Genomic DNA, 56,787 nt, shown 5'->3' on the forward strand with positions numbered 1-56,787 from the left:
AGGTCTGCAAGGCGTTGGAGCAACGCTACCCCGGCGCCACGGCCAATCTGATCTTGACCGACCTGAAGCCGAACCGCCCGACCATGGAGCAGGTGCGTCAGACGCCGGGCCTCGACCCCATCAACAGCATTTCGATCGGCGGCGCCGCGATCAAGGGCGAGATCGTCACGGCGGACGGCCAGACCTTGCCGGTGGAATATTCCTACTTCTCGCCCAACATCGCCGATGTCTGGGGCTACAGCGTCTGGCGCGACGCCGACCGCGCGTTCGAGCGCTTCAGCAATCAAATCGAGCGCGGGCGCTTCTAACCCATCTCGCGGTTGCGCTTCACCGCCGCCGCGACCGTCTCGTCCAGCATCGCCGTCAGGCGGCCGTCCTTCGCCATGGCGTCAAGCCCGGCGCGGGTCGAGCCGCCGGGCGAGGCGATCCGGCCGATCAGGGCCTCCAGCCCATCGTCGCCCATCGAGTCCGCTGCGGATCTCAGGGTGGCGCGCGCCAGCATGTCCGCCGTCGCCGCATCCAGACCCGCCGCCTCCCCGGCCCGCGCCAGGGCCTCGGTGAAGGCGTAGAAATAGGCCGCGCCCGATCCGGCCACCGCCGTCGCCGCATCCATCAGGGCCTCGTCGGCCAGAACCACGGTCTCGGCCATCGGCCCGAACAGCGCCCGCCCGATGTCCTCGGCTCGCGTATCCGCCGACCAGACCGAGGCCACGCCGCGCCCACGCGACACGCCCGTCGTCGGCATCACCCGCACGATGGGCCAGCCGCCGATCCCCTCGGCCAGCGTCGGCGCGGTCACGCCCGCCATCACCGACAGGATGACGGCCCGATCGTTCAGGAAAGGGGCCAGCGGAGCCATCACCCCGCGCCACAGGGCCGGCTTGACCGCCAGCACAATGACGGCGGCCTCGGTCAGCGTCTCCAGCGGCGGATTGATCCGCGCGCCCTGAGCCCGCGCCGCCTCGGCGGTCGGCTTCTCTGAGGGGCTCAGGATAATCAGGTCGGATGGCGCCACCGTCGCGGTCAGCAGCCAGCCTTCCAGAATGGCGGATCCCAGCCGGCCGCAGCCGACCAGGACGACAGGACCCGACACAGAAGCCGCGCTTGGCATCAGGCGGTGCCGACGGTCTCGAACAGGCAGGCGTCGATGGCCTCCTGCGGCTTCTTGTTCCCGCGCACCATGAAGTCGAAGGCGGGGTAGTAGCGATCCGAGGCCTCGATGGCGGCGTCGATCATGGACGCAGCCTGGGCCAGGGTCGGGCGCTCGCCCATCGGCAGGGCCAGCGAGTGGCGGAAGACGATCTCGCCATCCTCGGCCCAGACTTCGAAATGGCCCATCCAGGTGCGCTGGTTGATCAGGCCAACCAGTTCATAGGCGGCGGTCTTGCGGCTCTTGGCCACCTTCAGGTCCAGGGCGCAACACAGCTGAAGGCAGTCACCCTCGGGCCGCCAGGCGAACCACAGCTCGTAATCCTTCCAGTCGCCGGCCAGAGCAAAGGCCAGGTCGCCGTCATCGGTGCGGTCGAACGGAAGATTCTCGGCCGTAAGAACATGCTCGACGACCTCAAGCGGGTCGAAGGGCACGTCCACTTCCTCTGGCCGGGCGATATCCATCAATAGTCTCGATTCGAGCTGCGTCCGCGAGAATCGCGGGCATTAACAGAACGGTAAGCCTGTTCGCAGATTCGGCTCAACCGGCTGCGTCCCCGGGTTGAGTTCCATCTGTGGACGTTCCCTCAGAAGGCTTGCTGGCGGGCTTTGCGGCCGGCTTGCCAGCAGGTTTCGGAGCCGCCTTAAGCTCCGCGATCTCGGCCCGCAGGGCGGCGATCTCGTCTTTCAGCACATCGAATTCGTCGCGGCGGACCAGGTCCATCTCGGCGGCGATCCGGTCTGCCTGGGCGCGCCAGGCGGTCTTGGCCTCTTCGCCGGCGGCCTGGGCCAGGCCCATGGCGCCGGTCGTCAGCTTGGCGAACTCGTCCAGGATGGGATTGCGGGTCTGCATGGCGGCTCCGACCTCAACGTCGTTAACGAAGGTTCACCGACTATGGTGAACGAAACCTTTCTTTCTGCTGCTTCGCGGACGCCATCAAGGCGTTGTTATTCGTCTTCACAGGCGACGGACGCAGCGACGCTTGCTAAACCGCCTTTCAGAGACTGCCCTTCACAGGAACGCCCCTTGCCCTTTCCCGAATTCGATCCGGTTCTGATCCACCTCGGACCGCTTCCGATCCGCTGGTACGCCCTGGCCTATGTCGCCGGCATCGTTCTGGGCTGGTGGTACGCCGCGCGCCTGGCCAAGACCCAGCGTCTGTGGGCGCCGGGCAAGCCGCCGGTCACCACGACACAGCTTGACGACCTGGTGCTGTGGATCGTGCTGGGCATCATCCTGGGCGGCCGTCTCGGCTACGCCCTCTTCTACAAGCCGGTCATGTACGGCCAGCTGTTCACCGGCCAGACGCTGGGCGAACGGTTCGAACTGTTCCAGCTTTGGACCGGCGGCATGAGTTTCCACGGCGGCTTCCTGGGCGTGGTCGTGGCCATCGCCCTCTATGCTCGGTCGCAGAAGATCGACATGCTGCGCCTCGGCGACATGGTCGCTCCTGTGGTCCCGATCGGCCTGATGTTCGGCCGCCTGGCCAACTTCATCAATGGCGAGCTGTGGGGCCGCGAGACGACCGTTCCCTGGGCCGTGCGCTTCTGCAACGCTCGCATCGAACAGATGTACGGCTTCTGCCCCGCCGGCAACGCGCCCCGCCACCCCAGCCAGCTCTATGAGGCCGGCCTGGAGGGGATCGTCCTGCTGTCCATCCTGTCGCTGGGCATCTGGAAGTTCGGCCTGCTCAAGAAGCCGGGCTACATCACCGGCCTGTTCCTGGTCGGCTATGGCGTCTGCCGCGCCGCGCTGGAAAATGTGCGCGAGCCCGACTTCGGCATGCCCGACTTCCCGCTGGGCCTGACCATGGGGATGATGCTGTCGATCCCGATGATCCTGGTCGGCGCCTGGCTGATCTGGCGCGCGTGGAAACGTCCGCCGGTCGCCGCCGAGGCATGAGCGAGGCCCAAACCCTCAAGACCCGTCTGGCGCGAGAGATCGCCTTGACGGGCCCGATGACGGTCGCCGACTACGTCACCCGCTGCCTGCATGATCCCAAGGGCGGCTACTATGCGTCGCGTCCTGATCTGGGCGCACGCGGCGACTTTATCACCGCCCCCTTGGTCAGCCAGATGTTCGGCGAACTGATCGGCCTGTGGGCGGTCGAGACCTGGAACCGGCTGGGCGCACCCGAACGCTTCCGCCTGGTCGAGGTCGGCCCCGGCGACGGCACATTGATGAGCGACGCCCTGCGGGCCGCCCGTTTGGCGCCCGGCTTCCTGGAAGCCTGCGACCTGATCCTGATCGAACCCAGCGCGCCCCTGCGCGATCTTCAGGCCAAGGCCCTGGCCGGCGCCGACCTGTCGACGCGCTGGGTGCGCGACCTGACGCGGATCGAGACCGACGCCCCCGTCATCCTGATCGCCAACGAGGTGCTGGACTGCATGCCCGCGCGCCAGTTCGTCCGCACCGACGGCGGTTGGGCCGAGCGGCGCATCGGCGTCACCGACGACGGCGACCTGATATTCGGCCTGACCGCCATCTCTGGCGGCTTCCACAAGCCGGCCTTCGACATCGCGCCGGGCGGTATTCTGGAAATCTCGGAGCAGCAGGCTCTCTTCGGCCGCGACCTGGGCATGCTCATGAAGGCTGCCTCGGGCGCCGCCCTGCTGATCGACTACGGCCGCGCCCGGCCCGAGGCCGGCGACACCCTCCAGGCCCTGCGCCGTCACCAGAAGGTCGATCCCCTCTCGACGCCCGGCGAGGCCGACCTGACCCAGTGGGCCGACTTCCCCCTGGTCATGGAGGCCGCAGTTCGTACCGGCGCCGACGTCACTGGCTGTCTGCCCCAGGGCGAGTTCCTGCGTCTGCTGGGCATCCAGGCCCGCGCTGAAGCCCTGACGACCAGCCGCCCCGCAGCCGCCCCCGTCATCGCGCGCCAGCTCGACCGCCTGACCGGCGACGACCAGATGGGCAGCCTGTTCAAGGCCGCCGCGATCTTTGCGCCCCGATCCCTGGTCGTGCCCGGCTGGGACGCCTGATATAGGTAGGGGCATGAGCGATCTGGCCCCCATCACCCACCCGCTTCTGACCGCCGCCGGCATCGCCCACGGCTTCTTCACCCGCGCGGGCGGGGTCTCGACCGGCATCTACGAAGGCCTGAACGCCGGCGTCGGCTCCAAGGACGATCCCGCCGCCGTCGCCGAAAACCGCCGGCGCGTCGCGGCCCATTTCAATGCCGACGCCGATCATCTGAACGGCTGCTACCAGATCCATTCCGCCGTCGCGCGTGTGGCCGAAGGCCCCTGGCATGGCGACCGTCCCGAGGGCGACGCCGTCGTCTCGGCCGAGCCTGGTCTGCTGTGTTCCGTCCTGACGGCCGACTGCGCGCCGGTGCTGTTGGCCGATCCCGAGACCCGCATCGTCGCCGCCGTCCACGCCGGCTGGAAGGGTGCCTTGGGCGGCGTGATCCATTCCGCAGTCGCCGCCATGCAGGCCCTGGGCGCCGATCCACGCCGCACCTTGGCCGTCGTCGGCCCGTGCATCGCCCCCGCCAGCTATGAGGTCGGCGTCGATTTCGAGGATCGCTTCACCCACCACGACCCCGGCGCCGACCGCTTCTTCCACCCCGGCGAGACCGACGAAAAACGGCAGTTCGACCTGCCCGGCTTCGTCCTGTGGCGGCTGCAACAGGCCGGCGTCGGCCAGGCCGTCTGGACCGGCCACGACACCTTCGCCGACGCGGCGCGCTTCTACTCCAACCGCCGCGCGTTCCAGCACGGCGAGCCCGACTTTGGACGTTTGATTTCGGTGATCGGGGCTTAGCCCGCGCGCGCCAGCTCCGGCACCCGCGTCACTTCGCGCCACGCATGCGGCGCAGCCAGCAGCGCCCGCACCAGACGGTTATTCAGCGCGTGGCCGGCCTTGTAGCCCTCGTAGCGACCCAGCAGCGGCGCGCCCAGGACATACAGATCGCCGATGGCGTCCAGCGCCTTGTGACGCACGAACTCGCGTTCCATGCGCAGGCCGCCGGGGTTCAGGATGTCGTCACCGTCGATGACCACGGCGTTCTCCAGCGAACCGCCGCGCGCCAGGCCCGCCTGACGCAAGGCCTCGACCTCATGGGCGAAGCCGAAGGTGCGGGCGGCCATGATGTCCTTGCGGAAGGTCGGCTCGTCCACGACGAAGTCGATCACCTGATTGCCGATCACGACCGAGGGGAAGTCGATCTCGAACCGCATCTCGTAGCGGTCGCACGGCAGCAGGGCTGCGTGCTTGTCGCCCTCGGTGACGTGGACCGTCTCCAGGATCTCGATATAGCGTTGCGGCGTGGGCTGCGGACGGAACCCCGCCCGGTCCAGCAATTGCACGAACTCCAGCGCCGACCCGTCCAGGATCGGCAGCTCAGGCCCGTCCACCTCGATCACGGCGTTGGACACGCCCAGAGCGGCGAAGGCCGCCATCAGATGCTCGATGGTCGACAGGCGAACCCCGGCGCCGTTCTCGATCATCGTGTTCAGGCGGGCGTCTACGACCGCCTCGCCCGACACCGGAATGCGGTTGTCGCGATCGGTGATGTCGGTGCGCACGAAGACGATGCCCGTGCCCGAGGGCGCAGGCCGAACCGCCAGCCGCACCCGGCGGCCGGTGTGCACCCCGACGCCGGCGATGATGGCCGGGGCGACGATGGTGTGTTCGTGATGGTCGTTTCTGACCGACAAACTCAAACTCGCTCTTCGTTATGCGCGCCGCACGCCGTGCGGATTGCGCCCTGCATGTCCTTTAGCCGGGGCGCCGCAACCGTGAAATCAAAGTCCGGTTTCGGATTGTTTCGCTCTGGCACAGCGCCTGAAATGAGGAACGCCCCGGAGCAGGGCTCCGGGGCGTTCCATCGTCATTTGGGTTGTCTAGTTGGCCAGACGGCGGAGAAAGGATGGGATTTCCAGGTCGTCATCGGCCTGTCCCGCCTCCGGCTCTGGTTGCTGCGCCGGCTGGGCCGCGCCCCGCATCTGATGAGTCGGTTGCGGCGCATAGGACGCCTCGTGCTGAGGCTGGGTGCGCTTGCCGCGACCGAACAGGCTCCAGCCGCTGCGGCGGTGATCGCGGTCGTCATAACCGTCGTCGGCCTGGGGCTGCGCGGCCGCAGGGCGTTCACGTTCGGCGTACAGATCGCCCTGAGGCGCGACGCGCGGCGCCGGCGCGCGGGTCTCATATTCCTCGACCCAGGGATCGACGATGGGATCCAGGGCGCGCGGCTGCTGTTCGGCGACGCGGATCACCGGCTCGGGGCGCGGTTCCGGCTCGCGAGCGGCAGGGGACTGAAAGGTCGGCACGACCGGAGCCGCCTCGATGCGGGGCTCAGGCGCACGCGGGGCTTCCGCACGGACCGGCTCGCGATACGTATCCCGCGTCGGCTCCGGCGTGCGTGACGGCTGCGTGCCATACAGGCCGCCGGCCGAACGCCGGGCGTCATGGCCGGCCAGAGGCGCGCTGGCGGCCGGCGGTGCGATGGGTTCGATACGCTTGATCTCGCCCTCGTCCATGCCGGTGGCGACGACCGAGACGCGAATCTTGCCGTCCAGGGCCGGATCGAAGGCCGCGCCGAAGATGATGTTGGCGTCGCCGTCCACCTCGGCCGAGATGGCGTTGGCGGCCTCGTCGACTTCCAGCAGGGTCATGTCCAGACCGCCGGTGATGTTCACCAGCACGGCCTTGGCGCCCTTCAGCGAGGTTTCGTCCAGCAGCGGGTTGGCGATGGCGTTCTGCGCGGCCAGCAGGGCGCGATCGTCGCCCGAGGCCTCGCCCGTGCCCATCATCGCCTTGCCCATCTCGGACATGACGGCGCGCACGTCGGCGAAGTCCAGGTTTATCAGGCCGGGCAGGATCATCAGGTCGGTGATCGAACGCACGCCCGAGTGCAGCACCTGGTCGGCCATGCCGAAGGCGTCGGCGAAGGTGGTGCGTTCGTTGGCGACGCGGAACAGGTTCTGGTTCGGAATGACGATCAGGGTGTCGACGTAGCGCTGCAGCTCGGCGACGCCGGCATCGGCCAAGCGCATGCGGTGACGCCCTTCGAAGGTGAAGGGCTTGGTCACGACGCCGACGGTCAGGATGCCGCGATCGCGCGCGCATTTGGCGATGACGGGGGCCGCGCCGGTACCGGTGCCGCCGCCCATGCCGCAGGTGATGAAGACCATGTGCGCACCTTCGAGGTGCTGATGGATTTCGTCGGCGGATTCTTCGGCGGCGTTCATGCCGACCTCGGGGTGGGCGCCGGCGCCCAGGCCTTGGGTGATGGTCTCGCCCAGTTGAATGCGGCGATCCGTCTTGGCGAAGCTGAGGTGCTGCGCGTCCGTGTTGGCCACGACGAACTCGACCCCTTCGAGGCCGGCGTCGATCATATTGTTCACGGCGTTGCCGCCGGCGCCGCCGACGCCGAACACGACGATCCGGGGTTTCAGTTCAGTGTGTTGCGGCTTGACCAATGAAAGCGACATTTTCTTTTTCCGACCTGCTGACCCGCCCCTTCAAACCAACCGACCGCCCCCGCCGAATCGCTTTGGTTATGAGCGCGTTAAGGATTGCGCCCATGAAGGTTAAGAGAAGGTTACGGCGATAATGTGAGTCGGGTGAAAGACCAGCACAAACCAAAAGCTTGGCCGCAGTTTTCCAGATTGCAAAGAAAAAGGGCGGCCCTTTCGAGCCGCCCTTTTCCATGCTTGGATAGCCCTATTTACCAGGGACGGTAGTTCAGGCTGATCGAATAACGACGACCGTAGGGGTCGAAGTTCGAGTAGAGCGTGGCGCCCAGCCAGCGCGCCTGTTCGGAGTCGAACGCGTTCTGGACGGTGCCCGTCAGGGTCAGGTCATCGCGAACCTGGTAACGGACCGAGAAGTCGTTCCGCATGAAGTTCTTGGTGTCGAGATAGCGTTCATCACGCGAGTCGGCATTCTGAACGAAATCACGACGTTGCACGATGTCCTGGGCTGTCTGCCAGTCGGCGACCCAGGTGATCCGCAGGGGCTCGATCGGCGTCTGCCAAGTCAGGGTCGAGGTCAGACGCGTGCGCGGATAGAAGAGCGTGCTCGACAGTTCGGTGAAGTCGTTCGGGTTCTCGATGTTGTTGAAGTTCTTTTGCTCGATCAGCCACGAACCGTTCACGGAATGCTGGAACACACCCCAGTTGCGGCCGAGCATGTCTTGCGTGTCGAACCGGTAGTTGGAGGTGAAGTCCAGGCCGCGAACATTACGCTTGGCGTAGTTGATCGAGCTTTGCAGGAAGTCGACCAACTGGAAGCGGTCATCACCCGGAGTAGCCGGAATATCCACGCCCGAACGGGTCAAGGTCTGGCAGGCACTGGTATTCAGCGAGGGGCCGTTGACGCAGTTTTCCGCTGCAACCTGCGCGCTGACCGCCGCGATGACCTTGTCGATGGTGATTTCGTAGTAGTCGAGCACCAGCGAGAAGTTCGGGATGAAGCGCGGCTGAAGAACCGTCGAGAAGGTGAAGGACTCGGACTCTTCCGGCTGCAGGTCCGGGTTGCCGCCGTTACGACCAGCAACGCTGCTCGAATAGACCGGGCGATAGGCGTTCGCTGCCGTCGGATCGGTGAAGTTGTAGGTCAAACCAAACTGAGAGGCCAAGGCCGCGCAGTTGACGATACGGTTCGCAGCACGCTCCCGATCCGCCAGGTTCTGGATGTTCAGAGTGGCGCAAGGGTCGGTGAACGCGAGGAAGGTCTGCGTCTGCGGGGAGTTGGTTTCCGACAGTGTAGGCGCGCGAACCGAGGTGTTGAAGCTGGACTTGAACGCGATGTCGCGGATCGGGCGATAGACCAGATTCACGCCATAGACGTCGCTGGCGCCGAAGGTCGAGAAGTCGCTGTAGCGGTAAGAACCGCTCAGTTCGGCATACTCGCCCAGGAACGAGTCACGCATCAGCGGGATCGACAGCTCGGCAAAGGCTTCGTTGGTCTCATATTCGGCGGGCAAGAAGTCGGCGCCGCCGTTCAGCTGCGCGTAGGTCGTGCCCAGCGAGCGGCTGCGGCCCGTACCTTCGGTGTATTCCTTGCGGTATTCGGCGCCCAGAGCGACGCCGATAGGGCCAGCGCCCCAGAAGTCCCAAAGTTGACCCGAGACCGTAGCCAGCGCGTCGTGCTGTTCGTTGATCTGATCGATCGTCAGTTGAGCACGCACATATTGAAGTGCTTCTTCGCTCTGGTTGCCCAGACCGAACACGTTCAGAGGCTTACAGTTCTGAACGACCGACGACTGCGAGTTCAGCGTGCCCGGAACGTTCGGGTTGCGGCTGGTCACGGTTCCGCCGTTCGCCGTCAAGGCCTGGACGCGGCAGACGATGTTGCCCGATGCATCGCGAATGGAGTCCATCGCGTAGGAGAAACGTTCGATGTCCAGACCGCGTTCGACGTTCTTGTTATCGACGCGGCCATAGGTGTAGCCGATGTCCCAGTCGATGTTCTTGACGAAGCCGAGATCGCCCGCCGACCCGTTCAAGCCGATGACGTAACGTTGCAACTGCTTTTCGTTGGTTTGCGGACGGTCGAGCAGCCAGGCGCTATAGCGCGCGAAGGGAGCAGGCGTGGTGCCCGTCTGGACGCCAGCGGCGCCTGCCGTCGCAGGACCATAGACCGGCGTGGTGTTGCCGCGGATGGCTGCGGCGAGATTGGCCGGCAGGAAGGCGTTGTCGGTGCGCGTCGTATAGGCCGACGTGCTGAGGATCTGCATCGAGTTGCCGGCGTTCAGCGTGTCGGCGATGTAGATATCGCCGAACGAATAACCGGTCGCCAGGTTCGTCGTCTCATCGACGTATTTGGCTTCGGCGTACAGATTGATATTGTTCGTGATCTTGAAGTTGGCGCCGACCTGGAAGCGGGCGTTTTCGGACTTCGGCAGCGTCGAATCGACGTTGAAGATCGTGTTCGGGTTCTCGCCGTCGCCGCCCACGTTCACGCCGCGGTTGGTGCCGGTCAGCTGCACCCAGTTTCCGAAATCGGCGACCCGTGCGTTGGCGCCGTCGAACACATAGGTTCTTCCAGGGGCCACGCCGAAGCAGGAGGCCGACGTGATCGACGTGGTCGTGCACTGTCCGGCAGGGATCGTGTTCGGATTGTTCAGCGCGCTGGGCTGATAGTTGTTGGCGAGGGTGACCTGACCCCAGCGAAGCAGTTGCAGCGTGCGTCGGTCCTTGTAGAGCAGGCTGTCGGTGACGCCGTCATAAGACGCAGCCGCCGTGTCGGCGTCGCGGCCGACCAGGCCCCAACCGCCTTGCAGCCAATCGATGTCGGCCGCCAGAACTTCGTCCAGCTCCTCGTATTCACCGAAGGCGTAGACGTTCAGGCGATCATCAAACAGATTCTTACCGGCCAGAACCGAGATACGCTTGGAATCTTGACCGCCGTCGTTCAGCTGGGCCCAACGGGTATCGATTTCCAGACCTTCAAAGTCCTTGCGGAGCTTGAAGTTCAACACGCCGGACACGGCGTCGGAACCATAGACGGACGCCGCCCCGCCGGTGACGATTTCAACGCTTTCGATCAGAAGGCGCGGAATGGTGTCGACATCGACTGCGAGAGTGCCTTGGGGCGAACCGACGTGACGACGACCATCGACCAGCGTCAGGGTCCGGCCGGAGCCCAACGAGCGAAGGTTCGGCAGCGACAGGCCGCCCGCGTTCAGAACGCCTGCGGTGGTGTCCGATGGCACCTGGGAATTCATCAGCGCCGGGATGGTCGCCAAGTAGTCGATGACCGTGTTCTGACCGGTGGTGAGCAGGGTCTCGCGGTCGACCTGGATCAACGGGGTCGGCGCCGTGACGGGGTCGCGACGGATGCGCGAACCGGTGACGACGATCTCTTCAACCTGAGTCGCATCGGCGGCCTCAGCGGCCGTTTGCTGGGCTTGCGCCCAAGCCGGGGCGGACATGGCGACGACCCCTGCCAAGATCGTCGTTCCGAACAAGTGATTACGTTTCAAATTCATGATGGATGGCCCCACTGATACCCAGATGCGAATAAGCGAGTCAGCTCCCGGCCCGCTTATTGGATACCTTCGTCTATCCGAATATGTCAGCCAGGCAACCATTGTGACGCAAATCAGGCCGCCAAGCGTCGAATATGTTACAGGGATGACACAGTTCTGCCGTTCTCAGCCACGGCAGCTATCGGCCCGACTTCTTAGGGCTAGAGGTTATCGCGTAACCACCCAGCCACCCGACCCACCACATTGCCGCGGTGGATACGGGGCGCATCCGCCGCCGTGATCTGGCGCGCCATCAGCTTGCGGGCCGATACCGCCTCGCGCGGGCCGTAGGCGGCGCGCAGCAGGACGCCGGCGGTGGCGCAGAAGGCGGGGCCGGAGGCGGCGTCGGCCAAATGTGGCGCGCGTTGGGGTTTTCCGAGGCGGACGGGGCGGTCGAACACCCGCACGGCAAGTTCGCGTACGCCGTTCAGCTGGCTGGCTCCGCCGGTCAGGACCAGGCCGGCGCCAGGCTCAAGGCCGACGCCCGCGTTCTTCAGCCGGTCGCGCAGCAGTTCGAGGGTTTCCTCGACGCGCGGGGCGATGACCGTCTTGAGCATGGCGCGCGGGACGATGACCGGGCCGGCGGAGGCGTCCTCGCCACGCGGCGGGGCCTCCAGCATTTCGCGGTCTTCGTTGGCGCTGGCCATGGCCGAGCCGTGCAGGGTCTTCAGCCGCTCGGCGCCCGCCTTGGAGGTCGACAGGCCTCGCGCGATGTCCGAGGTGACGTGGTCGCCGCCGACGTTCAGGCTTTCGATATGCAGCAATGACCGCCCGCCCCACACGGCGGCGCTGGTCGATCCGCCGCCCATGTCGATGCAGACGGCGCCCAGGTCCATCTCATCCTCTTCCAGGGCAGCCAGGGACGACACGACGGGCGCGGCGGCCACGCCCTGCAGGTCCAGGTGCGCCAGCTCCAGGCAGTGGCTCAGGGTCGTGAAGACGTTCTCGGCCATGGAGACGACCAGCAGGTCCAGTCCCAGCGAACCGCCGCGCATCGAACGCGGATCATGCACGCCGCGCGCCCCGTCCACCGACCAGGCGATGGGCAGGACGTGGATCGGGCGGCGATTCGGCAGGCGAATCTGGGCCAGGGCCATGCCGATGGCGCGCGCCAGATCGGCGTCCCCGACCGGATTGGCGCCGAGCGAGACCCGGGCCTGGACCCGGTGGCTGGCCATCTGGCCGATGGCGGTGGTGACGACGACGCCGGAGACCGGGCTCTGGGCCGCGCGCTCGGCGCGTTCGACGGCGTGACCGATGGCCTGGGCGGCCTCGTCCATATTGATGATCGCCCCGCCCTTTACGCCCTTGGACTGGACGTGGCTGGCGCCGGCGACGCGTATGGTGCGGTCGGCGTGGCGCACGCCGTCGGGTTTCATGATGAAGCACGAGACCTTGGACTGGCCGATGTCCAATGCCGCGATCACGGGCGCGCGACCGGCGCGAGGATCCATGCCCCGACCCTGATCGTTCGCCGCTCCGCGTTGCTTGGTCATGATCTTGGCGTTCCTAGGCGTCGCCGGTGGGTCGCACCGCGACCTCGTCCGGGGTTCTGAGATCGACACGGGCGAAGCCCAGGTCGAGCAGGCGTTCGCGCTGGTCCAGCGCATCGAGGCGGATCAGAGCCGCCTCCTGTTCGGTGGCGGGCAGTTGGATCAGGCTGCCGTCCTTCAGACGCAGGTCCCAGCGGCGCTCGTCCACCCGGACCAGGGCGTCCACCATCCCCATCAGGCGCGGACGCTGGGCCAGTAGCGGCAGGATTTCGCCCGCGGCCACATCCGCGCCCTTGCCGACGACAAGCGGCAGGGTCGGGTAGCGGCGCGCATCGGCCCCGTCGATGACCTGACCGCGCGCGTCGATGACCTTGATCTGACCGGCTTCCTGCCAGACGGCGAGACGGTCGTGTTCCTTGACCTCGACGATCAGGGTGTCGGGCAACAGGCGCACCACGCGCGCCTCCTTGACCCAGCCCACGCCCTGAACGCGTGTGCGAATGGCGTCCAGATCCAGGCTGGTGATCGGCTGGCCGGAATACAGACCCAAGGCCTGCTGGATCGCCGGCTCTGCCTCGGGCGAGGCGCCGGTGATGTGCACCCGCTTCAGCGTCAGACCCATGCCGGCCGTCAGATTATCGACCCCGTGCGAGATCGAGGCGCCGATCCGTTCGGCGCGAGCGCCCGTCGCCAGAACCCCGACCAGCAGCAGCGCGCCGGCGCCCAAGGCGATCACGGCGGTGCGGGGCGAAATATCGACACGGCCGATGGCGGCCATCTTGCCGGGAATGGCGGACGCGTTCTTGGCCCCGCCACGCGACCGCCCTCCCCCTTTGGGAGCCGCGCCGCGTTGGGGAGCCTGATTAGAACTCTGTCGCCGACCGCCGCGAACTACCGCGGGCATGAGGCGTCCTCCACCATCCACCGAACCAGATCGTCGTAGCTCATTCCGGTATGGGCCGCCTGCTCGGGCGCGAGCGAAGTCGGGGTCATGCCGGGCTGAGTATTGACCTCCAACAGGACCAGATCGTCCTTAACATCGTCATAACGGAAGTCGGATCGGGACACGCCCCGGCACCCCATGGCGACGTGCGCGGCCTCGGCTTGGCGCAGGGCCGCCTCGAACACGGCGGGCGGCAGGACGGCGGGCAGGACGTGCACCGAACCGCCCGGCGCATACTTGGCCTCATAGTCGTAGAAGCCCTTGGTCGGGGTGATGTCGGTCACCGTCAGGGCGCGCGGCCCGGCCGGTTCGCCCAACACCGTGACGCACAGTTCCTTGCCGGCGATATAGGGTTCGACCACGACCTGTTCGCCATAGGCCCAGCCCGGTTCGCCCACCTCGGCCACGGGCCGATTGGCGCCCTCGCGCACCAGGAAGACGCCGACGGACGAGCCTTCCGCGTTCGGCTTGACCACATAGGGCGGGTCGATAACGTGGCGGCTGGCGACCTCGTGGCGGTCATACAGGCCGCCGCCCGGCACCTTGATGCCCGCCGCCCGCAACACGGCCTTGGACTTGTCCTTGTCCATCGCCAGGGCCGAGGCCAGCACGCCCGAATGCGTATAGGGGATCTTCAGCGTCTCCAGCACGCCCTGGACGCAGCCGTCCTCGCCCCAGGCGCCGTGCAGACAGTTCAGCACCACATCGGGCTTGATCAGGCCGGACAGCACATTGGCCAGGTCCCGCCCGGCGTCCACGCGACTGACGCGCACGCCCTGCCGCTCCAGCGCCTGCGCGCACTGCTCGCCCGACGACAGCGAAACCTCCCGCTCTGCGGAAAGCCCGCCCATCAGGACGGCGACATGAAGGGATGCGAAGGGGCGGGTCATGGGCGGCTCCAGAACCGTCTGGATGCCGCGCAGGTCGTTAACAGCCCGTCAACCAAACCCTCAAGACGTCACTGAAGTGTTGATGACGCTGTCGTTTCCACCACGACGACCGGCGTGTCCGCACCCGTGACTTCAGGCCCAGCCGCCTCGACGGCCTTCTCGGTTTCAGGCGTCAGGTCCAAAGCGTAAAGATACGCGCCCTGACACTGCTCCTTGTCGCCATAGGACCATTGCGCCGCACGATGGCGCACACCCGCCATTGCGGCCGGCGATGCCGGCGCAAGCAGATCGTCGCGGACGGTCATGTCCGGTCGTAACTGCTCGCCCGACAGATCGAACGCGCCGGCATAGACCGCCTCGCCGTCGCGAGCCTCGAACCCTGAGTTCCCCAAGCAGAAATGGGTGATGTACTGGCCGACATTGACCGCGCTCAGTCGCCAGCGACCGGGCGGCACGGAGAAGGTCTGGGTCACGGCCCGCGTGCGATCGCCGCGTACGGCGCCGCGCGTCGGCAAGGCGACGGCGAACAGCGCAGGACGACCGTCCTGCTCCCAGGGCTGGACATCGGGCGCGGGCCCCTGGCGCGTGAAGAACAGCGTCCGACCGCCTTGTTCGGCCATGCCGGTCAGCCGCACGGTGATCAGAGCGTCTCCAGCCGTCACCGCGACCTCTTCGGCCTTGAGAGCGCGCGGCGGGCGAGCGGTGCGCGGCGCCTGCGGCCCCTTTCGTCCGGGCGGCGGCGTCGCGCCTTCCGGAGGCTGGGCCTGCAGGCTCAGGGACACCTTGTCCAGATCGCCTGAACGGCCGATCAGCACCGTCCCGCCACGCACGGCGTCGTTATTATACACGCGGACGATCTCGCCCTTCGGCTGCGCGGCCCCAACGTGTTCAGCCAGGGCGGCGTGAAGCTCCGGCTGCTCCAGCGCGTCCAGCGTCTTGCCTTCCGTCTCGTCCAGGCGAACGACGCGCCAGCCGTTCACAACCATGCAGTTCTCGACATTGGCCGCGACGCCTCTGCGTTCATGCATGCCGTTCATCGCGCCCTGCATGACGCCGACGACCAGCGCGCCCAGCAATCCGCCGGCCGCCGCAGCCCCAGCCGCGCCATTGTCGTCGGGCTGACGCATGCGCGAGGCCTCGACCATGCACGCGCTCACCGCCGCATCGTGCTGAGCCAGATCGGCCCCGGCGCGGTTGAAATAGGTATAGCCGGCGCTGGACCGCGTCAGGTCGATACGGTTCTCGACATCCGGAACGGCAGGCCCGACAGCCGCCCGCGTCACGAGTTGAGCCTGGGCCGGTTCTGCGACCATGGCCATGAGGCCAACGACGGCTGCGATACGCTTCATCTGATTTCTCCCCCGAGAAATTTCCCCGTAACGCGCGCGCCCGTCCCGCGCAACTAGAGATCAGCGGCTGCCGATCCGCTTGATCTCCCACTCCAGCTGAACGCCGGTCTTGGCCAGCACATCGGCGCGCACCGCCTCGCCCAGGCCTTCGATGTCGGCGGCGGTCGCCTCGCCGGGGTTGATCATGAAGTTGGAGTGCAGGTCGCTGAACATGGCGCCGCCGCCCGTTTCGGCGTGCAGCTTGCCGCGCCAGCCGGCCTCGTCCACCAGCTTCCAAGACGAATGGCCGGGCGGGTTCTTGAAGGTCGAACCGCCCGTTTTCTCCCGGATCGGCTGGGTGGTCTCGCGACGGCTGGTGATGTCGTTGATGCGGGCCGCCACGGCCTCGGGCGCGTCCGGCGTCCCGCGATAGGTCGCCTCGATCCAGATGATGTCGGCCGGGGCTTCGCTATGGCGATAGGTGTAGCCGAAGTCCGCCAGAGCGTAATCGACCCGCTCCCCCTTGCGGTTAAGCCCCCAGGCCGAGACCAGCACGTCCTTGGTTTCCGAACCATAGCAGCCGGCGTTCATGGTCAGGGCGCCGCCGACGGTGCCCGGAATGCCGGCATAGAATTCCAGCCCGGCGATCCCCGCCTTGGCCGAAGCCTTGGCGACCATGGAATCCAGCGCGCCCGCGCCGGCCGTGATCGTATCGCCGTCCGTCGTAATCTGCGCCCACGGACGGCCGGCCAGACGGATCACCACCCCCTCGACCCCGCCGTCACGCACGATAACGTTCGAGCCGACGCCCAGCACGGTCACGGGCACAGCCGGGTCAAGCGCCTTCAGGAAATCCGCCAGATCGTCGGCGTCCGCCGGGATGAACAAGGCCTCGGCCGCGCCGCCCACCCGGAACCAAGTGTAGGGACCAAGCGGTTCGCCACGCAGCAGCTTGCCGCGCACGGAAGGAAGATCGTCACTCAGGGTCATGCGATGTCCGATAAAGGCGCCGGCGCCGAAGTCAAAGCATAGACGAACAAGGCCGCTGGCCTGCCCCGTCCTGCATCGCCTAGGGTCGCGTCATGAAACCCGTTCAATTGGTCAAGATTCTCGCCCTCTCCATGGCTCTGACGGCGGTCATGCTGATGGGCTGGATCGGGCTCGTCTACGCCGTAAACACCTACACTGCGATCGCCATCACCGCCGAGGAAGTCTTGAACCTGATTCTGGTCGGGTTCGTCGCCGTAATCGGCCTGCCCATTCTGCACGCCGCGACCTATCGATGGTTCTGGCACATCCGACGCAAGCAGGCGGCTGGCGAATTCCTGCTCGGCGAGGAGATGCCAGGCTTTGGTTCAGAGCCCACCCAGCCGCCTCCACGCATCAAGTGGGGGGCGCGCCAGATCGCCGTCTACGCTCTCTTGTATCTGATCGGAATGAGCTCGTTGATCGCCGCCTACGCCCCCTTGGGCCATCAGGAAGCACTGACCTCATTCCTTTGGCGGTTCAGCGCAGGTCGGGCGTCTTTTTCCAGCCTGGTTCAACTGGTCATCGTCTTCTTGCCGATGGCGCTATGTTTCGTCTGCCTCATCCCATTGTTCGAAGCGGACCGGAAACGGCTTGCCGCCGGAGGCTTGAGTGAACAGGAGGTGCTCGGCATCCGCGGGCGACAGGAGTGGCTGTCCTCGTTCGCCACCGCCTTTGTGATGGCTGGCTTCCTGGCCTTCATCGCGGGCAACATGATCCTCGCCTATCTCTGAGGCGAGGGCCGTCAGCCGTTCAACGTCTCCAACTGCCCCGGCAGGGCGTAGGCCCAGGTCGTGATGTCACCGGCGCCTAGCAGAACGACCAGATCGCCCGCCTTGGCCTCGCCCGCGATTACGGTCGGCAGGGTCTCGACGCCATCCAGCGCCTGGACCGAGCGATGGCCGAAGCGGCGGACGCCCTCGACCAGCGCATGCTTGTCCACCCCGACCAGCGGCGCCTCGCCTGCCGCATAGACGTCGGCCACGATCACCGCGTCGGCGTCGGAGAAGCAGGTCGAGAACTCTTCCATCAGGTCGCGCAGGCGGGTGTAGCGGTGCGGCTGGACCACGGCGATGACGCGGCCGTCGCCCTCGGCGTTCTGCACCACCTGGCGCGCGGCCTTCAGAACGGCGGCGATTTCGACCGGATGGTGGCCGTAATCGTCCACGATCCGCACGCCTCCGACCACGCCGGTGGTGGTGAAGCGGCGCTTGACCCCGCCGAAGCCGGCCAGGCCGGTCCTGATCGCCTCGTCGGCCACGTTCAGTTCGCGCGCCACGGCGATGGCGGCCAGGGCGTTGGCGATGTTGTGCCCCCCGGCCATGGGCAGATACAGGCCGTCGATCCGCGTCTCGTCGGCGTCCGCACCCGCCCCGTGGAAGACCACGTCGAACCGGCATCCGTCCGCGCCCATGTCGATGTTCTCGGCTCGCACCATGGCCTGGGGATTGACGCCATAGGTCACCAGGCGTCGGTTATCGATGGCGGCGACCAGCCGCTGCACCTCGGGGTGATCCAGACAGACGGCGGCGAAGCCGTAGAAAGGGATGTTCTCGACGAAATCGACGAACGCCTTCCGCACCCCGTCGAAGTCGCCGTAGTGGTCCAAGTGTTCGGGATCGATATTGGTGACTATGGCCACGGTCGATTTCAGACGCAGGAAGCTGCCGTCGCTCTCGTCCGCCTCGACCACGATCCAGTCGCCGTCGCCGACCTTGGCGTTGGTGCCATAGGCGTTGATGATGCCGCCGTTGACCACCGTCGGATCCAGCCCCGCCGCATCCAGCAGGGCCGCGACCATCGAGGTCGTCGTCGTCTTGCCGTGCGTGCCGCCGACCGCAATGGAGAACTGCAGCCGCATCAGCTCGGCCAGCATCTCGGCCCGTCGCACCAGCGGGATGCGCCGTTCGCGGGCCGTCTTCATCTCGGGGTTCTCGGCCTTGACCGCCGTCGAATAGACCACGGCCGAGACGCCCTCGCCCACATGGGCGGCGTCATGACCGATGAAGATTCGGGCGCCGAGCTGCTCCAGACGTTCCGTATTGGCGCTGGCCTTGGCGTCCGAGCCCTGAACCGAATAGCCGATCTTCAACATGATCTCGGCGATGCCGCTCATGCCGATGCCGCCTATGCCGACGAAATGGACGGGACCGAGGTCGAATGGAACGGGGCGAAGGCGTGCGATCATCAAAGCGTCATAGACAGACGCGATGCGTTTTGCATCACCCTTCGCAGCCGGTTACCCGACCTTAACCACAAGGATTCACCATGGCGGTCTCATTGTTGTGGGGCCGCGTTCCATGTCCGATCTGAAGACCCCTGTCCTCGCCAAGGACGTCATTCACCGTGGCGATTGCATCGAAGTGCTGAAGAGCCTGCCCGACGCCTCGGTGGACATGGTCTTCGCCGACCCTCCCTATAATCTGCAGCTGGGCGGCGACCTGCTGCGTCCCGACAATTCCAAGGTCGACGCCGTGGACGACGACTGGGACAAGTTCGACAGTTTCGCCGCCTACGACGCCTTCACCCGCGCCTGGCTGGCGGAGTGCCGCCGCGTGCTGAAGCCGGAAGGCTCGATCTGGGTGATCGGCTCCTATCACAACGTCTTCCGACTGGGTTCGGCGATCCAGGACCTGGGTTTCTGGGTGCTGAACGACATCATCTGGCGCAAGTCCAACCCGATGCCGAACTTCAAGGGCACCCGGTTCACCAATGCCCACGAAACCCTGATCTGGGCCGCCAAGAGCCGCGATCAGAAGCGCTACACCTTCAACTACGATGCGATGAAGGCCTTCAACGAAGACACGCAGATGCGGTCCGACTGGACCTTCGCCCTGTGCACGGGCGAGGAGCGGATCAAGGACGCCGACGGCAAGAAGGCCCATCCGACGCAAAAGCCCGAGGCCCTGCTGCACCGCGTCCTGCTGTCGGCCACGCGCCCCGGCGACGTGATCCTGGACCCCTTCTTCGGCACCGGCACCACCGGCGCCGCCGCCAAACGCCTGGGCCGCCACTATATCGGCATCGAGCGTGACGAGACCTATGCCGACGTCGCCGAGACCCGCATCGCCTCGGTCATCCCCGCCCGCCCCGAAGACCTGATCGTCACCGGTTCCAAACGCGCCGAGCCCAAGGTGCCGTTCGGCGCCCTGGTCGAGGCCGGCCTGCTGAACGCCGGCGACCGCCTCTATTGCCCCAAGGGCGAGCGCGAGGCCCGCGTCCGCGCCGACGGCTCGCTGGTGTCCGGCTCGCTCAGCGGCTCGATCCACAAGCTGGGCGCCCTGTTGGAAAACGCCCCCGCCTGCAACGGCTGGACCTATTGGCGCTTCAAGACCGACCAGGGCCTGAAATCCATCGACGCCCTGCGCTCCGAGGTTCGCGCCGCGATGTAAGCTGATGCGACCCCACGTCGCATCAGCCACATCAAGCACTTAGCCGGCAATGCGCGGCCGATACGTACGATTTCGCACACGAACGCAGGGCCAGCTTCGCTGTAACCCACCGAAACCTATGTGAAAATTCGCAAGCCGCGATGGAACTTCGCAGTTGCGAGACCATTGTTGTCCACGGCCCCCGCCGGTGCGGGGTCGGAGCACAACATCATGAAGATCGCGCAGGTCACCCCGCTTTACGAGGCCGTTCCTCCGAAGCTTTACGGCGGCACTGAACGCGTCGTCGCGCACCTGACCGACGCCTTGGTCGATCTGGGCCATGATGTCACCCTGTTCGCCAGCGCCGACGCCCACACCAAGGCGCGCCTGGTGCCCGTCCGCGATCAGGCCATCCGCCTGGATCCCGCCCCGCTCAAATCCGACCTCGCCGCCCACCTGTCCATGCTGGGCGAGGTGATGGACCGCGCCGACGAGTTCGACGTGATCCACTTCCACACTGACATGATCCATTTCCCGCTGTTCCGGCAGTATGCGGACAAGACGATCACGACTCTGCACGGTCGCCTCGACATGAAGGACCTGCCCGGCGTCTATGCCCGCTGGAGCGAGTTCGGCCTGGTCTCCATCTCCGACGACCAGCGCAAGCCCCTGCACTTCGCCAACTGGAAGGCGACCGTCCATCACGGCATGCCGAGCGAACAGTATCTGTTTTCGCCCAAGTCCGAGGGCTACCTCGCCTTCCTGGGCCGGATCTCGCCCGAGAAACGCCCCGACCGCGCCATCGAAATCGCCACAAAACTGGGCAAGCGCCTGAAGATCGCCGCCAAGGTGGACGCCGCCGACAAACGCTATTGGGAAGAGACCATTCGCCCGATGGTCGAGGGCAATCCCTTGATCGAATTCATCGGCGAGATCGGCGACCATCAGAAGTCCGCCTTCCTGGGCGGCGCCGACGCCCTGCTCTTCCCCATCGACTGGCCCGAGCCCTTCGGCCTGGTGATGATCGAAGCCATGGCCTGCGGCACGCCCGTCGTCGCCTTCCGCTGCGGCTCGACGCCCGAGATCATCGAGGACGGCGCCACCGGCTTCCTGGTCGACACGATGGAACAGGCGATCGCCGCCGCCGGCCGCGCCCATCTGCTGGACCGCCAGACTGTTCGCGCCCGGTTCGACCTGCGGTTCTCGGCCACCGCCATGGCGCGCCGCTACCTGGATGTCTACGGTGACCTGCTGGCCCGTCGTCCCTTCGCCGAGGCGCCGCTGGGCAATGTGGTTACGCCCTTGCGTCCCATCGAAGAAGATCGCAGCTTCGCCGCCATCGCCTAAGCGTCGCAGCCGACGATTATCGAAGAAAAACAGGCGGCGGAGGTGAACCCTCCGTCGCCTGCTTCATTTGATCACTCAAGCGGCCCCTGAGCGCCGCATTCGGGTGCGACACGTTCGGCCAAGGCCTCAAACGACGGGGAAGAGACCGCATGGACGACGCCTATTCCACCCAGCTGACCGCCGGCGAAACCGTCGAGGCCTCCGGCCTCGAACAGTTGATGGCGCTCAAGGACGGCGACACCTTCCTGGTCGCGGATGGCTGGGGCGACATGAAGGGCGGCGCCGACGGCCTGTTCGCCGACGATACGCGCGTCCTGTCGCGCTGGGCCATGACGGTCGGTCTGCAGAAGCCCTCTCGGCTGTCCTCCGGCGTCAGCCAGGACAACGTCTTCTTCTCCTGCCACACCACCAACCGCCCCCTGCCCCCGATGGGCGGCCGATCCGCCCCTGCCGGCGTCCTGCATATCGAGCGGCGTCGCTTCCTGTGGGGCCGACGGATGTTCGAGCGCATCCGTATGGTCAATCATGGCGTGGAGGACATCCTTCTGCCGCTGGCCTTCGACTTCGGCGCCGACTTCGCCGACATCTTCCAGGTGCGCGGCACGCCTCGGGCCAAGCGCGGCACGATCCACACCCCGACTACCGACGGCCGCCGGGTCACCTTCCGATACACCGGCCTGGACGATGTCGATCGTTCCAGCTGCATCGCCTTCTCCGAGCCGCCCGCCCGCCTGACGCACCAGCGCGCGGAGTTCATGTTCAGCCTGCCCAAGGGGCGGTCGATGGACCTGTTCATCGAATGCGGCGTCGATGCCTGCGAGACGCCGGACGCCGGGCGCTGGCGTCTAAACGCCGTCCAGGCTCGTCTCGCCATGCGCGCCAAGCGCCGGCGCGGCGCCTCGGTGCGCGGCCCGCGCAGCCCGCGGTTCAACGACTGGCTGGATCAGTCACGGGCCGACATGGCGCTGCTGACCACCGACCTGCCGACCGGCCCCTACCCCTATGCCGGCACGCCCTGGTTCTCGACCCCGTTCGGGCGCGACGGCATCATCGCCGCCTGGCAGATGCTGTGGCTGGACCCGTCCCTGGCCAAGGGCGTCCTGACCTATCTGGCCAGCCGCCAGGCGACCGAAACCTCGCTCTTCCAAGACAGCCAGCCCGGCAAGATCATGCATGAGACGCGCGGCGGCGAGATGAGCGCCCTGCACGAGGTGCCTTTCGGCCTCTATTACGGCGGGGTCGACACCACCTGCCTGTTCGTGGCCCTAGCCGGCGCCTATGCCAACCGCACCGGCGATCTGGACCTGATCCGCACGCTCTGGCCCAATCTGATCGCCGCCGCCGACTGGATGCGCGACTATGGCGACAGCAACAACGACGGCCTGATCGACTATCAGCGCGGCGCCGACACCGGCCTGTCGAACCAGGGCTGGAAGGATTCCGAAGACTCCATCTTCCACGCCGACGGTCGCTTCCCCAAGGGCCCCATCGCCCTGCTGGAGGTCCAAGGCTACGCCTTCGCCGCCTGGCGCGCCCTGGGCGATCTGGGCGAACGCCTGGGCGACGACCGCGCGACCGAATGGCGGATGCGCGCCGAACAGGTCCGCGCCCTGGTCGAAGACAAATACTGGATGGAGGACGAGGGCTTCTACGCCGTGGCTCTGGACGGCGACGGGGAACAGTGCCGGGCCATCGCCTCCAACGCCGGCCATCTCCTGTTCACCGGCCTGCCGTCGGTCGAGCGGGCGCGGCGGGTGACGAAACGTCTGTTGTCGGACGAATTCCGCACCGGCTGGGGCATCCGAACCCTGGAGCTGGGCCAGGCCCGCTTCAATCCGATGAGCTATCACAACGGCTCGGTCTGGCCCCATGACACCGCCATGGCCGCCGCCGGCATGGCCAACTACGGAGAGCGCGAGGCCGTCTCGGAAATCCTGGCCGAGATCTATGCCGCCGCCGCCCATTTCCACCTGCGACTGCCCGAACTGTTCTGCGGCTTCCCCCGCGAACCGGGCGAGCCGCCCATCGCCTATCCGGTCGCCTGCCTGCCCCAGGCCTGGGCGGCGGGTTCGGTCTTCCTGATGCTGCAGGCCACGCTGGGCCTGTCCATCGACGCCTGGACCGAGACGGTCGATCTGGCCGATCCCGTCCTGCCCGCCGGCCTGGACCGTCTGAGGATCACTGGCCTGGAGGTCGGCAGCTCGGTCGTCGATCTGAACATCCAGCACGCCGGCGGCCGCGCCGTCGTCATTCCCCACCACAAACAGGGCAAGGTCGCGATCCGCACCCTGCGGTGACGACCAGGCTCAGGCCGCCGACTTCTTGGCCAGCCAGTCGCGCAGGGCTTGGTTCATACGGGTCTGCCACCCGGCGCCGTCCTGCTTGAACGCGGCCAGCACGTCGGCGTCGAACCGTATGGTGGTCGAGACCTTATCCGCGCCCTTGGGTCTGCCCCGTCGGACCAGCACCTCTCCGCGATGGTGATCCGCCTTTTCGAACCAGGCGTCGTCCAGCTCGGGCGCGTCGTCAGGATCGATCCAGTCGATCTTCGTAGCGTCGCTGTTCACGGTCATTGGCCTTCCTCATCGAAATGACGTGGCGCGCCTCGCCGCGCGGCGTCCACACCAGAACCACCATCCGGTCCGTCAAACGCCCGATGGTGATCAGACGTCGTTCTCCATAGTCTTGGCGATCATCCTCGAACGTCAGATGATCGCCGTAGAACACGGCCGCCGCCTGGGCGAAATCCAGCCCTCGCTCGGCCAAGGTGCGCTCGCGCTTGCTCGGATCGAAGGTGATGCGCACGGATTTTTGTTACTACAACAATAGATCAGGTTCAACGGTCGCCCGATCCAGCGCCTTGGCGAACACCGTGGGTAGGGCCGCTCGCGCCGCCTCGACGGCCATCCAGCGCCACGGGCCGTCCGCCTGGCCCCGCGCCGTCATCACCGTCAGGGTCAGGCTGAAGTGAGTGAAGACATGCTCGACCGCGCCGGCCTCGCGCCAGTCGCCCTCGATCGGCGCCGCCCCTGACGGCGCATCCGTCGTCCAGTCGCTGGTCGGCAAGCCCAACATTCCGCCCAGCAGGCCCTTGTCGGGCCGCGTCTCGACCGCCACCCTCCCCTGATCGTCGACCAACACATAGGCTGCGCCTCGCCGGTGCGGTCGGTCCGCCTTCTTGGTCTTCAGCGGAAAACGGGCCGGGTCGCCGCTCGCCAGGCCCAGGCATTCGCTCGCCACGGGACAGGTCCCGCACGATGGCGACTTCGGCCGGCACACCGTCGCCCCCAGATCCATCAACGCCTGCGCCCAGTCTCCGGGCCGCTCGTCCGTGACGAACAGGCCCGCCAGTCGCCTTAGCTCGGGTCGGGCGGCCGGGACCGGCGTCTCGACCGCGAACAACCGCGCCATGACCCGCTCGACATTGCCGTCCACCACATTGGCGGCCCGGTCGAAGGCGATGGAGGCCACGGCCGCCGCCGTATAGGCGCCCACTCCGGGCAGGGCCAGCAGGCCGGCCTCCGTATCCGGGAAGACGCCGCCATGCTCGCGCGCCACGGCACGCGCGCAGGCCAGCAGATTGCGGGCGCGGGCGTAGTAGCCCAGCCCCGCCCAAGCCCCCATCACCTCCGCATCCTCGGCCGCCGCCAGGTCCGACACCGTGGGCCACCGCGTGGTGAAGGCGTGGAAATAGGGCGTCGCATGCGGCACGGTCGTCTGCTGCAGCATGACCTCAGACAGCCAGACGCGGTAGGGCTCGGTCCGCGCCGCGCCCACGGCCGCCCGCCACGGCAGGCTGCGCGCATGGGCGTCGTACCAGGCCAGCAGCCGGGATCGGATCAGGACGATGTCGGGAGAGACGCAAGCCATGGACCCGGCTATATAGACCCATGCGCCGCACGCTGCCCACAGACGCCGAGGTCCGCGAGATCCTGTCTCGCCGCCGCACCCGTCCGGTCCCCCGGCCGGCGCCGCGCGCGGGCAAGGCGCTGACGCCCCTGATCAAGAAGCTGGACGAGCAGTTCGGACGCGGCGCCGGCGCGCTGGAGCCCCGCTGGCGCGAGATCGTCGGCGACCGTCTGGCCCGCGTCACCCGCCCGCAAAAGCTGACCAAGGGCAAGGGCGGCCAACCCGGCGTGCTGGAGCTGCGCGTCGCCGGCGCCGCCGCCCTGCTGATACAGCATCAGTCAGAGGACATATTGGCCCGCGTCAATCTGTTCCTGGGCGCCGGAACGGTCGATCGGCTGCGTATCGCCCAGGGTCCGGTCGCCCCACTGAAAGAGGCCGCCTCACGCCCCAAACGCAGCGCCAAGCCCCCGCCCCTGCCCGCCCAGGCCGAGGCCGATCTCGCAGCCTCCATCGCCTCCGCCCCCGACGATCTGCGCGCCGCCCTGGCCCGTCTTGGCCGCGTCGCGCTTTCCCGCACCGACAGGCAGGATTGACAAAACTTCGCCGCACCTGTTCTCGACTAGTCTTGGGTTGCGCCGTTCCGGGGGAATCGCGCGATCATCCGCCAACGATCCGATCAAGGAAGTCCCATGGCCGACACTGAATCCCGCTTCGTCCGCATGAGCCGTCGTGCGGCCATTACCGGCGCCGCACTGGCGACCATGGCCCTGGCCGCGTGCGGCGGCGGCGCCAAGGGCGCGGCAGAGGGCGACATGGGTCTGGGCGCGCCGGAAGGCGCCAAGGTCACCGTGGTCGAATACGCCTCGGTCACCTGCCCCCACTGCGCCCTGTGGCAGAAGAACACCTGGCCCGCGTTCAAGGCCAAATACGTCGACACCAACAAGGTCCGCTACATCTTCCGCGAGCTGCCGACCCCGCCGGTCGACGCCGCCACCGCCGGCTTCCTGGTCGCGCGCTGCGCCGGCCCGGACAAGTATTTCGACGTCGTCCACCAGCTGATGGCCACCCAGCAGGAGATGCTGACCTCGTCGCCGCGCGACTGGCTGCTGCGCACCGCCCAGGCGGCCGGAATGTCCGAGCAGCAGTTCAACGACTGCGTCACCGACAAGGACGCCGTCGCCGCCATGGAAACCCGCGTCCAGGCCGCCCGCACCCAGGGCGTGACCGGCACCCCGGCCTTCTATGTCAACGACACCCAGGTCATCACCCCCGGCGGCGAGGGCGCCAGCCTGGCCGACCTGTCCACCGCCATCGACGCCGAACTGGCGAAGTAGGATGATCCGCCGCGACGCCCTCGCCCTGTCGGTCTTCGCCGCACTGGCCGCCGCGGGTCTGGCGGGGCCGGCCTTCGCCGCCGATGCGCCCCCGCCGGTCACGGCCCAGGATCATGTCCTGGGCCGCGCGGATGCGCCGGTGACGGTGATCGAATACGCCTCCTTCACCTGCTCGCACTGCGCGGACTTTCACAACACCGTGCTGCCGGCCTTCAAGGCCAAATATATCGACACCGGCAAGGTCCGGCTGGTTCATCGCAACCTGCCGACCCAGCCCGCCAATGTCGCCGCCGCCGCGGCTGCGGTGGCCCTGTGCGCCGCGCCCGAACGCTATTTCGACGTGGCGGGCGTCTTCATGCGCGACCAGGCCAATCTGCGCACCACGGGGCCTCAACCCTGGTTCGCAGCGGGCATCGCCGCCAGCGGCAAGACCCGCGAACAGATCGAGACATGCCTTGACGGCCCGACCATCCGCGCTGAACTGGACACCCAGATTGCGGGCGCAGATGCGGCCGGCGTCACCGGCACGCCCGCCTTCTTCGTCAACGGCAAGCCCGTCGCCGACCATTCGCTGGACGCCCTCTCGGCCGCCATCGACCCTCTGCTCCGGTAGTCCGCCAGGACGATGCAGTTCCAGCGCCTCCGGCTCGTCGGCTTCAAGTCGTTCGTCGACCCGGCGGAGGTGCATATCGAATCCGGCCTGACAGGCGTCGTCGGCCCCAACGGCTGCGGCAAGTCGAACGTGCTGGAGGGCCTGCGCTGGGTCATGGGCGCCAACTCGGCCAAGGCCATGCGCGGTCAGGGCATGGACGACGTCATCTTCGCCGGCGCGGCGGGCCGACCCCCGCGCAGCCATGCCGAAGTTAGCCTGACCATCGACAACGCGCAACGCCGCGCTCCCCAGCCCTTTACCGACAGCCCCATGCTGGAGGTGTCGCGCCGCATCGACCGGGGCCAGGGCTCGACCTACCGCATCAACGGCAAGGAGGTGCGCGCCCGCGACGTCCAGCTGCTGTTCGCCGACGCTTCGACCGGCGCCAACTCCCCCGCCCTGGTCCGTCAGGGCCAGATCAGCGAACTGATCGCCGCCAAACCCCAGAACCGCCGCCGCATCCTGGAAGAGGCAGGCGGCGTCGCCGGCCTGCACACCCGTCGGCACGAGGCCGAGCTGCGGCTCAAGGCGGCCGAGACCAATCTGGACAGGCTGGACGACATCGGCCGCGAGCTGGAAACGGCGCTGAACCGGCTCAAGCGTGAAGCCCGCCAGGCCGAAAAGTACAAGAAGATCTCCGCTGAGATCCGCGCCCTTCAGGCCGCCCTGCTGTTCGTCCGCTGGAACGACGCCAGACTGGCCGCCGAAGCCGCCGCCGAGGAACTGCGAGACGCCGACCGTGCGGTCGCCGAGACGACCACCGCCGCCGCCGCCGCCCAGACCGACGCCCTGACCGCTCAGGAAGCCCTGAAGCCCGCGCGCGAGGAGGACGCCGTCGCCTCGGCCCTGCTGCACCGCGCCAGCCTGGAGCGCGACCGCCTCGACATGGCCGAACAGGCCGCCCGCGCCGAGGTGGACCGGCTCAAGGCCGAGGCCGCCCGCATCGCCGCCGACGTCGAGCGTGAAACCAACATGGCCGCCGACGCCCAGCGCGAACTGGACCGGCTGGACCATGAACTGACCCGGCTGAAGGCCGAGATCGCCGCCGCGCCCGAACGCGGGCCCGAACTGGACAAGGCCTTGGCCGCCGCCGAGGACGCCCGCAAGACCGCCGACGGCGAGGTCGAGCGGCTGGCCGGAACCCTGGCCGCCGTCGAAGCCCGCGCCAACGCCGAGACGGCGCGCAAGCGCGACGCCGAAACCCGCCTGGCCCGCGTCACCGGCCAGCACGATCAAGCTAGGCGCGAACGCGAGGCCCTGGGTCCGCTGGAGACGCCGGAACTGGAAACGGCCCGCAAGGCGCTGGAGACCGCCCAGGCCGAACTGGCTGCGGCTCGCGAAGCCGTCGAGGCGGCCGAGGCGAAACGTGGCGACCTCGCCCGCGCCGAACAGGAGGCGCGCACCGCAGCCCGCGCCGCCGAGGATCGGCTGGGCCGGTTGCAGACCGAGGCGCGCGGCCTGGCCCAGCTGCTGGTGACCGGCAAGCGCGACCACTCGCCCGCGCTCGACAAGGTGCGCGCCGACAAGGGCTATGAGGCCGCTCTCGCCGCCGCCCTGGGCGACGATCTCGACGCGGCGCTGGACGCCAAGGCCGCCGTCTATTGGGGCGGGGCCGACGCCCCTGCCCCGTCTTGGCCCGCCGGGGTCACGCCCCTGTCCGACCATGTTCAGGCGCCCGAGCAACTGAGCGCCCGCCTCGCCCTGTGCGGCGTCGTGTCCCACGCGCAGGCGGCGAGCCTCGCCAAGGCCCTGCCTCCCGGCGCGCGCCTGGTCACGACCGAGGGCGACCTCTATCGCTGGGACGGCTTCGTCAGCCGTGCTGAGGCGCCCCGCCCCGCCGCCGTCCGCCTGGCGCAACGCACACGTCTGGCCGAGCTGGAGGCCGAGCTCGACAAGGGCAGACCCGCCCTGGATCAAGCCCAGGCCGCCCAGAAGACCGCCACCGACGCCTTCCGCGCCGCTGAGGAGACGGTCAAGACCGCCCGCCTGGCCCCCTTCGCCGCCGACAAGGCCGTGACCATGGCCCGCGACCGCGTCGAGACCCTGGCCCGCGACCAGGCCCGCCGCGAGGCCCGCGCCCAGGCCTTGGACGACACGGTGACCCGGCTAGCCGCCGAGGTCGCCGAGGCTCAGGCCGCTTTAGACGCCGCCGAGACCACGGACGCCCCGTCCGAGACTCTGTCGGGCCTGCGCGACGAACTGACCGCCGCCCGGGCCGCCGCCGACGCAGCGCGCCTCGCCGCCCAGACCGCCCGCTCGGACCGCGACGCCGAGGCTCGCGACCGCCAGGGCCGTGAACAGCGGCTGGGCAGCCTGACCCGCGCCCGGGACGGCTGGGTCACAAGGTCCAGGGACAGCGCCGCCCGCGTCGCCGCCTTGGGCAAGGACGCGGACAAGACCGCCGCCCTTCTGAAACAGGCCGAGGTCGCGCCCCAGGGCTTCGCCGAACAGCGCGGCAAGCTGCTGGACACGCTGACCGCCGCCGAACAGCGCAAACAGGCTTCATCGGACGCGATGGCCACGGCCGAGACGGCAGCGACGGACGCCGATCGCGCGTCACGCGCCGCCGAGACCGCCGCGTCGCAGGCGCGCGAGGCCCGCGCCGGCCTGTCCGCCCGCGCCGAGGCCGCCGCCGAGAAGCTGACCGAGGCCGAGACCACCCTGCGCGAGACGGCCCAGATGTCGCCCGACGAACTAGGCCGCAAACTGACCGACGACGCCATCGCCCGCCCGCCCGACGCGGCGGGGGCCGAGAGCCTGCTCTACGGGCTGGAGCGCGAGCGCGAGGCCCTGGGCGCCGTCAACCTGCGCGCCGAGGACGAGGCGGTCGAATACGGCGAGCGGCTGAACAGCATGAAGTCGGAACGGATCGACCTGACCCAGGCGATCGCCAAGCTGCGCGACGGCATCGACGAGCTGAACGCCGAGGGGCGAGAGCGACTGGTCGCCGCCTTCGACGTCATCAACGCCAACTTCAAGAGCCTGTTCGAGGCCCTGTTCGGCGGCGGCCAGGCCGAGCTGAAACTGGTCGAGAGCGACGATCCGCTGGAGGCGGGCCTCGAAATCTACGCCTGCCCGCCCGGCAAGCGGCTGTCGGTCATGAGCCTGATGAGCGGGGGCGAGCAGGCCCTGACGGCGGCGGCCCTGATCTTCGGCGTCTTCCTGGCCAACCCCGCCCCGGTCTGCGTGCTGGACGAGGTGGACGCCCCGCTGGACGACGCCAATGTGGACCGCTTCTGCCGCATGCTGCACGAGATGCGCAGCCGCACCGACACCCGCTTCATCGTCATCACCCACAATCCGGTGACCATGAGCCGCATGGACCGCCTGTACGGCGTCACCATGCCCGAGCGCGGCATGAGCCAGCTGGTCAGCGTGGACCTGCATCAGGCGGAGACCCTGGTCGCATGATCGCCCTGCTCCTGGCCTCGCTGCTGACTCGGGCCGATCCCCAACTGGTCGAGACCGGCGTCGGCCGGTTCGCCATCTACGCCGACGTCGCCTCCATCAAACAGGACGGCGACATCGCCCATATGCGCGAGCTTCAGGTCACGGAGGCGGGGTTCAAGGTCGGGGACGTGACCTATGTCGGGGGCTGGTCGCGGTGGGCCTTCGACTGCCGGGCGAAGACGGCGGACCGACTGGACTTCGCATCCTTAAAGTCCGACGGGACAGAAGGCCCGGCGACGGCCGATCCGGCCCCGGCCTATGCCGCCGCGCCAGGCGGCGATGCGGCGGAGCTGCTGACCGTGGCCTGTGGCGACAGGATCAATCCCGAGACGCTCACGCTGGACGAAGCAATCCGTCGGGGCCAGGCGGCGCTGGCGGACTGACCGGCCTCTCCTCCCCCTGCGGCCATTCTATGCGGTCGCGCGGCAGGGCTTCGCGGCACTCGTCGCGCATGAAGGCCATCAGCTTCTCGCGGATTTCACAGCGCAGGTCGAAGGCCACCGGGGCGGACCGCGCACTGGCCAGGCAGCGGACCTGAAGCACCCGTTCGGTGATGTCCGTCACCTGCATGACCTGGACGTCGCCGTCCCACAGCTTGGACGACTTCACGATCCCCTCGAACGCCTCGCGCAGCCGATCGATCGGGGCCTCGTAGTCGACGTAGAAGAAGGCCGTGCCGATCAGGCGGGCGTTCTCGCGCGTCCAGTTCTGGAAGGGTTTGGTGATGAAGTAGGACAGGGGCAACACCATCCGGCGCCAGTCCCACAGCTTGACCACCACATAGGTCGCGGTGATCTCCTCGACATTGCCCCACTCGTTCTCGACGATGACGGCGTCGTCCAGGCGGATCGGCTGGGTCAGGGCGATCTGGATGCCGGCGACCATGTTGGTCAGGATCGGCTGCAGCGCCAGACCGGCGATGATGCCGACAACGCCGGCGGAGGCCAGCAGGCTGACGCCCCACTGGCGGAAGCCGGCGATGGTCATCAGGGCCAGCCCGACGGTGACGATGAACAGCACCACCTTGGCCACCCGCTGCAAAATGCGGGTCTGGGTCAGATGTTTGCGGGCCAGCAGATTGTCCTCGACGGCGACATTGTAGCGCTTCAGGTGCATGACCGACCACATGTCGAGCACGCCCGAGGCCAGCCAGCCCAGCGTCAGGACGAACAGGAACTGCAGGACGTTGCGGATGTCCTGGGACGGGCCGGGGTCCATGGGCGAGACGGTCACGCCGATGCCGACGCCGATTATGATGATCAGGACGCGCAGCTTGGTGCGGGCGCGCTCGACCACGCCGCGCCAGAAGACGTCCTTGTTCTTGACCACCCGGCGCAGGATGGCGAAGGCGATCTTGTGCGTCAGCCAGCCGCCGCCGACGAAGACCAGCAGAACCAGCACGACGACCGCCCATTCGGGCAGCCAGTCGAACCGATGCCACAGGGCGCGGATCTGGCGGGTGACGGCGATGATTTCGGGAGGCATGGGCTTCCTAACGCGTCAGGGCCGTTGCGGTTGACCCGCCGTCGCCTCGACCAGGTCTGCCAAGCGCTGGGCGGCGTCAGGGATAGCGACTGAGCGGGCGGCGGCGGACATGGCGGACAGGCGGGCGGGGTCTGACAGGACAGCGTTCAGGACAGCGGCGAGGCGGTCAACGGTCAGGTCGTCTTCCAGAATGACCTCGGCCGCGCCGGCGTCGGTCAGGGCCTTGGCGTTCAGGCGCTGGTGGTCGTCGGTGGCGATCTTCAGCGGGATCAGGACGGACGGCAGGGCCGCAACCGCCAGCTCGGCGCAGGTCGAGGCGCCGGAACGCCCCACCACCAGATGCGCCCTGGACAGCCGTTCGGCCATGTCGCGGAAGAAGGGGGCGACCTCGGCCTCGATCCCAGCCTCCAGATAGATCTGGCGCGCGGCCTCCAGCGTCTCGGGCCGCGACTGCTGCTGCACCTTCAGGCGACGGCGCAGGACTTCGGGCAGGGCCGCGAGCGCACGGGGCGTCGTCTCGGACAGGATGCGGGCCCCCTGGCTGCCGCCGGTCACCAGCACATGGACGGGTGCGTCGTCGGCGGGGGCGACATAGGGGCGGTCGAACAGGGCGCGGATCTCGGCGCGCACCGGCGAGCCGACGACGTGCGAGCGGCCCTGGACCTTGGCCGGCGCCCGCTCCAGCGTCGGGAAGGACGAGGCGACCTGACCGACATAGGGGGCCAGGATGCGGTTGGTGCGGCCCAGGACCGCGTTCTGCTCATGGATCACGGTCGGGCGCTGGGACGTGACGGCGGCGACCAGAGCGGGCGCGGACGGGTAGCCACCGAAGCCCACGACCACGTCGGCGCTCAGACGGTCGAAGGCCGTGCGCGCCTGGACCACGCCCCTGAAGATGGCGACGCCCGCCTTGATCAAGCCCAGCGGCCCCGAGCCGGTGGCGGCGTCCAGCGCCAGCCGTTCCTCGGCGGGGAAGGCGTGGGCGTATTGCTCGCCCCTATGATCCGTCGCCAGCACCACCCGCCAGCCGCGCGCCGCCATCTCGCGCGCCAGGGCCTCGGCCGGGAACATATGGCCGCCGGTGCCGCCGGCGGCGACGACGCAGAGCTTGGTCATGGGGCGGGCTCCGAAAAAGAGGGTCTGAATAGTGCAATTCGTCTGAAATTCAGACGGCGGGGGCGCGAAAAACACCGTCTGAATAGTGTAATTCGTCTGAAATCCGTGGCGGGCGGGTGGGGTCGAGGATGAGGCGGCGACAGGATCGCACGGTTTTGGGGTGTGGGTAGGAGAAGGCGGCTGGTCGGTGTCAAACGGTCGAAAATACTGGGATATATTTGGCTGGAAGCGCTGATTAGAGCATTCGGCGGATTGGTGAGGCCGACTCCATCAGACAGTCCAAAAAAGTTCGCCACAACGGGCACGACGACGTCACGGCGGACACGACGGGACCGTGCCGGCCCAGAAAATCTTGATGGCCTGCGGCGCGGCAAAGCCGCAAATTGATCAACGGCCTGGATATGGCGCTGGGAGCCGACGCGCTCGGTCCCTTCGTGTTCGCTGTGACCTCGTCGTGACCGTTGTGATGAACGCCTTCCAAGCCCGCATCACCCTATCGGCGCCGAAGAGGATGACGAAAGGAAGTTAGAGCAACCGCCGGCGTCTGCCCGGCAGGCTGGCGCCGGGTTCGTAGGCGCCGGGGCGGCGACGGGTCAGGGCGAGGGCGAAACCCATAGTCAGGCCCATGGCCAGCATGGACGAACCGCCGTAGCTGATGAAGGGCAGGGTCATGCCCTTGGTCGGGATCAGGTTCAGGTTCACCGCCACATTGATGCAGGCCTGAAGCCCGATCAGCATGAACAGGCCCGCCGCCGCCGTCTGTTCGAACGGATCGGTCAGCTTCATCGCCCGGCGCATGCCCCGGATGACGATGAAGGCGTAGAGGCCGATCATGATGAGGCTGAGGATCAGGCCGAACTCCTCGGCGCCGACGGAATAGATGAAGTCGGTGTGCAGGTCGGGCACCCGGCGTTTCATCACGCCCTCGCCGATGCCGCGACCGAGCAGGCCGCCGGCGCGGATGGCCTCGGACGCGCTGTCGATCTGATGGGTGTCGGTGGTCTCGGGCGAGAAGAAGCGGCTGAGGCGGTCGCGCATATGGCCGAAGACGAAATACAGCGACACCAGCCCCGCCATGCCCGCGCTGGCCAGGACCGCCATCCATTTGAACGGCACGCCCGCCATGAAGAAGACGGCCATGAAGGTGGTGGTGATCAGCAGGGTCTGGCCGATGTCGGGCTGGATCAGCAGCAGTGACACGGTCAGGGCGTAGAAGCCGAAGGCGATGGTGACGCCGGGCACCCCCTGCCCCTTTTGCGCCTCTGCGAACATCCAGGCGGCGAAGACGATCAGGCCGGGCTTGGCGAACTCGGACGGTTGCAGACTGAAGGGGCCGAAGTTCACCCAGCGGGCGGCCCCCTTCACCGTGTCGCCGATGAACGGCAGCGCCATCATCACCAGAATGGCGCCGAACAGGGCCAGGACCGCGATGCGACGCACCCCGCGCGGCGACAGCAGCGAACTGGTCAGCATCAGGCTGAGGCCCAGGCCCGAGAAGACCATCATCCGCCAGGAATAGTGGAAGGGGTCGGTGATCGATTCATCGGCGAGGATGGCGGCCGGGCTGGAGGCGAAGCTCAGCGCCACGCCCAGGCCCATCAGCGCGAGCGCCGCGCCCAGCAGGCCGCGATCCACGGTCCAGAACCACTGGGCGACGTGGCTCTGGTCGTTGCGCGAAAAGGCGGGGGTGTAGGGGGCGCTCATGACGCGGTTTCCGGGACGGCCCCGAGAGCCAGGACGGCGGCGCGGAAGGCTTCGCCCCGCGCCTCGAAGTCGGGATACTGGTCGAAACTGGCGCAGGCGGGGGACAGGAGGACGATCTGGTCGCCGCCTGCTGCGGCCGCATCGGATGCGGCGGCGGCCACGGCGGCGTCCAGGGTTCGGGCGATGACGTGAGGGGTGTCGGCCAGGGTGGCGGCGAAGGCCTCGGCGGCCTCTCCGATCAGATAGGCTTTGGTCACGCGCGGGAAGAGATCGGCGAGATCGTCGATGCCGCCGGCCTTTGGCACGCCGCCCGCGATCCAGAAGATGTGAGGGTAGGAGGACAAAGCCTGGCGCGCGGCGTCGGCGTTGGTGGCCTTGGAATCGTTGATGAAGCGGACCGGGCCGAGGCGGCCGACCGCCTCCATCCGGTGCGCCAGGCCGGGGAAGGAGAGCAGGCCGGCGACGGCGGCGTCGTGGGAGACGCCCAGGGCGCGGGCGGTCGCATAGGCGAAGGCGGCGTTCTGGGCGTTGTGACGGCCCGGCAGCGAGCGGGCGGCGGAGAGGTCGGCGACCAGTTCACCGTCCCTCAGAACAGCGCCCGGCTGCGCGATATAGCCTTCTCCCCTCGGGGGAGAAGGTGGGCCCGAAGGGCTCGGATGAGGGGGTGGTTCCGTCGCACTGCTGGCGAGATCGGTCTCGGGTCCGGCAGCCCCCTCATCCGTCTCGCTCCGCGAGCCACCTTCTCCCCCGAGGGGAGAAGGGAGCGTGGAGATCGTTATGACGTTCTGGGTCAGTTGTGACGCAATCCCCTGCCCCCAGCTTTCATCCACGCCGACCAGGGCCACCGCATCCGGCCCTTGCGCCGCGAAGATCCGGGCCTTGGCCGCCACATAGCCCTCCATCCCGCCATGCCGGTCTAGGTGGTCGGGCGAGATGTTGGTCAGGATGGCGACATCGGGGGCGAAGGTGGTGGTCAGGTCCAGTTGGTAGCTGGAGACCTCGATCACATAGACGGCGTCGGGCGTCGGGGCCGGCAGGGCCAGGACGCCGATGCCGATGTTGCCGCCGACATGGACCGTCAGGCCCGCCGACTTCAGCACCCAGCCGATCAGGGCGGTGGTCGTGGACTTGCCATTGGTGCCGGTGATCGCGACGACGCGGGGGCGCTGGTCCTTCGGCAGGGCGGCGATGGCGCGGGCGAACAGTTCGACGTCGCCGATGACGGGCACGCCGGCCTCGCGCGCCTTGTCGACGCTCCAGTGCGGCCGGGGATGGGTCAGGGGCGCGCCGGGCGACAGGACCAGGGCGGCGAAGGCGGACCAGTCGGCCGTGGTCAGGTCTTCGACCGCGAAGCCTTCGGCCTGGGCCTGCATCCGGCCCGAGACGCCGTCGTCCCACAGGATGGGGATGGCGCCCCCGGCCTGAAGCGCGCGCGCGGCCGTGATCCCCGACCGTCCCAGGCCGAAGACCGCGACCCGCCTGCCTTCAAAGCCGGGAACGGGGATCATCCCTGAACTCCGTCATCCTCGGGCTTGACCCGAGGATCGGATGGTCCGCCGCAGAGACAAACGATCAGGCGCACAGCCCGACCGGCGCCCGATCCTCGGGTCGAGCCCGAGGATGACGATCTGTGGGGGCTGCTCACCGGAGCTTCAGCGTGGACAGGCCCAGCAGGGCCAAGGCGCCGGCGATGATCCAGAAGCGGATGACGACGGTGGATTCCGGCCAGCCCATCTTCTCGAAATGGTGGTGGACCGGCGCCATCAGGAAGATGCGTTTCTTGGTCAGCTTGTAATAGCCGACCTGGATCATGACCGAGGCGGCCTCGGCCACGAACAGGCCGCCGACGATGCCCAGCACCAGTTCGTGTTTGGTGGTGACGGCGATGGCGCCCAGGGCGCCGCCCAGGGCCAGCGAGCCGGTGTCGCCCATGAAGATCTTGGCCGGGGGCGCATTGTACCAGAGGAAGCCCGCGCCCCCGCCGATCATGGCCGCGCAGAAGATGGCCAGTTCGCCTGCGCCGGGCACATGGTGGACCTGAAGATACTGGGCGAAGACGAAGTTACCGGCGAGATAGCTGATCACCCCGAAGGCGCCGGCCGCCATCATCACCGGCACGGTCGCCAGGCCGTCCAGTCCGTCGGTCAGGTTCACCGCATTGGAGAAGCCGACGATGGTGAAGGCCGCGAACGCCACATAGAACCAGCCGACGTTCAGCAGCACGGCCTTGAAGAACGGAAACGCGATCGAGGTCTCAAGACCCGGCGAGGTCGGCGAGACCGTCATCCACAGCACGGTCAGGACGCCGGCGACGACGGCCACGACCGTCTGGGCCAGCAGCTTCTGTTTGGAGGTCAGGCCGGCCGAGGTCTGTTTGGTCACCTTGGCGTAGTCGTCGATGAAGCCCAGCACGCCGAAGGCCGCCGTCACGAAGCTGACGATCCAGATATAGGGATTGGTCAGGTCGCCCCACAGGAAGACCGCCACGCCGATGCCGGCCAGGATCATCAACCCGCCCATGGTGGGGGTGCCGACCTTGGAGAGGTGCGAAACGGGGCCGTCGTCGCGGATCGGCTGGCCCCGGCCCTGTTTGGTGCGGATCCAGTTGATGAAGCGGCTGCCCATGGCGACGGCGACGATCATGGCCGTGGCCATGGCCAGGGCGACGCGCACGGTCTGGTACTGGACCAGGTTCAGCAGCGGATACTGGTCCGCCACGTCGGCGTAATAGAGGTACAGAAGATAGAACATTTCGGTTCCCTATCGCGTCGCGGGCGGCGTGTCGCGGCCTTGCAGGTCGGCCAAGGCCTTTGCGACCAGCGACGCCTTCGACCCGTTCGAGCCCTTGACCATGACGACGTCGCCGGGCGCGACCAGCATGAGCGCCTCGGCCGCCAGTTCGGCCGCCGTCGCGCGCCAGACGCCGCGTCGCGAGACCGGCAGGGCGTCGTAGAGCCAGCGCATCTCGGGGCCGGCGGCGTGGACCAGGTCCAGCCCGGCGGCGTCGATGGGGCCGGCGAGGCCTTCGTGCAGGTCGCGGCTCTGGTCGCCCAGCTCCAGCATGTCGGTCAGAACCACGACGCGGCGACCGGACGTGGTCCGCGCGCCCAGGGTCTTGAACCCGGCGGCCATCGACAGGGGATTGGCGTTGTAGCTTTCGTCGATCAGGGTGAAGGCGCCGTCGGACAGGGTGACCATGCGGGTCTGGCCGCGTCCCGCCAGGGGCTGGAAACCCGCCAGAGCCTCAAGCCCCGTGTCCAGCGTCACGTCGAGCGCGTCGAGCATCAACAGGACGCACAGGCTGTTCAGGCCCCAGTGGGCGCCGGACTGCCCCAGGCGATAGTCGATACGGCGACCGAACAGTTCGGCGGCGACGGAGGCCCCTTCCGCATCGGGACGGAAGTCCAACAGGCGGGCGTCATGACCGGCGTCCGAGCCGAAGGTCAGCAGGCGTGCGCCGACGGATCTGGCCGCGTCGCACAGGACGTCGGAGAAGGCCAAGTCGCCGTTCGCCACGGCCGCGCCACCGGGAACCAGCCCTTGGAAGACACCGGCCTTCTCGCGCGCGACGCCGGCCTCGCCGTCGGCGAAGGCCTCGATATGGACCGGGCCGACCGTGGTGACGCAGGCGGCGTGGGGGGCGACAAAGCGCGACAGGGGCGCGATCTCGCCCGGCGCATTCATGCCGATCTCGAACACGGCGCGCTGGGTCTCGACCGGCATCCGGGCCAGGGTCAGGGGCACGCCGATGTGGTTGTTGTAGCTCTTGATCGAGCCGTGAGCAGGGCCCGCGAGGTCCATGCCGGCCTTGATGGCCTGGGTCACACTGGTCTTGCCGACGCTGCCGGTGACGGCGCCGCGCTTCACATGGGGCGCGCGCTCGCGGGCGGCGACGCCCAGGGCTTCGAGGCCGCGCAAGGTGTCGGGAACGACGACATAGGCGCCGCCCTCGACCGGGTGTTCGACCAGGGCGGTCGCGGCGCCGGCGGCGAACGCGGCGGAAGCGAACTCATGCCCGTCGCGCGCGCCTTTCAGCGCCAGAAACAGGTCGCCGGGGACGATCTCACGGCTGTTGTAGGTCACGCCCGTGATCGGGCGGTCGTCGCCATGCAGCACGCCGCCCGTGGCGGCGGCGACTTCGGCGGCCGTCCAGAGCGGGCGGGCGGATGTATCAGGCATTCAAAGACAGGGCCTCGGACGCGACGGTGGCGTCGTCGAAGGGGTGGGTCACGCCCCCGACGATCTGACCCTGTTCATGCCCTTTTCCGGCGATGACCACCACATCCCCGTCACGCATCATTTCGACGGCGGCCTCGATGGCGGCGCGGCGATCGCCGATCTCGATGGCGTCGGCGCAGCCGGCGCGGACCTGGGCGCGGATTGCGGCGGGATCTTCCGAACGCGGATTGTCGTCGGTGACGATGGCGACGTCGGCCAAACGCCCGGCGATGGCGCCCATCAGGGGCCGCTTGCCGCGATCCCGGTCGCCGCCGGCGCCGAACACCACGATCAGTCGGCCGGTCGCATGGGGACGCAGGGCGTTCAGCACCGTCTCCAGCCCGTCGGGGGTGTGGGCGTAGTCGACATAGACCTCGCCACCGCGTCCGGCGTCATTGGCGCCGATCCGTTGCAGGCGGCCCTGGGCGCCGGTCAGGCCTTCAAGAGCGCCGATCACGGCGTCGGCGGGATCACCGGCCGCGATGCACAGACCCGCCGCCACCAGGGCGTTCGAGGCCTGGAAGGCGCCGGCGAGCGGCAGCAGGATCTCATGCACCTGGCCGCGCACGTCCAAGGTCAGGCGCTGGCCCTCCGGCGTCGCGCGACGGCCGATCAGGGCCAGGTCGCGCCCGCGCTCGCCCACGCCCATCACGCCCAGGCCCGCCATGATCGAGGCCGAGGCGAAGGCGGAATAGGCGTCGGAATCGGCGTTTAGAACGGCGGTGCGGCCGCGCGGCAGCAGGGTCTCGAACAGGCGCATCTTGGCGGAGCGATAGTCCTCCATCGTGCCGTGATAATCGAGGTGGTCCTGGGTCAGATTGGTGAAGGCCGCCGCCTTCAGCGCCACCCCGTCCAGCCGGCGCTGGTCGATGCCGTGCGACGACGCCTCCAGCGCGACATGGGTCACGTCCTTGCTCGCCAGTTCGGCCATAAGGCGCGCGGCCTCGGCGGCGTCGGGGCTGGTCAGGCCGGGGCCGGTCAGGGCGTAGGTCTTGTCGCCCTTCTGGCCGATGACGCCCAGGGTGCCCATGCTGGCCGACTTGTGGCCGACGCCGGCCCAGATCTGGCGGCAGAAGGTGGCGACCGAGGTCTTGCCGTTGGTGCCCGTCACCGCCACGCAGGTCTTGGGCTGAACGCCGTAGAAGCCGCGCGCGGCGATGGCGTAGGCCCGGCGCACGTCGCCCGAGGTGACCAGGACCGGCGCCGCGCCGTCCGGCGTATCGGTCGGGGCCAGAACCGCCGCCGCGCCCTGAGCGAGAGCCTGCGGAATGAAGGCGCGGCCGTCGGCGGCCGTGCCCGGCAGGGCGACGAACAGGGAGCCGGGGGCGACCTTGCGGCTGTCGGCGGTCACGCCGGTGATGATGGGGTCCGAGGACACGTCTCGCCGCAACAGGTCGGACAGGTGAAGGGCGCTCACAGACCGTCCCCCGCCACGTCCTGGTATTCCGGCACCTTTTCGCCGGTCGCCGTGCGCCAGCGATCCTCGCGGCGCTCCACGCCCAGGAAGCCGGCGATGCGGTCGGCGATGTTCTTCACGGCCGGCGCGGCGACATAGGCGCCGGTCTTGGGATAGGCGCCCGGCTCGTCCATGACGATCAGGATGGCATAGCGCTTGCCGTTCAGCGGGCCATCGACGGGGAAGACCGCCGCGAAGGAGCCGAGCGCGTGGCTGGGGTCGTAGCGGCCGTTGACCAGCTTGTTGGCCGAACCGGTCTTGCCCCCGACCCGAAGACCGGCCGCATCGGCGAACCCGCCCGAACCCTTGACGACGTTGCGACGCAGCAGGTCCAGGATGGTGCGCGAGGTTTCCTCGGTCACGACCTGCTGGGGCTGGGCGCCGCGCGCACCGCCCTTGCGCAGGGACAGCGGGATCATCCGCCCGCCGTTGGTCAGGGCGCCCATGGCCTGAACCATCTGGGCCGGGGTGATCATGATGCCGTAGCCGAACGACAGGGACGCCAGGGTCGAGTTGTCCCAGCGGCGCGGCACGACGGGCTTGGCCGATTCCTTCAGCTCGATGGTCGAGGCGTCCAGCAGGCCCAGACGACGGAAATAATCCCGCATCGTGTCCGGTCCCATCTGCACCGCCAGTTGCGAGGTGCCGATGTTGGACGAGTGCAGATAGACTTCTTCCAGGGTCATCACGCGGTTCTGGGCGTGGAAGTCCTTGATCTTGCGGTCGCCGATCTGGAAGGCCTGGGAGGCGTCGAACAGGGTGTTCATGTCGGCGCGGCCGGTGTCGAGGCCGGCGGCGACGGTGAAGGTCTTGAACACCGAACCCATCTCGTAGTGGCCCGAGACGGCGCGGTTCAGCGTCGCGCCGTCGGGCGCGGCGTTGCGGTCGGCGGAGTTGAAGGTCGGCCAGCTGGCCATGCCCAGGACCTCGCCGGTCTGGACATCGGTGACGATGCCGACCGCGCCCTTGGCCTGGGCCTTGATGGCGGCGGCGGCCAGTTCGTTTTCCAGCACGCCCTGGACGCGCAGGTCGATGGACAGGGGGAAGCTTTCGCCCCGCTGGCCCGCCGCGCGGATCTCGTCGTTGAAGGCCAGTTCGGCGCCCGAGACGCCTCGCCCGCCCGTGTCGGCGTCGCCGATCAGGTGAACCGCCGAGGTTCCCAGCGGATAGGCGCGGCGGTCTTCGGGTTCGAACGTCACCCCGCCCAGGGCCAGGTCGTGGACGGCGGCTTTTTCCTGGGGCGTCAGGCCGCTGAGGGCGATCAGGCGACGATCGCTGGCCAGGACGCGCTTCAGACGCTCGCTGGAAATGCGTGGCACGGCGCGGCGAAGCTGGCGATAGGCCAGGTCGCGATCCCAGATCTGGGCCGGGTCGATATAGAGGCCGTAATGGACGATGTTGGTAGCCAGCAGTTCGCCGTTGCGATCCGTCAGATCGCCGCGCACCAGGGCGTTCGGATTGACGCCCAGGCCGCGCCCGTTCGCCTCTGCGAACAGCGCCTTGTACGAGGCGCCAACGGCCAGGGCGCCGAAGACGCAGGAAAAGACGATCAGGATCAGGAAGATGCGGACACGGGTGTCCTCTTCCGGCCGGGCGTCGGCGCGGGCGCGTTCGAACCCGTGCTCCAGACGCCAGACGGTTTCCGACAGCCAGCGCCAGAACGGCGACAGCCGACCCTGAAGATCGACGCCCGGCGCGGGGCGGTGATAGCGGTGGTCCTGAACGCTCATTGCGCCGGCTCCGGCGCGGAAGCGGCGTCTTCAGCGATGGCGGGGGCCGCAGCGGGGGCGACGGCGGGGGTCGTGGCTGCGGTCGAGGCGGGGGCCGGCACGGGCTTCAGCTCGGTCAGCTGGGCTTCCTTGGCCTGGCGATGCACGTCCACCGGCGCCATGCCGATCTGGCGCGACAGAGCCTCCAGACGCGCCGGCTGTTCCAGGCGGGCGACCTCGGCGCGCAGCAGGCGGACCCGCTGGCCATTCTCGCGGATGTCCTGTTCCAGCTGGGCGATGCGGCTGCTCTCGCGCGCCGCCGCCGCCTTGGCCGCATAGACCGACACGATCATGATCGCGACCAGGGCCACGCCGATGATCTCGATCCAGCGCACGCCACGCACCTTCCAGTCGAACAGGCGCTGAAGGGCGGTGCGGGAATAGGTGAAGAAGGGCGCCGTGGTCATGCGGCCCCACCCGAAATCTTGCCCCAGGCCGGGGCGTCGGTGCGGACGGCGGCGCGCAGCTTGGCCGAACGGGCGCGGGGATTGATCGAACGCTCTTCATCGCCCGCCTCGCGTGCGCCCTTGAACTGAAGCGTGAAGCTGGGCTTGCGCGGATCGACGGCCATGGGGGCGTGACGCGAGCCGGCGGGGCTGTTGCCCGTGCGCTCGGTCATGAAGGCCTTGACGATCCGGTCCTCCAGCGAATGGAAGGTGACGACGGCCAGACGCCCGCCGGGGGCCAGGGTCGCCTCGGCCGCTTCCAGGCCGCGCTCCAGCTCGCCCAGTTCGTCGTTGACCGCGATTCGCAGGGCCTGGAAGACCCGCGTCGCCGGATGGATCGGCGCGCCGCGACGGCCGCCAAGGGCTTTCTCGACGACCTCGGCCAGATCCAGGGTGCGGGTGAAGGGCTGTTCGACGCGGCGGCGCAGGATGGCGGTGGCGACGCGGCCAGACTGACGTTCTTCGCCATACAGTTTGAAGATATGGGCCAGGGGGCCGTGATCCCAGCCGTTGACGATGTCCGCGGCGGTCGCCCCGTCGTCGGACATGCGCATGTCCAGCGGCCCGTCGCGCATGAAGGAAAAGCCGCGCTCGGCCTGGTCCAGTTGCATCGACGAGACGCCGATGTCGAAGACGGCGCCGTCCAGCTTTGCCTTGCCGCTGTCGGCGAAGGCTTGGGCCAGACCCGAGAAAGGGGTGCGGATCAGCTGGAACTGACCGGGGAAATCGGTGGCGACGGCGTCGGCGTGGGGCTGAACCGTCGGGTCGCGATCCAGGCCGACGACCTGGGCGCCGGTCTTCAGGAGGGCGCGGGTATAGCCGCCGGCGCCGAAGGTGGCGTCGATCACGACATCGCCGGGCGCGAGCGCCAGGGCCTCGATCACCTCGGCCAGCAGGACGGGGGCGTGGGGCGCATTGATGGAGGCGTCGGTCACGATCCGCCTCCCGCCAGCTTCATCTGTGCCGCCAGTTTCAGGGCGCCGATCTGGGCCATGCCGGCCTTGGCCAGGGCGCGCTGTTCGGCGCGGCGAGCCGCCCATTTCTCGCGCGACCAGATCTGGAAACGGTCGTTCAGGCCGACGATGACGACGGTGTCGTCCAGGCCCGCCTCGTTGCACAGCGCTTCGGGCAGGGTGATGCGACCGCCGGAATCATAGGCCAGGCGGACCTGCTCGCCCATGACCTGCCACTCCAGCGCCGAACGCTCCTCGGAGCCGAACGGCAGGGCCTCGATCATCTCGGCATAGACGGCGAACAGGCGGTCGCCGCCCGCCTCCAGGCAGTCGGCCTCGATCGAGGGGAAGATGAAGACGCCGCCGGCTGCGCCGTTTTCGGTCGTGCGGAAGTCGTTGGGGATGAGGAGACGGCGCTTGCCGTCCAGCTGCTTCTCATAGGTCGAGAGAAACACGCCCTGCCAATCGAACCCTTCGGCCCGTCCCTAGATGCCCTGACGAACGCCCGCCGCGCCCGCCTCTCAGCCCCAAATCATGATTGTGGGATAGCATGGGATCAGATGGGCCTCAATGGGATCAAAGCCAAGATTTAACCATGTTTTGACGTGTGACGACTTAAGCACGGTCGAACAGCAGGAACATACACGGAACAACCGAAGTATTCACAGGCTGTGAAGCGTTCTAACCTTCCTTGAACAGACAATAGGTTAACGACCGAAAACCTGTGGGCCCGCCGCCAGAACGCTGAAATGCGGGGATAATCCGAACTCGGACCAAGGCAACGCGCAAACCACCGCAGCATCGGCGGGCGGGAAGCCCCACCCAACGGGCCTTAAGTCGGACGAAAGCCGACAGGCCCAAGAAAAACAGGCCTCAAGTAGCGCGAAGCGCGATAGGCCCAGTAAAAAAGTATGCCAGACGGCCTGTAAGCCGGGTTTTGTTCCGCTCCTAAGAACGGCGACGATCATTCCTCTGGACCGTCCATTGCTGAACGGTTCTCGCGACCTACCCGGACATCTGAGGCGGTGAGCCCCGCGAGGCGAACCCCGCGCGATGTCCCTATTTGGTCTTGCTCCAGGCGGGGCTTGCCATGCCGTCCCTGTTGCCAGGCACGCGGTGGGCTCTTACCCCACCCTTTCACCCTTACCGGTCTCGCAAGGCCGGAGGTTTGCTTTCTGTGGCGCTATCCCTCGGGTCGCCCCGGGCGGAAGTTATCCGCCGCCTTTTCACCGTGGAGCCCGGACTTTCCTCGACGGACGCGAAGTCCGCCGCGACCGCCCAGCCGTCTGGCGCGCGCTAGATGCGCGTTACTGGCGGTGACGTCAATTCAATACGCCCGTGACGCTTTCGGCGCTGGCGAGTTGAAGCAGGCCGACCAGGCGGGCGCGGGTTTCGCCGTCGGCGACGCCGTCGACGCGGGTCGGCCGCCAGTGGCGCTGGAAGGCGCGGACGGCGGTTTCGGTCTCGACGTCATAGTCGGCGCCGGGTTTCAGCCCGTAGCCCAGACGGTGCAGGCCGGCGCGCAGGACCATGGCGCCGATGCCCTGATCCCCCTTTTGCAGCAGGCCGCCCAGGGCCTTGATCCGTTCGGGGGCGGGCTCGAACCACAGGCCATGCCCGGCCTCGGCCAGACGCTTCCAGGGGAAGAGTTCGCCGGGATCTTCCTTGCGGTCCGGCGCCAGGTCGGAATGGGCGATGATGCGGTTGTCGGGAATGGACCAGCGGCTGCGGATATCGTCGATCACGGCGATGACCGCCGCGACCTGGGCCTCGGGAAAGGCGCGATAGCCGAACTCGTGGCCGGGATTGACGATCTCGATGCCGATGGAGGCGGCGTTGCAGTCGTCCTCGCCCTGCCAGACGCCGCGACCGGCGTGCCAGGCGCGACGTTCCTCGGGGACAAGCTGGAAGATGCGGCCGTCTTCCTCGACCAGATAGTGGGCCGAGACCTTGGCGTCGGGGTCGCGCAGGCGCGCCAGAGCGGCCTCGCCCGTCTGCATGCCCGTATAATGCAGCACCAGCATGTCGGGCGGCGCACGGCGCGCGTCGAAATTGGGCGAAGGCGCGTCGATGTAGGAGGTCATGGCAGGAGGCCGTCTCAGCGGCCGTTGCGTTCCCAACCATAGGCGACCCAGGCGCCGTCCACCTTGTGCGCCTCGATCAGGTCGGGATCGCCGTTGCGGCGACGCGGCGTCATGTTGCGGCGGGTCCGCATGACCAATCCGACCAGGAAGACCAGCACCCCGGCGAAAAGGGCGATCACCGCGACCGCTGCGGCGGTGAAGATGGCCAGGATAGCCCCCACGGCCATGGCGCAGACGGCGGCGATCATGCCGGCGACCCACATCACGGAGGCCACGATCCCATTGGGACGGCGGCGGGCGGCGAAACCGATGGTGGCGAGACGTTCAGGCTGGAACATGGATCATCCTCTCAGGCGACCCGAGGAACGCCTGACATGCAATGTCGGTCCATCGGGGCCTGCGGTCAATGGACCGCGACGCACGGTCGCGTGTGCTGCGGCCCTTCAGAAGATCGGCTGGTCGGCCAGGACCACCGCGCCCTCGCCCCGCATCCGGTCGCTTTCGACGCGGCGCATCACGGCCTGGGCCTGGGGATCGGCCATGACGCCGCCCAGCATGACCAGGGCCTTGGCCGCCTCGGTCTGGACGCCGAACATTTCCGACAGGGCCTCGAACGGCGACTGCTGCTTGGGGAAATGCTTGAAGCGCACCGGCTCGTTGGACGGGATCTTCGCCAGTTCGCGGGCCTTGTTCACCGCCTCGGTCACGCCGCCCAGCTGATCGACCAGGCCCAGAGGCAGGGCCTGGGCCCCGGTCCAGACGCGACCCTTGGCGATTTCGCGCACGCGGTCGGGCGAGAGTTTGCGGCCCGTCGCCACGCGGGCGATGAAGTCGTCGTAGATCCGGTCCATCGAGCCGGCGAAGGCCGCGCGCTGTTCCGGGGTGAACTCCTGCGTCGGCGAGAAGGCGTCGGCGTATTGCCCGCCCACCGTCAGTTCGCGCATGTCGACGCCGAATCGGCCCAGCGCATCGGCCAGCACGAACTTGCCGCCGAACACGCCGATCGAGCCGGTCAGGGTCGAGGGCTGGGCCACGATCCAATCGGCTTCCGAACTGACCCAGTAACCGCCCGAGGCGGCGTAGGCGCCCATGGAGACTACCACCGGCTTGCCCGCAGCCCGCGCCGCGCGCACGGCGGCCAGGATCTGTTCCGAGGCTTCCGGCGAGCCGCCGGGCGAAGAGACGCGGAAGACGATGGCCTTGACGCTCTTGTCCTCGATGGCGTCGTAGATGGCCTCGGCCGTGTCGTCGGAGTGGATCGACGAACCGCCGCCGAAGCTGCCCCCGCCGCCACGGCCGGTGACGATGGCCCCCTCCCCGCCGACGATGGCGATGGCGTTCTTGCCCGAGCCGGCGCGTTCGCCCTTCTGGTCGGCGTATTTGCCGAACTCGACGATCTCGGCGCCCTTGCCCGCGCGGGTCTTGATGGCGGCCTCGGCCTCCTCGACCTGGCCGACCTTGTCGATCAGACGGTTGGCCAGGGCCTGGGGCGCCGAATAGGGGCCGGCCTCAATGATCGTCTTCAGCGCCGGAGCGGTCGTCTTGCGATCCCTGGCGGCGTTGGCCAGGGCGCTGTCGTAGATGGACGTCATCCAGGCCGTCATGGCCTCGCGGTGCGGGCCGGTATAATCGCTCTGGGTGTATTCGTTGACGGCGTTCTTGTACTCGTAGCGCTGTTCGAAGTTCGGTTTGACGCCGTATTTCTCGAAGGCGCGGCCCAGGAACAGGCTGTCGGCCGAGAAGCCCGTGGCCTGGAAGCCGGCGGTGTTCTGCATCCAAAGTTCCGACGCCGAGGCCCCGACCATATAGGTGGACATCACCGCACCGACGGGCGCGAAGCCCTGGCTGTGGGCGATGACCGGCTTGCCCGAGTTGCGGAAGCGGTGGATGGCCTGACGCAGTTCGTCGGCGGTCGCGGGCGTCATGCCGCTTTCCGGCAGGCGGATCAGCAGGGCCTTGACGCTGTTGTCGCCCTGGGCCTGATGCAGGCCGTCCACGACCTGGGTCAGGGCCAGGCCCGAACCGCCGAAGGCGGCGAACGGATTTGACGACGGCTGGTCGCTGATCCCCTCGCGCAGGTCCAGTTCCAGCACCGTGTTCGCCGGCATCGTCGGCTTGGACGAGGAGGCGACGGCGACGGTCAGCAGCACGACGGGAATGACGACGAGGAAGAGGATCAACCCGGTGAAGACACCAAGGACCGTCAGGAAGAATTGCTTCATCGGATTGGAAAACGCGCGCTCGCAGGCCGGAAATGGCCGCGCCAGCATAGGGGGACGCGGGCCGTCGTCAAATGAAGGTCGCGCAATATCTGACGGGCCTTGGCGTTCGCACTCGCAAACCGTTTGCTGCGGCGCGGCGCCCCGATTGATGCGGGCCTCGAAAATCCCTATATGAGCCGCCTGAGAGCGAGGGCCTGCGCCCCGCGTATATTTGGAGACCGCGCCATGCTGGTCACCCTGATGAAGTCCAAGCTGCACCGCGCGACGGTGACCCAGGCCGATCTCGATTACGAGGGATCGATCGCCATCGACATGGACCTGCTGGACGCGGCGGGCATCTATCCGCACGAACAGGTCGATGTGCTGAACATCACCAATGGCGCGCGCTTCACCACCTACGCCATCGAGGCCCCGCGCGGCTCGCGCGTGATCGGCGTGAACGGCGCCGCCGCCCGCCTGGTGCAGAAGAACGACAAGGTCATCGTGGTCACCTATGGCCAGATGCCCCAGGAAGAAGCCCGCCAGTGGAACCCCAACGTGGTCCTGCTGGACGACGCCAACGAGATCAAACACGCCTAGCCGCGTCTCCTCCCCACATCGTGGGGAGGGGGACCGCGTAGCGGTGGAGGGGCTCTCAACGTCCCAGTGACCAACAAAAAGGCCCGCCGTCGCCGGCGGGCCTTTCTTCATTCGGCCGATGGGATCAGCGGGCGATGTCGTAGACGCCCGTGATGTCGATCCGCACCGTCAGTTCGCCGGCGGCGACCGGGGTGCTTTCGGCGCGATCCATCGACACGGCGCGCGCGGCGAACATCGGCATCGGCGGCTGGGGGGTATAGCCGCCGCCTTCGGTCAGGTTGCGGATGCCCGACAGCTGAACGTTCAGCGACTGGGCGTACAGCTGGGCCTTGGCCTGCAGGTTGCGCACGGCCAGCTGGCGCGCCTGGTTCTCGGCCGCCGTCGGATCCTTCAGGCCGAAGCTGATGCCGTCGATCTGGTTGACGCCGGCGGCGACCACGGCGTCGGCCGTCGTGCCGACCTTGGTCAGGTCGTTGATGATCACCGTCACGCGGTTGACCGCCTGATAGCCGCGCAGCTTGGGCGGTTCGTTCTGCACATAGTCGTATTGCGCCGACAGGTTCAGGCCCGAGGTCTGGATGTCGCGCTCGGCGATGCCGGCGCGGCGCAGGGCGGCGACGACGCGCGTCATCTGCGCAGCGTTATCCCGCATGGCTTCCTGGGCGGTGACCGCCTCGGTCTGGACGCCGAAAGTGATGGTCGCCATGTCGGGCGCAGCCTTGACCTCGCCATAGGCCGACAGGTTCAGCGACGGCGCAGGCTGCATCATGTGCATGGCTCCCATGGCGGGTTCAGCGGTCTGAGCCATGGCGCGCGGCGTGGCGGCGGCCAGGAAGGCGGCGGCGGCGACCGCGCCGCCCAGGGCGATGGTCTTCAGCGATACGGTCTTCAGGGGGGCGGCGGCCAGGGTGCGGGTCATGCGGTCTTCTCCGTAGGCGATCCAGGACGGCGCGTTCGCCGATCCGTTGCAACGACCTTGGCCGTTCTCGCCTGAACGAACGCCCGTGAGGCTTGGCAGTTTCCGTTCATCTACGTGAAATCGCCGAAACATCGCCTTCTTGCCCGCCCCCGCTTGGCAAGCCGCGCCCGCGCCTGCTAGGCGAGACCCCTTCCGCCGAGGCGCGCCTTGGGGGCCTGTAGCTCAATGGTTAGAGCCGACCGCTCATAACGGTCTGGTTGGGGGTTCGAGTCCCTCCGGGCCTACCAACTCTCCTAACGCACATATGGCTGGCCCGCCTGTAGGTAACTTTCATCAAGGGCCGCATCAGGTCGCAAAATGGTGGACGCTTGGACGAAGCGAGCTACCATAACTTATGACTCCGCCCCGCACCGCCACGGTCGATCCTTGGTCGTTCACCACCACGCCCATTGAGATGTTTAGGAACGACATAAAGCTGGCCATCGGGACTGCATCGTTCTGGCGCGGCAATCATGGCGGCCTCACCTTGCTCACTTGCTGGCACAACGTCACGGGCACCCATCCAGAAACTGGGCAATCGCTCTCCTCTCATGGAGGGCGGCCTAACCGCCTTCGTTTCTACTTCCCAGAGCAGGGGTTGGCAGGGCAGAGGCATACCGCTGAGATTGCACTATACGATGACGACGGACTTCCGATCTGGAGGGTACACCCAAGGCATCGCCAACGTGTAGACGTTGTCGCAATTCCCGTCGCGGGAGCGCCGCCGCCGCAGCACTATCTGAACGATCTTCCTGAGGTCCGGCTACGGCGTTTTGTGGGGTCAGATGTTTTCATCCTCGGTCACCCCGAAGGCATCGCGCGCGAACATCTCCCCGTTTGGAAACGAGGTTCCCTGGCGCTCGACCCTGATCTCTTGGACGATGATCATTACCTCCACACCCTGGTCGACAGTGCGACACGGAGCGGAATGTCAGGGTCGCCGGTCATCCAGCGGCAGTATGGAACGATCCTTACCGAGGATTCGCCCCACGCTCACATTCACACGGGAGCGACGCGCTTCTTTGGCATCTATTCCGGGCGAGTTTCAGCGGAAGATCAGCTTGGAGCCCATTTGGGAATGATCTGGCCCGAAGCTCAGGTGCGCACTGTCCTCAACGAAGGTGTGCGAGACGACTTCGTAGGCTAGACGCCAGCAAGCAGAGGCCGATGGTCGCTTGCCTGTGACAGACGCCTCTCGCCGCAAAGCGTTTTCCAGGATGCGTCAGAATTCCTTCCAAGTCCGCGCTCCCATTCTCTTTGGATGCGCCCTATATCGCCAGCCTGATCATTCTGGAGTTTCCCCATGGCCTATGTCGCTCGCACCGATCGTCCCTCGGACAAGACCGCGCGCTATCTGGAGGTCGAGGCGGAGATTCTGGCCGTGCTGGACGGGGAGCCGAATGTGACGGCGCGGATGGCGACGGTCGCCTCGATGCTGGCTGATGCGTTCGAGCACTATTTCTGGACCGGCTTCTACGTCGTGGCGCCGGACAAGGCAGACGAGCTGGTGGTCGGGCCGTATCAGGGGACGCTGGGGTGTCTGCGGATCGCGTTCGGACGCGGGGTGTGCGGGACGGCGGCGGCGACGCGCCAGACGCAGTTGGTCGAGGACGTGCACGCCTTTCCCGGTCACATCGCCTGCGACAGCCGCTCGGCCAGCGAGATCGTGGTGCCGGTGCTGGATGCCTCGGGCGCGCTGATCGCGGTGCTGGACGTGGATGCGACGACGCCCGCCGCCTTCGATGCCGAGGATCAGGCGGCGCTGGAGCGGTTGATGGCGCGGGTGTTCGCGGCCGGTTGATCGCACGGTCAGCGCCTCTATGGTCCCCGGCGACATGGAGGATCGGATGACACAGCGGACAGTCGCAATCACGGGCGGGCATGGCGTCCTGGGCCGCGCGGTGCTGGAGGCGGCGCTGAAGGCCGGCTGGCAGGTCGCCGTCATCGATCATGCGCAGGGCCATCCCGTGCCGCAGGGCGTGCTGGAGGTCGGCGGGGTCGATCTGACGGACGCGGATCAGGCGCAAGGCGCGATCGATATGGTCATCGCGCGGTTCGGGCGGCTGGACGCCCTGTTGAACATCGCCGGGGGCTTCGTCTGGCAGACGACCGACGATGCGGAACCGGCCTGGGCGCGAATGCAGGCGCTGAACGTTACGACCGCCGTCAACGCCAGCCGCGCCGCGCTGTCGGCGCTGAAGGCCTCGCCCGAGGGACGGATCGTCAATGTCGGATCGGCCGCCGCGCTGAAGGCCGGTGCCGGCATGGGGCCCTATGGGGCGGCCAAGGCCGGGGTCCACGCCCTGACCCAGGCGCTGGCCGAAGAGCTTAAGACCACCTCCGTCACCGTCAACGCCGTCCTGCCCTCCATCATCGACACGCCCGCCAACCGCAAGGACATGCCCGACGCCGATCCGGCGACCTGGGTGGCGCCGTCCGATCTGGCGGCGGTGATCCTGTTCCTCGCCTCGCCCGAGAGCCGCGCCATGACCGGCGCCCTGATCCCCGTGACGGGCCGCGTCTGATGCGAAGCGACCGGGTCCGCAGCGTCCTTTATCTGCCTGCCTCCAATGCGCGGGCGATCGAGAAGGCGCGGACGCTGGATTGCGATGTCGCCGTGCTGGACCTGGAGGACGCGGTGGCCCCCCAGGCCAAGGCCGATGCGCGCGCCGCCGCCGTCGAGACGGTTCGCGGCGGCGGGTTCGGGCCGCGCCTGGGCGTGCGGATCAATGGCTTGGACACCGAGTGGGGGCTGGACGATCTGGCGGCGATGAAGGCGGCGGGGGCCACGCTGGTGGTCGCGCCCAAGGTGGAGACGCCCGAGGCGGTCCACGCCCTGTCCGCCGGCCTGGGCAAGGGGTGCGCCCTGTGGGCCATGATCGAGACGCCGCGCGCCCTGATGGCGCTGGCCGACATCGCCACGGCGGACGGCGCGCTGGACGGGCTGATGCTGGGGGTCAACGACCTGGCCAAGGCGCTGGGGACCGGGGCTTCTGCGGATCGCGAGCCGTTCAAGCCGTGGCTGGCCATGCTGGTCGCCGCCGCGCGGGCCAATGGCTTGCTGGCCATCGACGGGGTGTTCAACCGGATCGACGACACGGACGGCCTGGCGGCCGAGGCATTGCAGGGACGGCTGTATGGGTTCGACGGCAAGAGCCTGATCCACCCGTCCCAGATCGCCGGGGCAAACGCCGCCTTCTCGCCTTCGGACACCGAGATCGCCCAGGCCCGCGCGGTGGTCGCGGCCTTTGCAGCGCCGGACGCCGAGGGTCAGGGCGCGATCCGCGTGGACGGGGCCATGGTCGAGCGGCTGCATCTGGAGCAGGCGAAGGCGCTGCTGGCGCGGGCGCAAGGGGCCTAGCCGCCTTGACGCAACCGCCCTAAACCTCGCGTCGAAACCCAGCGGACCCGCCTTGACCCTACCTGCCGACACGCCTTCGAAAATCCCGGCCTGGGTCTGTGCGCCCGGCGTGCTGAAGGTCCCGTTTCTCGACGTCTTCCTGGCCGACTACGACCTGCGTCGCCTGCCGGGGGACGATGTGCAGGCGGTGCTGGGCTGGGGGATGAAGCCGACGGCGGCGGCGGGTCGTCGCTGGGCGCAGAAGAACGGGCGGCCCTATGTGGCGCTGGAAGACGGCTTTCTGAGATCGGTCGGAATCGGCGAGGCGGGGGCGACCAGCCTGAGCCTGATCGTCGACGACCTGGGCGTCTATTACGATGCGACACGGCCCAGCCGTCTTGAGCGGTTGATCCAGACGGCCGACGACTGGTGCGACGCGGCCATGACCGCCCATGCGCGGGGGCTGATCGACCGGATCGTGGCGTCAGGCGTGTCCAAGACGAACATGGGCGGGCCGCTGGATCTGGGCCTGCTGAAGCCCGGTCGGCGTGTGTTGATCGTGGACCAGACGTTCGGCGACGCCTCCATCGCCCATGGTTTGGCGACGGCGCAGAGCTTCGACGAGATGATCGCCGCCGCCCGCCGCGACGAGCCGGACGCCCAGCTGATCGTCAAACGCCACCCGGCGGTGGCGGCGGGCAGGAAGCGCGGCTGCGTGACCGACCTGGCCGGGGTCACCCTGGTGGATACGGACGTGCGGCCCGCCGACCTGCTGGCGGCGGTGGACGCGGTCTACTGCGTCACCTCGGCCCTGGGGTTCGAGGCCCTGTTGCGGGGCCTGCCGGTGCGGTGTTTCGGGGCGCCCTTCTATTCCGGCTGGGGCCTGACGACCGATGCGGTCCAGACGGGACGGCGTGGGCTGGCGCGCTCCATCGAACAGGTCGCCGCCGCCGCCCTGATCGCCTACAGCCGCTATGTCGATCCCGTCACCGGCGAGCGATGCGAGGCCGAACAGGCGCTGGATCGGTTGATCGCCCTGCGCGATCGGGCCGATAGGCTGGCGGGGTCGTGGTCGGCGGTGGGGTTCGCCCCGGCCAAACGCCCGCCGGTGCGACGCCTGCTGAACTCGCCCAAGGCGACGATGCGATACTTCATGTCGCCGTTGCGCGCCGCCGCTCATGCGACGGCGACGAACGGTCGGCTGATCTGGTGGGCGGGCAAGGAGAGCGAGGCGACGCGTCAGGCGGCGGCTTCGTTCAATGGTCCGACCGTGCGGATGGAGGACGGCTTCATCCGGTCGCGCGGCCTGGGGTCCGATTTCGTCGGGGCCCTGTCGGTCGCCCTTGACGACCAGGGCGTCTATTACGACCCGTCGCGCCCGTCGCGGCTGGAGACCCTGATCGAGACGACGGACGCGACGCCGCAGCAGTTGGCGCGGGCGGGCGCGCTGGGCGCGCGCATCGTCCAGGCAGGTCTGTCCAAATACAATCTGAAGGGCCAGGCGCCGGCCGACTGGCCTGCTGATCGCGATATCCTGCTGGTCGTCGGCCAGGTCGAGAACGACAAGTCAATCCTGCTGGGCTGCGAGCCGGACCTGGCCACCAACTCCGCCTTGGTCGAGGCCGCGCGGGCCGATCATCCCGACGCCTTCCTGGTCTATCGCAACCACCCCGACGTTCTGGCGGGCAACCGGCCGGGCCGGCTGGAGGCCTCGGCCCTGGCCTGGGTGGACGCCAGCGCGGACGGGCTGGACATCATCGACTGCCTGAACGCCTGCGCGCGGGTGGCGACCCTGACCTCGCTGACCGGATTCGAGGCCCTGATGCGGGGCAAGGCCGTGTCGGTCTATGGCCGGCCCTTCTACGCCGGCTGGGGCCTGACTGACGACCGGCTGACGTTCGCACGCCGCACCCGCCGGGCGAGCGTGGATCATCTGATCCTGGCGGCCCTGATCCACTATCCGATCTATGTCACGCCGTCGGGCTGGCCTTGTGAGGCGGAAGACCTGGTCAAGGCCCTGATCGCGGCGCGCGACCAGCCGACGCCCAAGGCGCCGCGCGGTCAAATCCAACGCTGGGCCGCGGGCATCATCGCCAGTCTCGACCGCAGGCCGCCGCCGTCCTATTGACGCGTTCTGATAGGAAACGGACTGTCCTCAAACAGACCAAGACATCCTCAAGCAGCGAGACGCCGCGCGTCGAGCGATAGGACAAGAACAAAGTGACCCACGCCGTCATCGCCGCCACCGGCCTCTTCACCCCCGAACAGTCGGTCTCCAACGCCGAGTTGGTCGACAGCTACAACGCCTGGGCCGACGGCTGGAACGCCCGCCACGCGGCCCAGATCGAGGCCGGCGAGCTGGAGGCCAAGGCGCACTCCTCGCCCGAGTTCATCGAGAAGGCGTCGGGCATCAAGAGCCGGTTCGTGCTGGACAAGGCCGGGATCATCGATCCCGAGCGGATGGCCCCGAACCTGGCCGAACGCTCCAACGACGAGATTTCCATCCTGGCCGAGATGGCGGTCAAGGCCGCGCGTCAGGCCATCGAGGCCTGGGGCAAGCCGGTCAGCGAGATCGGCGCCGTCCTGTGCGCCGCCTCGAACATGCAGCGCGCCTATCCCGCCATGGCCATCGAGGTGCAGCAGGCCCTGGGCATCGAAGGCTTCGCCTTCGACATGAATGTGGCCTGCAGCTCGGCGACCTTCGGCATCAAGACGGCGACGGACTTCATCGCCGGCGGCTCGGTCAAGGCGGTGCTGATGGTCAACCCCGAGGTCTGTTCGGCCCACCTGAACTTCACCGACCGCGACAGCCATTTCATCTTCGGCGACGTGGCGACGGCGGTGATCGTGGAATCGTCAGAGACGGCGGGACAGGGCGGCTGGGACGTGCTGGGCACGCGGTTGAAGACGACCTTCTCGAACAATATCCGCAACAACTTCGGCTTCTTGAACCGCAACGCGCGCGACACCGCGCATCTGGACACGCCGGCAGCCGACGACAGCGTCCAGAACGACAAGCTGTTCATCCAGCAGGGCCGCAAGGTGTTCCGTGACGTGGTCCCGATGGTGTCGGACATGATCGTGGATCACGCCGGCGAACTGGGCCTTGATCCGCACGAACTGAAGCGGCTGTGGCTGCACCAGGCCAACATCAACATGAATACGATGATCGGCAAGAAGGTGCTGGGGCGCGAGCCCTCGGCGGACGAGAACGTCATCATCCTGGACGACTACGCCAACACCTCGTCGGCCGGGTCGATCATCGCCTTCCACCTGCACAACGACGGGTTCGAGGCGGGCGACACGGGCCTGATCTGCAGCTTCGGCGCCGGCTATTCCGCCGGGACGGTCTTCGTCAGGAAGCGCGCATAAGACCTAGAGCCGGGGCAGGAACAGGACGAAGTCTAGGCTCCACAGCCCCGGCCCGTTGGCGATCAGCCAGATCAGGATCACCATCAGCAGGGTCTCGGGCAGGTCGAAATAGCTGGAGAGGCGATAGCCGAAGCTGGTCCCCTTGACCGACTTGGACGCCACGGTCACCAGGGCGACCAGGCTGATGATCAGCAGCACCAGCGCCGCCAGGGTGGTGAACAGGCCCATGATCAGCAGGGCGCCGCAGGCGAACTCGCATACCGACACGAA

At 67.8% G+C, this 56,787-nt stretch carries 51 protein-coding genes, 1 tRNA gene and 1 other RNA gene (2 of these 53 cut by a window edge); 21 read left to right on the plus strand and 32 right to left on the minus strand.

What is annotated here, in order from left to right; translation table 11 throughout:
* Positions 1-308 carry the 3' portion of a hypothetical protein gene (locus ACP7BH_RS07510; protein ID WP_425982460.1) on the plus strand. Its footprint begins 169 nt before the window's first position, so 308 of the gene's 477 nt are visible here — the last part of the coding sequence; its start codon lies off the left edge, out of view; the stop codon is at positions 306-308.
* On the opposite strand, the gene ACP7BH_RS07515 is transcribed toward ACP7BH_RS07510, so the two are convergent.
* The 3 genes from ACP7BH_RS07515 to ACP7BH_RS07525 form a co-directional block, all read right to left on the minus strand.
* Entirely contained in the window at positions 305-1,093 is a 789-nt protein-coding gene (locus ACP7BH_RS07515; protein ID WP_425982458.1) for a pyrroline-5-carboxylate reductase family protein, read from the minus strand. The genes ACP7BH_RS07510 and ACP7BH_RS07515 overlap by 4 nt on opposite strands.
* Positions 1,094-1,110: 17 nt before the next feature.
* Positions 1,111-1,614 carry a YbjN domain-containing protein gene (locus tag ACP7BH_RS07520; RefSeq protein WP_017504503.1) on the minus strand — a complete coding sequence of 168 codons (504 nt, stop codon included), beginning with the start codon at positions 1,612-1,614 and terminating at the stop codon, positions 1,111-1,113.
* A 76-nt stretch (positions 1,615-1,690) separates the two neighbouring features.
* Positions 1,691-2,002 carry an accessory factor UbiK family protein gene (locus ACP7BH_RS07525; protein WP_346493941.1) on the minus strand — a complete coding sequence of 104 codons (312 nt, stop codon included), beginning with the start codon at positions 2,000-2,002 and terminating at the stop codon, positions 1,691-1,693.
* Between the two features lie 174 nt (positions 2,003-2,176).
* Here ACP7BH_RS07525 and lgt point away from each other — a divergent pair, with 174 nt between their 5' ends.
* From lgt to pgeF, 3 genes are read left to right on the plus strand one after another with little or no spacing between them, the layout of a single operon-like run.
* Entirely contained in the window at positions 2,177-3,052 is an 876-nt protein-coding gene (gene lgt / locus ACP7BH_RS07530) for a prolipoprotein diacylglyceryl transferase (RefSeq protein ID WP_425982456.1), read from the plus strand.
* Positions 3,049-4,134 carry a class I SAM-dependent methyltransferase gene (locus ACP7BH_RS07535; RefSeq protein WP_425982454.1) on the plus strand — a complete coding sequence of 362 codons (1,086 nt, stop codon included), beginning with the start codon at positions 3,049-3,051 and terminating at the stop codon, positions 4,132-4,134. Before lgt ends, ACP7BH_RS07535 begins: the two co-directional genes overlap by 4 nt.
* A gap of 13 nt (positions 4,135-4,147) precedes the next feature.
* Positions 4,148-4,918 (plus strand): peptidoglycan editing factor PgeF, encoded by a 771-nt coding sequence (pgeF, locus tag ACP7BH_RS07540; RefSeq protein ID WP_425982451.1) that lies wholly within the window; start codon positions 4,148-4,150, stop codon positions 4,916-4,918.
* Here the strand turns inward: pgeF and lpxC are convergent.
* The 8 genes from lpxC to murB form a co-directional block, all read right to left on the minus strand.
* On the minus strand, positions 4,915-5,814 hold the full coding sequence (gene lpxC / locus ACP7BH_RS07545; protein ID WP_425982448.1) for a UDP-3-O-acyl-N-acetylglucosamine deacetylase: 900 nt from the start codon (positions 5,812-5,814) through the stop codon (positions 4,915-4,917). The genes pgeF and lpxC overlap by 4 nt on opposite strands.
* Positions 5,815-6,000: 186 nt before the next feature.
* Positions 6,001-7,590: a cell division protein FtsZ gene (gene ftsZ, locus ACP7BH_RS07550; RefSeq protein ID WP_425982446.1), complete on the minus strand. Its 1,590-nt coding sequence runs from the start codon at positions 7,588-7,590 to the stop codon at positions 6,001-6,003.
* 236 nt (positions 7,591-7,826) lie between these two features.
* Positions 7,827-11,036 carry a TonB-dependent receptor domain-containing protein gene (locus tag ACP7BH_RS07555; protein ID WP_425982444.1) on the minus strand — a complete coding sequence of 1,070 codons (3,210 nt, stop codon included), beginning with the start codon at positions 11,034-11,036 and terminating at the stop codon, positions 7,827-7,829.
* Positions 11,037-11,293: 257 nt separating this feature from the next.
* The gene (gene ftsA, locus ACP7BH_RS07560; protein WP_236547504.1) at positions 11,294-12,628 is read right to left on the minus strand and encodes a cell division protein FtsA; all 1,335 of its coding nucleotides are present in this window, start codon (positions 12,626-12,628) and stop codon (positions 11,294-11,296) included.
* 13 nt (positions 12,629-12,641) lie between these two features.
* A complete protein-coding gene (locus tag ACP7BH_RS07565) occupies positions 12,642-13,529 on the minus strand; it encodes a cell division protein FtsQ/DivIB (protein ID WP_425982443.1) in 888 nt (295 codons plus the stop codon).
* The gene (locus tag ACP7BH_RS07570; protein ID WP_425982441.1) at positions 13,517-14,458 is read right to left on the minus strand and encodes a D-alanine--D-alanine ligase; all 942 of its coding nucleotides are present in this window, start codon (positions 14,456-14,458) and stop codon (positions 13,517-13,519) included. The genes ACP7BH_RS07565 and ACP7BH_RS07570 overlap by 13 nt, the downstream gene beginning before the upstream one ends.
* Before the next feature lie 68 nt (positions 14,459-14,526).
* Positions 14,527-15,807, minus strand: coding sequence for a hypothetical protein (locus tag ACP7BH_RS07575; RefSeq protein ID WP_425982438.1), 1,281 nt, complete (start codon positions 15,805-15,807; stop codon positions 14,527-14,529).
* Between the two features lie 60 nt (positions 15,808-15,867).
* Entirely contained in the window at positions 15,868-16,776 is a 909-nt protein-coding gene (murB, locus tag ACP7BH_RS07580) for a UDP-N-acetylmuramate dehydrogenase (protein ID WP_425982435.1), read from the minus strand.
* A 92-nt stretch (positions 16,777-16,868) separates the two neighbouring features.
* Here murB and ACP7BH_RS07585 point away from each other — a divergent pair, with 92 nt between their 5' ends.
* Positions 16,869-17,546: a hypothetical protein gene (locus tag ACP7BH_RS07585; RefSeq protein WP_425982433.1), complete on the plus strand. Its 678-nt coding sequence runs from the start codon at positions 16,869-16,871 to the stop codon at positions 17,544-17,546.
* A gap of 11 nt (positions 17,547-17,557) precedes the next feature.
* Here ACP7BH_RS07585 and murC read toward each other — a convergent pair whose 3' ends face one another.
* Complete coding sequence (gene murC / locus ACP7BH_RS07590) at positions 17,558-19,000, minus strand: UDP-N-acetylmuramate--L-alanine ligase (protein ID WP_425982431.1); 1,443 nt, start codon at positions 18,998-19,000, stop codon at positions 17,558-17,560.
* A 112-nt stretch (positions 19,001-19,112) separates the two neighbouring features.
* Between murC and ACP7BH_RS07595 the strand changes: the two genes are divergently transcribed.
* From ACP7BH_RS07595 to ACP7BH_RS07605, 3 genes are all read left to right on the plus strand, one after another.
* Positions 19,113-20,204 (plus strand): site-specific DNA-methyltransferase, encoded by a 1,092-nt coding sequence (locus ACP7BH_RS07595; RefSeq protein WP_409713348.1) that lies wholly within the window; start codon positions 19,113-19,115, stop codon positions 20,202-20,204.
* A 210-nt stretch (positions 20,205-20,414) separates the two neighbouring features.
* A complete protein-coding gene (locus tag ACP7BH_RS07600) occupies positions 20,415-21,530 on the plus strand; it encodes a glycosyltransferase family 4 protein (RefSeq protein ID WP_425982429.1) in 1,116 nt (371 codons plus the stop codon).
* Positions 21,531-21,679: 149 nt separating this feature from the next.
* Complete coding sequence (locus ACP7BH_RS07605; protein WP_425982427.1) at positions 21,680-23,827, plus strand: glycogen debranching N-terminal domain-containing protein; 2,148 nt, start codon at positions 21,680-21,682, stop codon at positions 23,825-23,827.
* A 9-nt stretch (positions 23,828-23,836) separates the two neighbouring features.
* Here ACP7BH_RS07605 and ACP7BH_RS07610 read toward each other — a convergent pair whose 3' ends face one another.
* From ACP7BH_RS07610 to mutY, 3 genes are read right to left on the minus strand one after another with little or no spacing between them, the layout of a single operon-like run.
* Positions 23,837-24,103 carry a BrnA antitoxin family protein gene (locus ACP7BH_RS07610; RefSeq protein ID WP_425982424.1) on the minus strand — a complete coding sequence of 89 codons (267 nt, stop codon included), beginning with the start codon at positions 24,101-24,103 and terminating at the stop codon, positions 23,837-23,839.
* Positions 24,057-24,335 carry a BrnT family toxin gene (locus ACP7BH_RS07615; RefSeq protein WP_425982422.1) on the minus strand — a complete coding sequence of 93 codons (279 nt, stop codon included), beginning with the start codon at positions 24,333-24,335 and terminating at the stop codon, positions 24,057-24,059. Before ACP7BH_RS07615 ends, ACP7BH_RS07610 begins: the two co-directional genes overlap by 47 nt.
* A 12-nt stretch (positions 24,336-24,347) precedes the next feature.
* Entirely contained in the window at positions 24,348-25,400 is a 1,053-nt protein-coding gene (mutY, locus tag ACP7BH_RS07620; protein ID WP_425982420.1) for an A/G-specific adenine glycosylase, read from the minus strand.
* A gap of 20 nt (positions 25,401-25,420) precedes the next feature.
* On the opposite strand from mutY, the gene ACP7BH_RS07625 reads away from it, so the two are divergent.
* From ACP7BH_RS07625 to ACP7BH_RS07645, 5 genes are all read left to right on the plus strand, one after another.
* Positions 25,421-25,972 (plus strand): DUF721 domain-containing protein, encoded by a 552-nt coding sequence (locus ACP7BH_RS07625; RefSeq protein WP_159849652.1) that lies wholly within the window; start codon positions 25,421-25,423, stop codon positions 25,970-25,972.
* 96 nt (positions 25,973-26,068) lie between these two features.
* Positions 26,069-26,713: a DsbA family protein gene (locus ACP7BH_RS07630; RefSeq protein WP_409713369.1), complete on the plus strand. Its 645-nt coding sequence runs from the start codon at positions 26,069-26,071 to the stop codon at positions 26,711-26,713.
* A gap of 1 nt (position 26,714) precedes the next feature.
* Entirely contained in the window at positions 26,715-27,326 is a 612-nt protein-coding gene (locus tag ACP7BH_RS07635) for a thioredoxin domain-containing protein (protein WP_425982418.1), read from the plus strand.
* Positions 27,327-27,338: 12 nt separating this feature from the next.
* Positions 27,339-30,776 carry a chromosome segregation protein SMC gene (gene smc, locus ACP7BH_RS07640; RefSeq protein WP_425982416.1) on the plus strand — a complete coding sequence of 1,146 codons (3,438 nt, stop codon included), beginning with the start codon at positions 27,339-27,341 and terminating at the stop codon, positions 30,774-30,776.
* Complete coding sequence (locus ACP7BH_RS07645) at positions 30,773-31,198, plus strand: surface-adhesin E family protein (protein ID WP_425982413.1); 426 nt, start codon at positions 30,773-30,775, stop codon at positions 31,196-31,198. The genes smc and ACP7BH_RS07645 overlap by 4 nt, the downstream gene beginning before the upstream one ends.
* On the opposite strand, the gene ACP7BH_RS07650 is transcribed toward ACP7BH_RS07645, so the two are convergent.
* The 15 genes from ACP7BH_RS07650 to sppA all read right to left on the minus strand — a co-directional run bounded on the left by ACP7BH_RS07650 (position 31,149) and on the right by sppA (position 48,268).
* On the minus strand, positions 31,149-32,300 hold the full coding sequence (locus ACP7BH_RS07650) for a mechanosensitive ion channel family protein (protein WP_425982411.1): 1,152 nt from the start codon (positions 32,298-32,300) through the stop codon (positions 31,149-31,151). The genes ACP7BH_RS07645 and ACP7BH_RS07650 overlap by 50 nt on opposite strands.
* Before the next feature lie 15 nt (positions 32,301-32,315).
* A complete protein-coding gene (murG, locus tag ACP7BH_RS07655) occupies positions 32,316-33,416 on the minus strand; it encodes an undecaprenyldiphospho-muramoylpentapeptide beta-N-acetylglucosaminyltransferase (protein WP_425982409.1) in 1,101 nt (366 codons plus the stop codon).
* A 525-nt stretch (positions 33,417-33,941) separates the two neighbouring features.
* A complete protein-coding gene (locus ACP7BH_RS07660) occupies positions 33,942-35,120 on the minus strand; it encodes a peptidoglycan glycosyltransferase FtsW (RefSeq protein WP_135194971.1) in 1,179 nt (392 codons plus the stop codon).
* Positions 35,117-36,628 (minus strand): Mur ligase family protein, encoded by a 1,512-nt coding sequence (locus ACP7BH_RS07665; RefSeq protein ID WP_425982407.1) that lies wholly within the window; start codon positions 36,626-36,628, stop codon positions 35,117-35,119. Before ACP7BH_RS07665 ends, ACP7BH_RS07660 begins: the two co-directional genes overlap by 4 nt.
* 133 nt (positions 36,629-36,761) lie before the next feature.
* Positions 36,762-37,871: a phospho-N-acetylmuramoyl-pentapeptide-transferase gene (gene mraY / locus ACP7BH_RS07670; protein WP_135194969.1), complete on the minus strand. Its 1,110-nt coding sequence runs from the start codon at positions 37,869-37,871 to the stop codon at positions 36,762-36,764.
* 9 nt (positions 37,872-37,880) lie between these two features.
* The gene (locus ACP7BH_RS07675) at positions 37,881-39,299 is read right to left on the minus strand and encodes a UDP-N-acetylmuramoyl-tripeptide--D-alanyl-D-alanine ligase (RefSeq protein ID WP_425982404.1); all 1,419 of its coding nucleotides are present in this window, start codon (positions 39,297-39,299) and stop codon (positions 37,881-37,883) included.
* On the minus strand, positions 39,292-40,755 hold the full coding sequence (locus ACP7BH_RS07680; protein ID WP_425982402.1) for a UDP-N-acetylmuramoyl-L-alanyl-D-glutamate--2,6-diaminopimelate ligase: 1,464 nt from the start codon (positions 40,753-40,755) through the stop codon (positions 39,292-39,294). The genes ACP7BH_RS07675 and ACP7BH_RS07680 overlap by 8 nt, the downstream gene beginning before the upstream one ends.
* On the minus strand, positions 40,752-42,524 hold the full coding sequence (locus ACP7BH_RS07685; RefSeq protein WP_425982400.1) for a peptidoglycan D,D-transpeptidase FtsI family protein: 1,773 nt from the start codon (positions 42,522-42,524) through the stop codon (positions 40,752-40,754). Before ACP7BH_RS07685 ends, ACP7BH_RS07680 begins: the two co-directional genes overlap by 4 nt.
* Positions 42,521-42,970, minus strand: a complete 450-nt coding sequence (gene ftsL, locus ACP7BH_RS07690) for a cell division protein FtsL (protein ID WP_425982398.1) — start codon at positions 42,968-42,970, stop codon at positions 42,521-42,523. The genes ACP7BH_RS07685 and ftsL overlap by 4 nt, the downstream gene beginning before the upstream one ends.
* Positions 42,967-43,929 (minus strand): 16S rRNA (cytosine(1402)-N(4))-methyltransferase RsmH, encoded by a 963-nt coding sequence (gene rsmH / locus ACP7BH_RS07695; RefSeq protein ID WP_425984775.1) that lies wholly within the window; start codon positions 43,927-43,929, stop codon positions 42,967-42,969. The genes ftsL and rsmH overlap by 4 nt, the downstream gene beginning before the upstream one ends.
* Positions 43,930-43,940: 11 nt before the next feature.
* Complete coding sequence (locus tag ACP7BH_RS07700) at positions 43,941-44,417, minus strand: division/cell wall cluster transcriptional repressor MraZ (protein ID WP_159849624.1); 477 nt, start codon at positions 44,415-44,417, stop codon at positions 43,941-43,943.
* Between the two features lie 455 nt (positions 44,418-44,872).
* Positions 44,873-45,252, minus strand: an RNA gene (gene rnpB, locus ACP7BH_RS07705) — RNase P RNA component class A.
* A 32-nt stretch (positions 45,253-45,284) separates the two neighbouring features.
* Positions 45,285-46,046 (minus strand): N-acetylmuramoyl-L-alanine amidase, encoded by a 762-nt coding sequence (locus ACP7BH_RS07710; protein WP_425982395.1) that lies wholly within the window; start codon positions 46,044-46,046, stop codon positions 45,285-45,287.
* A 14-nt stretch (positions 46,047-46,060) separates the two neighbouring features.
* A complete protein-coding gene (locus ACP7BH_RS07715) occupies positions 46,061-46,384 on the minus strand; it encodes a hypothetical protein (RefSeq protein WP_425982392.1) in 324 nt (107 codons plus the stop codon).
* Between the two features lie 105 nt (positions 46,385-46,489).
* The gene (sppA, locus tag ACP7BH_RS07720; protein WP_425982390.1) at positions 46,490-48,268 is read right to left on the minus strand and encodes a signal peptide peptidase SppA; all 1,779 of its coding nucleotides are present in this window, start codon (positions 48,266-48,268) and stop codon (positions 46,490-46,492) included.
* Between the two features lie 225 nt (positions 48,269-48,493).
* Between sppA and panD the strand changes: the two genes are divergently transcribed.
* Positions 48,494-48,847: an aspartate 1-decarboxylase gene (panD, locus tag ACP7BH_RS07725; RefSeq protein ID WP_159849611.1), complete on the plus strand. Its 354-nt coding sequence runs from the start codon at positions 48,494-48,496 to the stop codon at positions 48,845-48,847.
* A gap of 124 nt (positions 48,848-48,971) precedes the next feature.
* Here panD and ACP7BH_RS07730 read toward each other — a convergent pair whose 3' ends face one another.
* Positions 48,972-49,766 (minus strand): SIMPL domain-containing protein, encoded by a 795-nt coding sequence (locus tag ACP7BH_RS07730; RefSeq protein WP_425982387.1) that lies wholly within the window; start codon positions 49,764-49,766, stop codon positions 48,972-48,974.
* A 211-nt stretch (positions 49,767-49,977) separates the two neighbouring features.
* Here ACP7BH_RS07730 and ACP7BH_RS07735 point away from each other — a divergent pair.
* From ACP7BH_RS07735 to ACP7BH_RS07765, 7 genes are all read left to right on the plus strand, one after another.
* Positions 49,978-50,053: transfer RNA gene (locus tag ACP7BH_RS07735), tRNA-Ile, on the plus strand.
* Between the two features lie 167 nt (positions 50,054-50,220).
* On the plus strand, positions 50,221-50,952 hold the full coding sequence (locus ACP7BH_RS07740; protein WP_426043341.1) for a trypsin-like peptidase domain-containing protein: 732 nt from the start codon (positions 50,221-50,223) through the stop codon (positions 50,950-50,952).
* Positions 50,953-51,108: 156 nt separating this feature from the next.
* Positions 51,109-51,606 (plus strand): GAF domain-containing protein, encoded by a 498-nt coding sequence (locus tag ACP7BH_RS07745; protein ID WP_425982382.1) that lies wholly within the window; start codon positions 51,109-51,111, stop codon positions 51,604-51,606.
* A gap of 46 nt (positions 51,607-51,652) precedes the next feature.
* The gene (locus tag ACP7BH_RS07750; protein ID WP_425982380.1) at positions 51,653-52,330 is read left to right on the plus strand and encodes an SDR family NAD(P)-dependent oxidoreductase; all 678 of its coding nucleotides are present in this window, start codon (positions 51,653-51,655) and stop codon (positions 52,328-52,330) included.
* On the plus strand, positions 52,330-53,166 hold the full coding sequence (locus ACP7BH_RS07755) for an HpcH/HpaI aldolase/citrate lyase family protein (protein ID WP_425982377.1): 837 nt from the start codon (positions 52,330-52,332) through the stop codon (positions 53,164-53,166). Before ACP7BH_RS07750 ends, ACP7BH_RS07755 begins: the two co-directional genes overlap by 1 nt.
* Positions 53,167-53,218: 52 nt before the next feature.
* Positions 53,219-55,273, plus strand: coding sequence for a capsular polysaccharide biosynthesis protein (locus ACP7BH_RS07760; RefSeq protein ID WP_425982374.1), 2,055 nt, complete (start codon positions 53,219-53,221; stop codon positions 55,271-55,273).
* Positions 55,274-55,365: 92 nt separating this feature from the next.
* Positions 55,366-56,517: a beta-ketoacyl-ACP synthase III gene (locus tag ACP7BH_RS07765; RefSeq protein ID WP_425982371.1), complete on the plus strand. Its 1,152-nt coding sequence runs from the start codon at positions 55,366-55,368 to the stop codon at positions 56,515-56,517.
* A gap of 3 nt (positions 56,518-56,520) precedes the next feature.
* Here the strand turns inward: ACP7BH_RS07765 and ACP7BH_RS07770 are convergent, their stop codons facing one another.
* A protein-coding gene (locus ACP7BH_RS07770; RefSeq protein ID WP_425982369.1) for a DoxX family protein crosses the window boundary here: on the minus strand, positions 56,521-56,787 show its 3' portion. It continues 195 nt past the right edge of the window; 267 of the gene's 462 nt are visible here — the last part of the coding sequence; its start codon lies off the right edge, out of view — the gene reads right to left on this strand; its stop codon occupies positions 56,521-56,523.

Origin of the sequence: Brevundimonas sp. TWP2-1, from assembly GCF_049897645.1 — a bacterium.
Lineage (GTDB): Bacteria > Pseudomonadota > Alphaproteobacteria > Caulobacterales > Caulobacteraceae > Brevundimonas.

Coding starts and splice junctions, on each gene's coding strand:
- mutY (WP_425982420.1), bottom strand. CDS start 25,400: ATGGCTTGCGTCTCTCCCGACATCGTCCTGATCCGATCCCGGCTGCTG.
- murG (WP_425982409.1), bottom strand. CDS start 33,416: ATGACCAAGCTCTGCGTCGTCGCCGCCGGCGGCACCGGCGGCCATATG.
- ftsZ (WP_425982446.1), bottom strand. CDS start 7,590: ATGTCGCTTTCATTGGTCAAGCCGCAACACACTGAACTGAAACCCCGG.
- smc (WP_425982416.1), top strand. CDS start 27,339: ATGCAGTTCCAGCGCCTCCGGCTCGTCGGCTTCAAGTCGTTCGTCGAC.
- ACP7BH_RS07645 (WP_425982413.1), top strand. CDS start 30,773: ATGATCGCCCTGCTCCTGGCCTCGCTGCTGACTCGGGCCGATCCCCAA.
- ACP7BH_RS07745 (WP_425982382.1), top strand. CDS start 51,109: ATGGCCTATGTCGCTCGCACCGATCGTCCCTCGGACAAGACCGCGCGC.
- ACP7BH_RS07710 (WP_425982395.1), bottom strand. CDS start 46,046: ATGACCTCCTACATCGACGCGCCTTCGCCCAATTTCGACGCGCGCCGT.
- ACP7BH_RS07650 (WP_425982411.1), bottom strand. CDS start 32,300: ATGCCTCCCGAAATCATCGCCGTCACCCGCCAGATCCGCGCCCTGTGG.
- ACP7BH_RS07715 (WP_425982392.1), bottom strand. CDS start 46,384: ATGTTCCAGCCTGAACGTCTCGCCACCATCGGTTTCGCCGCCCGCCGC.
- ACP7BH_RS07740 (WP_426043341.1), top strand. CDS start 50,221: ATGTTTAGGAACGACATAAAGCTGGCCATCGGGACTGCATCGTTCTGG.
- ACP7BH_RS07595 (WP_409713348.1), top strand. CDS start 19,113: ATGTCCGATCTGAAGACCCCTGTCCTCGCCAAGGACGTCATTCACCGT.
- panD (WP_159849611.1), top strand. CDS start 48,494: ATGCTGGTCACCCTGATGAAGTCCAAGCTGCACCGCGCGACGGTGACC.
- ACP7BH_RS07610 (WP_425982424.1), bottom strand. CDS start 24,103: ATGACCGTGAACAGCGACGCTACGAAGATCGACTGGATCGATCCTGAC.
- ACP7BH_RS07555 (WP_425982444.1), bottom strand. CDS start 11,036: ATGTCCGCCCCGGCTTGGGCGCAAGCCCAGCAAACGGCCGCTGAGGCC.
- ACP7BH_RS07605 (WP_425982427.1), top strand. CDS start 21,680: ATGGACGACGCCTATTCCACCCAGCTGACCGCCGGCGAAACCGTCGAG.
- ACP7BH_RS07660 (WP_135194971.1), bottom strand. CDS start 35,120: ATGAGCGCCCCCTACACCCCCGCCTTTTCGCGCAACGACCAGAGCCAC.
- ACP7BH_RS07600 (WP_425982429.1), top strand. CDS start 20,415: ATGAAGATCGCGCAGGTCACCCCGCTTTACGAGGCCGTTCCTCCGAAG.
- ACP7BH_RS07675 (WP_425982404.1), bottom strand. CDS start 39,299: ATGCCTGATACATCCGCCCGCCCGCTCTGGACGGCCGCCGAAGTCGCC.
- sppA (WP_425982390.1), bottom strand. CDS start 48,268: ATGAAGCAATTCTTCCTGACGGTCCTTGGTGTCTTCACCGGGTTGATC.
- ACP7BH_RS07570 (WP_425982441.1), bottom strand. CDS start 14,458: ATGACCCGCCCCTTCGCATCCCTTCATGTCGCCGTCCTGATGGGCGGG.
- ACP7BH_RS07755 (WP_425982377.1), top strand. CDS start 52,330: ATGCGAAGCGACCGGGTCCGCAGCGTCCTTTATCTGCCTGCCTCCAAT.
- ACP7BH_RS07520 (WP_017504503.1), bottom strand. CDS start 1,614: ATGGATATCGCCCGGCCAGAGGAAGTGGACGTGCCCTTCGACCCGCTT.
- ftsA (WP_236547504.1), bottom strand. CDS start 12,628: ATGACCAAGCAACGCGGAGCGGCGAACGATCAGGGTCGGGGCATGGAT.
- ACP7BH_RS07525 (WP_346493941.1), bottom strand. CDS start 2,002: ATGCAGACCCGCAATCCCATCCTGGACGAGTTCGCCAAGCTGACGACC.
- ACP7BH_RS07535 (WP_425982454.1), top strand. CDS start 3,049: ATGAGCGAGGCCCAAACCCTCAAGACCCGTCTGGCGCGAGAGATCGCC.
- ACP7BH_RS07565 (WP_425982443.1), bottom strand. CDS start 13,529: ATGCCCGCGGTAGTTCGCGGCGGTCGGCGACAGAGTTCTAATCAGGCT.
- ACP7BH_RS07630 (WP_409713369.1), top strand. CDS start 26,069: ATGGCCGACACTGAATCCCGCTTCGTCCGCATGAGCCGTCGTGCGGCC.
- pgeF (WP_425982451.1), top strand. CDS start 4,148: ATGAGCGATCTGGCCCCCATCACCCACCCGCTTCTGACCGCCGCCGGC.
- ACP7BH_RS07585 (WP_425982433.1), top strand. CDS start 16,869: ATGAAACCCGTTCAATTGGTCAAGATTCTCGCCCTCTCCATGGCTCTG.
- ACP7BH_RS07685 (WP_425982400.1), bottom strand. CDS start 42,524: ATGAGCGTTCAGGACCACCGCTATCACCGCCCCGCGCCGGGCGTCGAT.
- murB (WP_425982435.1), bottom strand. CDS start 16,776: ATGACCCTGAGTGACGATCTTCCTTCCGTGCGCGGCAAGCTGCTGCGT.
- ACP7BH_RS07625 (WP_159849652.1), top strand. CDS start 25,421: ATGCGCCGCACGCTGCCCACAGACGCCGAGGTCCGCGAGATCCTGTCT.
- ACP7BH_RS07575 (WP_425982438.1), bottom strand. CDS start 15,807: ATGAAGCGTATCGCAGCCGTCGTTGGCCTCATGGCCATGGTCGCAGAA.
- mraY (WP_135194969.1), bottom strand. CDS start 37,871: ATGTTCTATCTTCTGTACCTCTATTACGCCGACGTGGCGGACCAGTAT.
- ACP7BH_RS07665 (WP_425982407.1), bottom strand. CDS start 36,628: ATGATCCCCGTTCCCGGCTTTGAAGGCAGGCGGGTCGCGGTCTTCGGC.
- ACP7BH_RS07635 (WP_425982418.1), top strand. CDS start 26,715: ATGATCCGCCGCGACGCCCTCGCCCTGTCGGTCTTCGCCGCACTGGCC.
- ACP7BH_RS07730 (WP_425982387.1), bottom strand. CDS start 49,766: ATGACCCGCACCCTGGCCGCCGCCCCCCTGAAGACCGTATCGCTGAAG.
- ftsL (WP_425982398.1), bottom strand. CDS start 42,970: ATGACCACGGCGCCCTTCTTCACCTATTCCCGCACCGCCCTTCAGCGC.
- murC (WP_425982431.1), bottom strand. CDS start 19,000: ATGATCGCACGCCTTCGCCCCGTTCCATTCGACCTCGGTCCCGTCCAT.
- ACP7BH_RS07750 (WP_425982380.1), top strand. CDS start 51,653: ATGACACAGCGGACAGTCGCAATCACGGGCGGGCATGGCGTCCTGGGC.